The 57671-nt window shown below is 72.2% G+C and carries 45 protein-coding genes, 1 tRNA gene, 1 rRNA gene and 2 pseudogenes (1 of these 49 running past the window's edge); 28 read left to right on the forward strand and 21 right to left on the reverse strand.

Features of this window, described 5'->3' with window-relative positions; all coding sequences use genetic code 11:
• Positions 1-141 precede the first annotated feature (141 nt).
• A 5S ribosomal RNA gene (gene rrf, locus AB0B01_RS18965) occupies positions 142-258 on the forward strand.
• Positions 259-263: 5 nt separating this feature from the next.
• Positions 264-339 (forward strand) — tRNA-Thr (locus AB0B01_RS18970).
• 47 nt (positions 340-386) lie between these two features.
• Here AB0B01_RS18970 and AB0B01_RS18975 read toward each other — a convergent pair.
• Together AB0B01_RS18975 and AB0B01_RS18980 are read right to left on the reverse strand one after the other, a co-directional pair.
• The gene (locus AB0B01_RS18975; protein ID WP_361719979.1) at positions 387-896 is read right to left on the reverse strand and encodes a DinB family protein; all 510 of its coding nucleotides are present in this window, start codon (positions 894-896) and stop codon (positions 387-389) included.
• A 43-nt stretch (positions 897-939) separates the two neighbouring features.
• Complete coding sequence (locus tag AB0B01_RS18980; RefSeq protein WP_361719982.1) at positions 940-3465, reverse strand: SpoIIE family protein phosphatase; 2526 nt, start codon at positions 3463-3465, stop codon at positions 940-942.
• Between the two features lie 228 nt (positions 3466-3693).
• Here AB0B01_RS18980 and AB0B01_RS18985 point away from each other — a divergent pair, with 228 nt between their 5' ends.
• From AB0B01_RS18985 to AB0B01_RS19025, 9 genes are all read left to right on the forward strand, one after another.
• Positions 3694-9225 carry a HAMP domain-containing protein gene (locus AB0B01_RS18985; RefSeq protein WP_361719985.1) on the forward strand — a complete coding sequence of 1844 codons (5532 nt, stop codon included), beginning with the start codon at positions 3694-3696 and terminating at the stop codon, positions 9223-9225.
• Positions 9226-9499: 274 nt separating this feature from the next.
• Complete coding sequence (locus AB0B01_RS18990; RefSeq protein ID WP_361719988.1) at positions 9500-10177, forward strand: response regulator; 678 nt, start codon at positions 9500-9502, stop codon at positions 10175-10177.
• A gap of 130 nt (positions 10178-10307) precedes the next feature.
• A complete protein-coding gene (locus AB0B01_RS18995) occupies positions 10308-13094 on the forward strand; it encodes a DNA translocase FtsK (RefSeq protein ID WP_361719991.1) in 2787 nt (928 codons plus the stop codon).
• Between the two features lie 206 nt (positions 13095-13300).
• On the forward strand, positions 13301-14182 hold the full coding sequence (locus AB0B01_RS19000) for a RodZ domain-containing protein (protein WP_361719994.1): 882 nt from the start codon (positions 13301-13303) through the stop codon (positions 14180-14182).
• Positions 14183-14329: 147 nt separating this feature from the next.
• Positions 14330-15832: a 30S ribosomal protein S12 methylthiotransferase RimO gene (gene rimO, locus AB0B01_RS19005; RefSeq protein WP_361719997.1), complete on the forward strand. Its 1503-nt coding sequence runs from the start codon at positions 14330-14332 to the stop codon at positions 15830-15832.
• Entirely contained in the window at positions 15829-16485 is a 657-nt protein-coding gene (gene pgsA / locus AB0B01_RS19010) for a CDP-diacylglycerol--glycerol-3-phosphate 3-phosphatidyltransferase (RefSeq protein WP_361720000.1), read from the forward strand. The genes rimO and pgsA overlap by 4 nt, the downstream gene beginning before the upstream one ends.
• Positions 16486-16592: 107 nt before the next feature.
• Positions 16593-17072: a CinA family protein gene (locus AB0B01_RS19015; protein ID WP_361720118.1), complete on the forward strand. Its 480-nt coding sequence runs from the start codon at positions 16593-16595 to the stop codon at positions 17070-17072.
• Positions 17073-17181: 109 nt separating this feature from the next.
• Positions 17182-17562, forward strand: a complete 381-nt coding sequence (locus AB0B01_RS19020) for a helix-turn-helix transcriptional regulator (protein WP_356850346.1) — start codon at positions 17182-17184, stop codon at positions 17560-17562.
• A 226-nt stretch (positions 17563-17788) separates the two neighbouring features.
• Entirely contained in the window at positions 17789-18016 is a 228-nt protein-coding gene (locus tag AB0B01_RS19025; RefSeq protein WP_361720121.1) for a hypothetical protein, read from the forward strand.
• Here the strand turns inward: AB0B01_RS19025 and AB0B01_RS19030 are convergent.
• From AB0B01_RS19030 to AB0B01_RS19045, 4 genes and pseudogenes are all read right to left on the reverse strand, one after another.
• A pseudogene (locus AB0B01_RS19030) lies at positions 17964-18735 on the reverse strand (SDR family NAD(P)-dependent oxidoreductase). The gene AB0B01_RS19025 and the pseudogene AB0B01_RS19030 overlap by 53 nt on opposite strands.
• Positions 18736-18771: 36 nt before the next feature.
• Positions 18772-19575, reverse strand: a complete 804-nt coding sequence (locus AB0B01_RS19035) for a DNA-formamidopyrimidine glycosylase family protein (RefSeq protein WP_361720004.1) — start codon at positions 19573-19575, stop codon at positions 18772-18774.
• Positions 19576-19696: 121 nt separating this feature from the next.
• A complete protein-coding gene (locus tag AB0B01_RS19040) occupies positions 19697-20371 on the reverse strand; it encodes a hypothetical protein (RefSeq protein WP_361720007.1) in 675 nt (224 codons plus the stop codon).
• 212 nt (positions 20372-20583) lie between these two features.
• Positions 20584-25173, reverse strand: a complete 4590-nt coding sequence (locus AB0B01_RS19045; protein WP_361720010.1) for an ATP-dependent helicase — start codon at positions 25171-25173, stop codon at positions 20584-20586.
• A gap of 80 nt (positions 25174-25253) precedes the next feature.
• Between AB0B01_RS19045 and AB0B01_RS19050 the strand changes: the two genes are divergently transcribed.
• Both AB0B01_RS19050 and AB0B01_RS19055 read left to right on the forward strand, forming a co-directional pair.
• Complete coding sequence (locus AB0B01_RS19050) at positions 25254-26090, forward strand: AraC family transcriptional regulator (RefSeq protein WP_361720013.1); 837 nt, start codon at positions 25254-25256, stop codon at positions 26088-26090.
• An 85-nt stretch (positions 26091-26175) separates the two neighbouring features.
• A pseudogene (locus AB0B01_RS19055) lies at positions 26176-26826 on the forward strand (AzlC family ABC transporter permease); the annotation flags it as partial.
• 32 nt (positions 26827-26858) lie between these two features.
• Here AB0B01_RS19055 and AB0B01_RS19060 read toward each other — a convergent pair.
• Complete coding sequence (locus tag AB0B01_RS19060; RefSeq protein ID WP_361720016.1) at positions 26859-27839, reverse strand: hypothetical protein; 981 nt, start codon at positions 27837-27839, stop codon at positions 26859-26861.
• A gap of 82 nt (positions 27840-27921) precedes the next feature.
• On the opposite strand from AB0B01_RS19060, the gene AB0B01_RS19065 reads away from it, so the two are divergent.
• Entirely contained in the window at positions 27922-28116 is a 195-nt protein-coding gene (locus AB0B01_RS19065) for a DUF3046 domain-containing protein (RefSeq protein ID WP_356850333.1), read from the forward strand.
• A 303-nt stretch (positions 28117-28419) separates the two neighbouring features.
• Complete coding sequence (locus AB0B01_RS19070; RefSeq protein ID WP_361720124.1) at positions 28420-29514, forward strand: AI-2E family transporter; 1095 nt, start codon at positions 28420-28422, stop codon at positions 29512-29514.
• On the opposite strand, the gene AB0B01_RS19075 is transcribed toward AB0B01_RS19070, so the two are convergent.
• The gene (locus AB0B01_RS19075) at positions 29468-30226 is read right to left on the reverse strand and encodes a Clp protease N-terminal domain-containing protein (protein ID WP_361720020.1); all 759 of its coding nucleotides are present in this window, start codon (positions 30224-30226) and stop codon (positions 29468-29470) included. The two genes, AB0B01_RS19070 and AB0B01_RS19075, sit on opposite strands and share 47 nt — an antisense overlap.
• Positions 30227-30418: 192 nt before the next feature.
• Between AB0B01_RS19075 and recA the strand changes: the two genes are divergently transcribed.
• Both recA and recX read left to right on the forward strand, forming a co-directional pair.
• Positions 30419-31534 carry a recombinase RecA gene (gene recA, locus AB0B01_RS19080; RefSeq protein WP_361720023.1) on the forward strand — a complete coding sequence of 372 codons (1116 nt, stop codon included), beginning with the start codon at positions 30419-30421 and terminating at the stop codon, positions 31532-31534.
• 3 nt (positions 31535-31537) lie between these two features.
• A complete protein-coding gene (gene recX, locus AB0B01_RS19085; protein WP_361720026.1) occupies positions 31538-32107 on the forward strand; it encodes a recombination regulator RecX in 570 nt (189 codons plus the stop codon).
• Positions 32108-32201: 94 nt separating this feature from the next.
• Here recX and AB0B01_RS19090 read toward each other — a convergent pair whose 3' ends face one another.
• The 8 genes from AB0B01_RS19090 to AB0B01_RS19125 form a co-directional block, all read right to left on the reverse strand.
• A complete protein-coding gene (locus tag AB0B01_RS19090; protein WP_361720029.1) occupies positions 32202-32591 on the reverse strand; it encodes a rhodanese-like domain-containing protein in 390 nt (129 codons plus the stop codon).
• Positions 32588-33139, reverse strand: a complete 552-nt coding sequence (locus AB0B01_RS19095) for a cysteine dioxygenase (protein ID WP_361720031.1) — start codon at positions 33137-33139, stop codon at positions 32588-32590. The genes AB0B01_RS19090 and AB0B01_RS19095 overlap by 4 nt, the downstream gene beginning before the upstream one ends.
• 58 nt (positions 33140-33197) lie before the next feature.
• Positions 33198-33284, reverse strand: a complete 87-nt coding sequence (locus AB0B01_RS19100) for a putative leader peptide (protein WP_311318651.1) — start codon at positions 33282-33284, stop codon at positions 33198-33200.
• Between the two features lie 41 nt (positions 33285-33325).
• Positions 33326-34885 (reverse strand): FAD-dependent monooxygenase, encoded by a 1560-nt coding sequence (locus AB0B01_RS19105; RefSeq protein WP_361720033.1) that lies wholly within the window; start codon positions 34883-34885, stop codon positions 33326-33328.
• A gap of 181 nt (positions 34886-35066) precedes the next feature.
• Positions 35067-35960, reverse strand: coding sequence for an amino acid ABC transporter permease (locus tag AB0B01_RS19110; RefSeq protein ID WP_361720036.1), 894 nt, complete (start codon positions 35958-35960; stop codon positions 35067-35069).
• A complete protein-coding gene (locus tag AB0B01_RS19115; RefSeq protein ID WP_361720039.1) occupies positions 35957-36631 on the reverse strand; it encodes an ABC transporter permease subunit in 675 nt (224 codons plus the stop codon). The genes AB0B01_RS19110 and AB0B01_RS19115 overlap by 4 nt, the downstream gene beginning before the upstream one ends.
• A gap of 83 nt (positions 36632-36714) precedes the next feature.
• Complete coding sequence (locus AB0B01_RS19120; protein ID WP_361720042.1) at positions 36715-37563, reverse strand: glutamate ABC transporter substrate-binding protein; 849 nt, start codon at positions 37561-37563, stop codon at positions 36715-36717.
• An 86-nt stretch (positions 37564-37649) separates the two neighbouring features.
• The gene (locus tag AB0B01_RS19125) at positions 37650-38435 is read right to left on the reverse strand and encodes an amino acid ABC transporter ATP-binding protein (RefSeq protein WP_361720044.1); all 786 of its coding nucleotides are present in this window, start codon (positions 38433-38435) and stop codon (positions 37650-37652) included.
• Positions 38436-38712: 277 nt separating this feature from the next.
• Here AB0B01_RS19125 and AB0B01_RS19130 point away from each other — a divergent pair, with 277 nt between their 5' ends.
• Together AB0B01_RS19130 and AB0B01_RS19135 are read left to right on the forward strand one after the other, a co-directional pair.
• Positions 38713-39414, forward strand: coding sequence for a response regulator transcription factor (locus tag AB0B01_RS19130; protein WP_361720047.1), 702 nt, complete (start codon positions 38713-38715; stop codon positions 39412-39414).
• Between the two features lie 12 nt (positions 39415-39426).
• Positions 39427-40839, forward strand: a complete 1413-nt coding sequence (locus AB0B01_RS19135) for a HAMP domain-containing sensor histidine kinase (protein WP_361720050.1) — start codon at positions 39427-39429, stop codon at positions 40837-40839.
• 3 nt (positions 40840-40842) lie between these two features.
• Here AB0B01_RS19135 and AB0B01_RS19140 read toward each other — a convergent pair whose 3' ends face one another.
• Together AB0B01_RS19140 and AB0B01_RS19145 are read right to left on the reverse strand one after the other, a co-directional pair.
• Positions 40843-42996 (reverse strand): endo-beta-N-acetylglucosaminidase, encoded by a 2154-nt coding sequence (locus AB0B01_RS19140; protein WP_361720053.1) that lies wholly within the window; start codon positions 42994-42996, stop codon positions 40843-40845.
• 73 nt (positions 42997-43069) lie between these two features.
• Complete coding sequence (locus AB0B01_RS19145) at positions 43070-44353, reverse strand: glycosyl hydrolase (RefSeq protein ID WP_361720056.1); 1284 nt, start codon at positions 44351-44353, stop codon at positions 43070-43072.
• Between the two features lie 345 nt (positions 44354-44698).
• Between AB0B01_RS19145 and AB0B01_RS19150 the strand changes: the two genes are divergently transcribed.
• Positions 44699-45637, forward strand: a complete 939-nt coding sequence (locus AB0B01_RS19150; RefSeq protein WP_361720126.1) for an ROK family protein — start codon at positions 44699-44701, stop codon at positions 45635-45637.
• 54 nt (positions 45638-45691) lie between these two features.
• Here AB0B01_RS19150 and AB0B01_RS19155 read toward each other — a convergent pair whose 3' ends face one another.
• On the reverse strand, positions 45692-46687 hold the full coding sequence (locus AB0B01_RS19155) for a TAXI family TRAP transporter solute-binding subunit (RefSeq protein ID WP_361720059.1): 996 nt from the start codon (positions 46685-46687) through the stop codon (positions 45692-45694).
• Between the two features lie 116 nt (positions 46688-46803).
• Here AB0B01_RS19155 and miaB point away from each other — a divergent pair, with 116 nt between their 5' ends.
• The gene (miaB, locus tag AB0B01_RS19160) at positions 46804-48324 is read left to right on the forward strand and encodes a tRNA (N6-isopentenyl adenosine(37)-C2)-methylthiotransferase MiaB (RefSeq protein ID WP_361720062.1); all 1521 of its coding nucleotides are present in this window, start codon (positions 46804-46806) and stop codon (positions 48322-48324) included.
• A 31-nt stretch (positions 48325-48355) separates the two neighbouring features.
• Positions 48356-49066 (forward strand): class III extradiol dioxygenase subunit B-like domain-containing protein, encoded by a 711-nt coding sequence (locus AB0B01_RS19165; RefSeq protein ID WP_361720065.1) that lies wholly within the window; start codon positions 48356-48358, stop codon positions 49064-49066.
• 160 nt (positions 49067-49226) lie between these two features.
• Here the strand turns inward: AB0B01_RS19165 and AB0B01_RS19170 are convergent, their stop codons facing one another.
• Together AB0B01_RS19170 and AB0B01_RS19175 are read right to left on the reverse strand one after the other, a co-directional pair.
• Positions 49227-49499 (reverse strand): antitoxin, encoded by a 273-nt coding sequence (locus AB0B01_RS19170; protein WP_361720068.1) that lies wholly within the window; start codon positions 49497-49499, stop codon positions 49227-49229.
• A gap of 46 nt (positions 49500-49545) precedes the next feature.
• Positions 49546-49689 (reverse strand): hypothetical protein, encoded by a 144-nt coding sequence (locus AB0B01_RS19175; protein WP_361720071.1) that lies wholly within the window; start codon positions 49687-49689, stop codon positions 49546-49548.
• A 226-nt stretch (positions 49690-49915) separates the two neighbouring features.
• Here AB0B01_RS19175 and miaA point away from each other — a divergent pair, with 226 nt between their 5' ends.
• The 6 genes from miaA to hflX form a co-directional block, all read left to right on the forward strand.
• Complete coding sequence (gene miaA / locus AB0B01_RS19180) at positions 49916-50854, forward strand: tRNA (adenosine(37)-N6)-dimethylallyltransferase MiaA (protein ID WP_361720074.1); 939 nt, start codon at positions 49916-49918, stop codon at positions 50852-50854.
• A gap of 131 nt (positions 50855-50985) precedes the next feature.
• A complete protein-coding gene (locus AB0B01_RS19185; protein ID WP_361720129.1) occupies positions 50986-51498 on the forward strand; it encodes a hypothetical protein in 513 nt (170 codons plus the stop codon).
• Positions 51499-51550: 52 nt separating this feature from the next.
• Entirely contained in the window at positions 51551-52426 is an 876-nt protein-coding gene (gene dapF, locus AB0B01_RS19190; protein WP_361720077.1) for a diaminopimelate epimerase, read from the forward strand.
• 140 nt (positions 52427-52566) lie between these two features.
• On the forward strand, positions 52567-54651 hold the full coding sequence (locus AB0B01_RS19195; RefSeq protein ID WP_361720080.1) for an HD domain-containing protein: 2085 nt from the start codon (positions 52567-52569) through the stop codon (positions 54649-54651).
• Between the two features lie 173 nt (positions 54652-54824).
• Positions 54825-56270: a M1 family metallopeptidase gene (locus AB0B01_RS19200; protein WP_361720132.1), complete on the forward strand. Its 1446-nt coding sequence runs from the start codon at positions 54825-54827 to the stop codon at positions 56268-56270.
• Between the two features lie 153 nt (positions 56271-56423).
• Positions 56424-57671 carry the 5' portion of a GTPase HflX gene (gene hflX, locus AB0B01_RS19205; protein ID WP_361720083.1) on the forward strand. 258 nt of this gene lie beyond the right edge of the window, so the window shows 1248 of its 1506 coding nt (coding positions 1-1248); it begins with the start codon at positions 56424-56426; its stop codon lies off the right edge, out of view.

Consider the following 57671-nt stretch of genomic DNA (forward strand, 5'->3'; position numbering starts at 1 on the left):
CCAGATGTGGAAGCCCGGTAACGGGTGGAGCTGACTGGTACTAATAGGCCGAGGGCTTGTCCTCAGTTGCTCGCGTCCACTGTGTTAGTTCTGAAATAACGAACAGCTGTGATTACAGCCAGCGTTCGAATTTCATAGTGTTTCGGTGGTCATAGCGTTAGGGAAACGCCCGGTTACATTCCGAACCCGGAAGCTAAGCCTTTCAGCGCCGATGGTACTGCAGGGGGGACCCTGTGGGAGAGTAGGACGCCGCCGAACAACCCGCCCTTTTAGCTCAGTCGGTAGAGCGTCTCCATGGTAAGGAGAAGGTCAACGGTTCGATTCCGTTAAAGGGCTCCACAAAGAAGGCCCCCGCCATCAGGCGGGGGCCTTCTTGCGTTTCCGGGCTAGTAGTAGCCGGTCTCGCCGTCCAGGAGCTCGCGGATGGTGTCGAGGTGGCCGGCATGGCGGGCCGTCTCCTCGATCATGTGGATCAGCATCCAGCGCAGTGAGGCGGACCCGGACTTGAAGTCCCGGTTGCGGCCGACTTCGTCCAGGTCATGAGCGGCGATGATCGCGTTGGAGGCGGCGCACTGGCGGTCGTACTCCTGGAGCAGCCGGGCCAGCGGGACGCCCTCCACCATGAAGTCGGCGTCTTCTTCGCCCACGAACTGGGGGCCCGTCGCCGGGTGGTCGAGGAAGAGCACCTCGAACCAACACTGCTCGGTCCACCGCATGTGGGACACGATGCCCGCGACCGTCATCAGTGGGGAGGCGGGCAGGACCGGGCGGTGGGCGTCCTCTTCGGAGATTCCCTCGCATTTCCACTGGATGATCGAGCGCTGCAAGTCGAGCCAGCCCACGAGCTGCGTGCGTTCATCTGCGGTGAAATCAGGGCGCGTACGAGATATCGGCATGGTCGCAGACCATAGCTCCGGCTGCCCGGGGACGCACCCGAATTCAGTCGCCGTGCCGCTGCTCGGGGACGCGGAAGGCCAGGATGGCCATGTCGTCCGAGGCGGGTTCGGCGGCGAACCGCTCCACCGCGCGCAGGACGCGGGAGGCGACCGCGCCGGCCGTGAGGCCCGTGCAGGTGGTCAGGACCTCGGCGAGGCCGTCGTCGCCGAGCATGCGGGTGCCCTCGCGGCGTTCCGTCACGCCGTCCGTGACGCAGAGCAGCACATCGCCCGGTTCCAGGGTGAGGGTCTGCTCGTAGAGGTCGAGGTCGTCGATCACGCCGAGCAGCGGCTGCGGCTCCGCGGCCGGGGTGACCTCGCCGTCCGGGCGCAGGCGCAGCGGAAGGGGGTGGCCGGCGCAGACCACCTTCATCAGGGCGCCGCCGTCCGGCTGCGGGTGGAGCTCACCGTAGAGGAGGGTGAGGAAGCGGCTGCGGGCGCCCTCGTCGAGGATGGCCGCGTTCAGGCGCTCCAGGACCGCCGGGCCGCCGAGGCCCTCGCGGGCCAGCAGGCGCAGGGCGTGCCGGGCGAGGCCGGTGACGGCGGCGGCCTCGGGGCCCGTACCGCAGACGTCGCCGATGGCGAAGCCGTACGCGCCGTCGCGGATCGGGAAGACGTCGTAGAAGTCGCCACCGACCTCGTTGCCCTCGCCGGCCGCGCGGTAGATGACCTCGACCTCCATCCCGGGGATCGCGGGCGAGCCGGGCGGGAGCAGGCTGCGCTGGAGGGAGCGGCTGATGGCGGTGCGCTCGGAGTACAGGCGGGCGTTGTCCAGGGCGAGGGCGGCTCGGCGGGAGAGGTCCTCGGCGAGCTCCAGGATCTCCTGGCGGAAGTGCTCCTCGGACGGCTTGCCGAGCGTGAGCATGCCGATCACCCGGTTGCGGGCCAGGAGCGGGAGGACCACGGTCTCGCCGCCGACCGCCTGGGCCGTGGCGGGCCAGTTGCGGGCGCCGGCCTCGCGGACCGATTCGGGCGGGCTGATCCGGGAGAGCAGGGCCTTGAGGCCGTCGATGCGTTCCTCGTCCTCGTGCAGGACGTAGGAGAGGTACGGCTCGGAGGACTGGTCGGCGATCGTGTAGACGGCGCACCAGGTGGCGAGGGTCGGCACGGTCATCTGGGCCATCAGGGCCAGGGTCTGGTCCCGGTCGAGGGTGCCGGCGAGCAGGTCGGAGGCCTCGACGAGGAAGGAGAGGGAGCCGCGGCGCAGGCGTTCCAGTTCGCCGAGCCGGGCGGACTCGACGGCGAGGGCGATGCGGTCGGCGGCGAACTGGAGGCGGAGGGCCTCTTCGTTGGAGTAGCGGCCGGGGACCTCGGCGGCGACGCCGAGGGAGCCGGTGAGCCGGCCTTCCACCTTGAGCGGGACGGTGATGACGGAGCGCATGCCGGTGGACTCCAGGAGCGGGACGGCTCCGGGCACCGCGATCAGGTCGTCGTGGACGGCGGGCATCCGGGCGGAGCCGTACCGGTTGGTGCCGGCTTCGACGGGGACGCGGGCGAAGCGCTGGCGGGTGGAGGGGAGGCCGGTGGTGGCCCGGACCTCCAGCTCCGTTTCGTCGTCGGTGGCGAGCAGCAGGAACGCGGAGTCGGCGTCGAGCATGTCGCGGGCGCGTTCGACGGTGCGCTGGAGCAGGCCGTCGAGGTCGTCGGGGGCGGGGGAGCCGATGAAGACCTCGAAGGGGTCCGCGGGACGGGGCTCGGTGAGCTGGCTGCCGTCGGCGGCGGGGACCCGTACGGGGGTCTGGAGCAGCGCGCGCTCGTCGTCGTGGACCAGCAGGCAGACGATGGAGGGTTCCCCGTGGGCATCGCGGACCCGCAGGTGGGAGGCGTAGACGGGGATCACGCGGCCGTCGGCGCCGCGGATGCCGTAACTGCCCTCCCAGCGGGACAGGCGCAGGGCCTCGGCGATGCCGGTGCCGGTGCCGGGGGTCTGGGGCCAGGCGGCGAGTTCGGCGAGGGGCCGGCCGAGGGCCTTCCCGGCGGGGTAGCCGAAGATGTGCTCGGCGTCCTCGTTCCAGGCGGAGATGTGGTCGGAGGCGTCGATCTGGATGACGGCGACGCGGACCCGGCTGTCGGCGAGGGGGAGCAGCCGGTCCGGGACGACGGGTCCGGCGGAGCGGGTACCGACCGGCCGGTCCGGGAGGTCGAGGCGGAACCACACGTGTTTGTGCGTGGCGGTGTACTCGACGCCCCAGCGGGTGGCGAGGGCGGCGCAGAGCATCAGCCCGCGGCCGTTCTCGCGGTCGGGGTCGGCGTACGGGCGCTCACCGGGGTGCTGGAGCGGCAGCTCCCGCTCCGGATACCGGTCGGCGATCTCGACGCGTACGCCGTCCTCGGTGCGCAGGCACAGGACCTCGGCCTTGGTTCCGGCGTGGACCACGGCGTTGGTGACGAGCTCGCTCGTGAGGACGACGGCGTCGTCGACGATGTCCGCGAAGCCCCAGCCCTGCAAGGTGTCGCGGACGAACGTACGGGCGGCGGCGACCGAGCGCCCGAGAGGATCGAAGCTGGCAGCCGCCCGAGCCGTGATCACGAGTCTCCTTCGACGCGGTTGGACATCGGATGCCAGGTTACTTACCTTCGCGGTCGGCTTGGTGCCGTCGTGGGGGATTCCACCCGCAGGGTGCGGCCGGTGTGCGATGGTGCCGAAGTGTTATGGCCGGGTTCGGCCAGGGTGAAACACTGGGCAGGATGGAACAGCCGGGCGTTTGACTCGCCGGGTCTCGGTGGAACAGTGGTCGACCCTTTCGGGAGGGACACGGTGGAGTCTGGCGCAGCGGTGCGACGTACGGGTACGCGCCCGAAGGGCGGGCGGTCCCGTCGGAACGGGACGACGGAAGTCGATACCGCCGCCCTGAACCGGCTGCTCACGGCCCTGGTGTCGATGCGGGACGGGAATTTCCGCAAGCGACTGACGGTGTCCGGCGAGGGCGTGATGGCGGAGATCGCCGCCGTCTACAACGAGGTCGCCGACCGCAACCTGCACCTGACCGGAGAGCTGTCCCGGGTCCGCCGGATGGTGGGGCGGGAGGGCAAGCTCAGCGAACGGCTGGAAACAGGCGCCTGCGAGGGGTCCTGGGCGGCCGCGATCGACGCCTCGAACCAGTTGGTGGACGATCTGGCCCGGCCGGTGTCCGAGGTGGGCCGGGTGCTGTCGGCGGTGGCCGAGGGCGATCTGGACCAGCGGATGGACCTGCGGACGCTGACGGCCGACGGGGCCGGGCATCCGCTGCGCGGGGAGTTCCTGAAGGTCGGGCGTACGGTCAACAACCTGGTCGACCAGTTGTCCGCGTTCACCGACGAGGTGACGCGGGTCGCGCTGGAGGTGGGTACCGAGGGCAAGCTCGGCGGCCAGGCCCAGGTGCGCGGAATGTCGGGTTCCTGGAAGGATCTGACCGACTCCGTCAACACGATGGCGTACCGGCTCACTGCTCAGGTGCGTGATATCGCTCTCGTCACGACGGCGGTGGCGAAGGGCGATCTGTCGCGCAAGGTCACGGTGCACGTGGCCGGCGAGATGCTCCAGCTGAAGAACACCGTGAACACGATGGTGGACCAGCTGTCGTCGTTCTCCTCGGAGGTGACGCGGGTCGCCCGCGAGGTGGGTACGGAGGGCGAGCTCGGCGGCCAGGCGAAGGTGCCGGGCGTCGCCGGTGTGTGGAAGGACCTGACCGACTCCGTCAACACGATGGCGGGCAACCTGACCGCCCAGGTGCGTGGGATCGCGCAGGTGACGACGGCCGTCGCGAACGGCGACCTGTCGCAGAAGGTACGGGTCAGCGCCCGGGGCGAGGTGGCGCAGCTGGCCGAGACCATCAACCAGATGACGGAGACCCTGCGGACCTTCGCGGACGAGGTCACGCGCGTGGCCAGCGAGGTCGGCGCGAAGGGCCTGCTCGGCGGTCAGGCGCAGGTGCCGGGTGCGGCGGGTACGTGGAAGGACCTCACCGATTCGGTGAACACGGTCTTCCGCAATCTGACCACTCAGGTGCGGGACATCGCCCAGGTGACGACGGCCGTCGCCAACGGCGACCTGTCGCAGAAGGTCACGGTCGACGTGGCCGGCGAGATGCTGGAGCTGAAGAACACCGTCAACACGATGGTGGACCAGCTCCAGTCGTTCGGTGCGGAAGTGACCCGGGTGGCCCGTGAGGTCGGCGTCGAGGGCGAGCTGGGCGGTCAGGCGCAGGTGCCGGGTGCGGCGGGTACGTGGAAGGACCTCACCGATTCGGTGAACACCGCCTTCCGCAACCTCACCGGCCAGGTCCGCAACATCGCGCAGGTGACGACGGCCGTCGCCAACGGCGACCTGTCGCAGAAGGTCACCGTGGACGTCTCCGGCGAGATGCTCCAGCTGAAGAACACCGTGAACACGATGGTGGACCAGCTCTCCAGCTTCGCCGACCAGGTGACGCGGATGGCCCGGGACGTGGGCACGGAGGGGCGGCTCGGCGGCCAGGCACGGGTGGAGGGGGTGTCCGGCACGTGGAAGGAGCTGACCGACTCGGTCAACTTCATGGCCGGGAACCTGACCTCCCAGGTACGCCAGATCGCCCAGGTCACCACGGCGGTGGCCCGCGGTGACCTGTCGCAGAAGATCGACGTGGATGCGCGCGGCGAGATCCTGGAGCTGAAGAACACCATCAACACGATGGTCGACCAGCTCTCGGCGTTCGCCGAGCAGGTGACCCGGGTGGCCCGGGACGTGGGCACGGAGGGCCGGCTGGGCGGTCAGGCGCAGGTGCCCGGGGTGGCCGGCGTCTGGCGCGACCTGACCGACTCGGTGAACGGCATGGCCGGGAACCTGACCTCGCAGGTGCGCAACATCGCACAGGTGGCGACGGCGGTGGCTCGCGGTGACCTGTCCCAGAAGATCGACGTGGATGCGCGCGGCGAGATCCTGGAGCTGAAGAACACCCTGAACACCATGGTCGACCAGCTCTCGAACTTCGCGGAGCAGGTGACCCGGGTGGCCCGGGAGGTGGGCACCGAGGGCATCCTCGGCGGTCAGGCCGAGGTCAAGGGTGTCTCCGGCACCTGGAAGGACCTCACCCAGTCGGTCAACTTCATGGCGAACAACCTGACCTCGCAGGTGCGCAACATCGCCGAGGTGACGACGGCCGTCGCGATGGGCGACCTGTCCAAGAAGATCACCGTCGACGCCAAGGGGGAGATCCTCGAACTCGTCACGACCGTCAACACGATGGTCGACCAGCTGTCGTCCTTCGCGGAGCAGGTGACGCGGGTGGCCCGCGAGGTGGGTTCCGAGGGCATCCTCGGCGGCCAGGCCCGGGTGCGCGGGGTGACGGGCATCTGGAAGGACCTGACCGACAACGTCAACCTGATGGCCAACAACCTGACCTCGCAGGTGCGCAACATCTCGCAGGTCTCGGCGGCGGTCGCCAACGGCGACCTGACCAAGAAGGTGACGGTCGAGGCGCGCGGCGAGGTCGCGCAGCTCGCCGACACGGTCAACACCATGGTGAAGACGCTGTCCTCCTTCGCCGACGAGGTCACCCGCGTGGCCCGCGAGGTGGGTACGGAGGGGCGGCTTGGCGGTCAGGCGCACGTGCCGGGTGTGTCGGGCACGTGGAAGGACCTCACCGATTCGGTGAACTTCATGGCCTCCAACCTCACCGGCCAGGTGCGGCAGATCGCCATGGTCACGACCGCCATCGCCAAGGGCGACATGACCAAGAAGATCGACATCGATGCGCGCGGCGAGATCCTGGAGCTCAAGACCACCATCAACACGATGGTCGACCAGCTGTCCTCGTTCGCCGACCAGGTGACGCGGGTGGCCCGCGAGGTGGGCACCGAGGGCATCCTCGGCGGCCAGGCCCGGGTGCGGGACGTGGACGGCACCTGGCGGGACCTGACCGAGTCCGTGAACGAGATGGCCGGGAACCTGACGCGGCAGGTGCGGGCGATCGCGGCCGTGGCCACCGCGGTGACCCGTGGCGACCTCAACCTGAAGATCGACGTGGATGCCGCGGGGGAGATCCAGGTCCTCCAGGACAACATCAACACGATGATCGCGAACCTGCGCGACACCACCTTGGCCAACAAGGAGCAGGACTGGCTCAAGGGCAACCTCGCCCGGATCTCGGCCCTGATGCAGGGCCGGCGCGAGCTCGACGACGTGGCCTCGCTGATCATGAGCGAGCTCACCCCGGTGGTCTCGGCGCAGCACGGGGCGTTCTTCCTGGCACTGCCGGCCGGCGGTACCACGGAGATCGGGACGGACGGCGGCTCGGACGGCGCGTACGAGCTGCGGATGCGCGGGAGTTACGCGTACGCGGGCGGTCAGATGCCCACCTCCTTCCGGCCGGGGGAGGGGCTGATCGGGACCGTCGCCGAGGAGAAGCGGACGATCCTCGTGGAGAACACCCCGCCCGGTTACCTGAAGATCTCCTCGGGGCTCGGCGAGGCGCCGCCCGCGCACGTGATCGTGCTGCCGGTGCTCTTCGAGGGGAAGCTGCTGGGCGTCATCGAGCTGGCCTCCTTCACGCCGTTCACGCAGATCCAGAAGGACTTCCTCAGCCAGATCGCCGAGATGATCGGTACGAGCGTCAACACCATCAGCGTCAACTCCAAGACGGAGATGCTGCTCAAGCAGTCGCAGGAGATGACCGAGCAGCTGCGCGAGCGCTCCGACGAGCTGGAGAACCGTCAGAAGGCGCTCCAGGCCGCCAATGCGGAGCTGGAGGAGAAGGCGGAGCTGCTGGCCCAGCAGAACCGGGACATCGAGGTCAAGAACACCGAGATCGAGGAGGCGCGGCAGGTCCTGGAGGAGCGGGCCGAGCAGCTCGCGGTCTCCATGCGGTACAAGTCCGAGTTCCTGGCGAACATGTCGCACGAGCTGCGGACCCCGCTCAACTCCCTGCTGATCCTGGCGAAGCTGCTCGCGGACAACGCGGACGGGAACCTGTCGCCGAAGCAGGTGGAGTTCGCGGAGACCATCCACGGCGCGGGTTCGGACCTGCTCCAGCTGATCAACGACATCCTCGACCTGTCGAAGGTCGAGGCGGGGAAGATGGACGTCTCGCCCACGCGGATCGCGCTGGTCCAGCTCGTGGACTACGTGGAGGCCACCTTCCGGCCGTTGACCGCGGAGAAGGGCCTGGACTTCTCGGTACGGGTCTCCCCGGAGCTGCCCGCCACCCTGCACACCGACGAGCAGCGGCTGTTGCAGGTGCTGCGCAACCTGCTGTCCAACGCGGTGAAGTTCACCGACACCGGGGCGGTGGAGCTGGTCATCCGGCCGGCCGGTGCGGACGTGCCGACGGCGATCCGCGAGCAGTTGCTGGAGGCGGGCTCGCTGACGGAGGCCGACGGGGATCTGATCGCCTTCTCGGTGACGGACACCGGGATCGGGATCGCGGCGAGCAAGATGCTGGTGATCTTCGAGGCGTTCAAGCAGGCGGACGGCACCACCAGCCGCAAGTACGGCGGTACGGGTCTCGGGCTGTCCATCAGCCGGGAGATCGCCCGGCTGCTCGGCGGGGAGATCCACGCGGCGAGCGAGCCCGGCCGCGGCTCCACCTTCACGCTGTACCTGCCGCTGCACCCGACCGAGCTGCCGCCGCAGGGGTACGCGCCGCCCACGCCCGGCGGCGGCAGGGCCGCCGAGGTCTACCGCAGGCCGCTCGACGGGGCGCGGCCCGCGCTGCCGGTGCCCCAGGGGGCGCCCGCCCCCTCGGCGCCCGCGCAGGCGCAGCCGGCGCTGCCGACGGCGGAGGCGGCCGGGCGGGGGCAGGGACAGGGTGGCGCGGCGCTGTTCCGGCGGCGGCGCAAGGCGCTGAGCGACCTGGAGCCGCGTACGGCGGTGCCGGGGCAGCCGAACGTCCAGGGAGCCGAGGACGGCTGGGGCGCCGTGGAGGAGGAACTGCCGGTGCCGCCCCGGTCGTACGACTTCCACGGGGAGAAGGTCCTCATCGTGGACGACGACGTCCGCAACGTGTTCGCGCTGACCAGCGTGCTGGAACAGCACGGGCTGGCGGTGCTGTACGCGGAGAACGGGCGCGAGGGCATCGAGGTCCTGGAGCAGCACGACGATGTGACGGTGGTGCTGATGGACATCATGATGCCGGAGATGGACGGGTACGCGACGACCTCGGCGATCCGGCGGATGCCGCAGTTCGCGGGGCTGCCGATCATCGCGCTGACGGCGAAGGCGATGAAGGGCGACCGGGAGAAGGCCATCGACTCCGGGGCGTCCGACTACGTCACCAAGCCGGTCGACCCGGACTACCTGCTGTCGGTGATGGAGCAGTGGATGCGCGGGAAGTGATCACGTGCGGAGCGGACCGATACCAATTGCTGACTGACTGTGGCGGGAGCGGTGTGGGGAGCCGGTATACGGGGAACCTTCTGCTCCCCCACACCGTTTCTGCTTCGTGCACAGTGACATCCTGGTGACAGGGTGTGGCGATCTCGGGACTGGGGCTACGATGACCGGCACAAGGACGGACGGCGCAAGGAAGTCGTCCTCTGGGGCGGGGCCCGGCGTACAGGCCGGTGCCAGGAGCCGGGGAGGCCCCATGCCGGGGCGAGGAGGACAGGGCATGGTGCAGAAGGCCAAGATCCTCCTGGTCGACGACCGGCCGGAGAATCTGCTGGCGCTGGAGGCCATCCTCTCCGCGCTCGATCAGACACTGGTCCGGGCGTCGTCGGGGGAGGAAGCACTCAAGGCGCTGCTGACGGACGATTTCGCGGTCATCCTGCTGGATGTGCAGATGCCGGGAATGGACGGATTCGAAACGGCCGCGCACATCAAGCGGCGGGAGCGGACCCGGGACATCCCGATCATCTTCCTCACCGCGATCAACCACGGTCCGCACCACACCTTCCGCGGTTACGCGGCGGGCGCGGTGGACTACATCTCCAAGCCCTTCGACCCGTGGGTGCTGCGGGCGAAGGTGTCGGTGTTCGTGGAGCTCTACACGAAGAACTGCCAGTTGCGCGAGCAGGCGGCACTGCTGCGGCTCCAGCTGGAGGGCGGCACCGACGGCGAGGGCAGCAAGGAGACGGCCGGACTGCTGGCGGAGCTCTCCGCGCGGCTCGCGGCGGTCGAGGAGCAGGCCGAGGCGCTGACCAAGCAGCTCGGTGAGGAGTCGGCCGACCCGGGGGTCGTGGCGACCGCGGCCCACCTGGAGCGCAAGCTCACCGGGCTGCGGCGGGCGCTCGACGCGCTGGAGCCCGGTACCGGCGGGGGAGCGCCCTCGCTGCCCGCGCAGAGCTGAGCGGTACGCGCCGGCCTGGCGCTCCGTCAGGTCTGGCGGTGCGTCAAAGGACGCGCACGACGGGCGACACGAACGGGTGAAGGGGTGGGCACGCGTGTCCACCGGCGTGCGCACCGGTAACCTCGGGCGCATGGCCTCACGTACGTCCGGCAAGGGTTCCCAGAGCAGCGCGGGCACCGCGAAGGGCCGCACCGGCCGGACGACGGCCCCGGCGAAAAAGAAGGCGGCCCCGGCGCGGGGTCCTGCCCCGAAGAAGGCCGCCGCGGCCCGGCGTGCCCCCGCCAAGAAGGCGGCGGCCAAGCCCGCGCCGTCCCCGACCGGGGGAGTGCTGCGGCTGGTGCGCGCCCTGTGGCTGGGCTGCGCGCACGCCGTCGGCGCCGTCTTCCGGGGGATCGGCCAGGGTGCCAGGAACCTCGACCCCGCCCACCGCAAGGACGGTGTCGCGCTGCTGCTGCTCGCGCTGGCACTGATCGTCGCCGCCGGGACCTGGTCGAACCTGAGCGGTCCTGTCGGGGATCTGGTGACCATGCTGATCACCGGGGCCTTCGGGCGGCTGGACCTGCTCGTGCCGATCCTGCTCGGGGTCATGGCGGTGCGGTTCATCCGCCACCCGGAACAGGTCGACGCGAACGGCCGGATCGGCATCGGCCTGTCCGCCCTCGTCATCGGCGTCCTCGGCCTGGTCCACATCGCCTGCGGGGCGCCCGGCCGCGGCGAGGGCACCACCGCCATGCAGAACGCGGGCGGGCTGATCGGCTGGGGCGCCTCGAAGCCGCTGATCTTCACCATGGGGGCGCCGCTCGCGGTGCCCATGCTGGTGCTGCTGACGATCTTCGGCCTGCTGGTGGTCACCGCGACCCCGGTCAACGCGATCCCCCAGCGGCTGCGGCGGCTCGGCATCCGGCTCGGGATCATCGCCCCGAACGCGTACGACGACCTCGGGGAGGCGGGCGCCGCCGGCCGGCCGGGCCGGCACGACCCCGAGCAGTGGCGGGCGCGCACGGGAGCCGTCGCCGAGGGGGGCCCCGTCGACGCCGCCGAGGAGGAGGCCCTCGCCCGGCGCCGCCGCCCGCGCCGTGCATCGGGCCGGCCCGCACCGGGCCGCGAGATGGACGCCGTCGACGTGGCCGCGGCCGCCGCCGCCGCGCTGGACGGGGTGGTGCTCGGGGGGATGCCGCCCTCCCCGCTGGTGGCCGACCTGACCCAGGGCATCACCTCCGACCGGAAGGGCGGTCAGGCCACCGCTCCCGTGCCCGCCGCCCGGGAGGAGCAGCCGGAGGAGGCCGCCGCGCAGCCCCGTACGGCCGTACCCGGGCCGGCCGAGGCTCCGCACGACAGCACCGCAGCGGCCTCCGGGACGCTGTCGGTGCCGGACCTCACCAAGGCCCCGCCCGAGAACCAGCCCCTGCCGCCGCGCGCCGAGCAGCTCCAGCTGCGCGGGGACATCACGTACGCCCTGCCCTCGCTCGACCTGCTGGAGCGCGGCGGACCGGGCAAGACCCGCAGCGCCGCCAACGACGCGGTGGTCGCCTCGCTGACGAACGTCTTCACCGAGTTCAAGGTCGACGCGAGGGTCACCGGCTTCACCCGGGGGCCGACGGTCACCCGCTACGAGGTGGAGCTCGGCCCCGCGGTGAAGGTCGAGCGGATCACGGCGCTGGCGAAGAACATCGCCTACGCCGTCGCCTCGCCGGACGTCCGGATCATCAGCCCGATCCCGGGCAAGTCGGCCGTCGGCATCGAGATCCCGAACACCGACCGCGAGATGGTCAACCTGGGCGACGTCCTGCGCCTCGCGGACGCCGCCGAGGACGACCACCCGATGCTCGTCGCGCTCGGCAAGGACGTCGAGGGCGGCTACGTCATGGCCAACCTCGCCAAGATGCCGCACGTGCTGGTCGCCGGTGCCACCGGCTCCGGAAAGTCCTCCTGCATCAACTGCCTGATCACCTCGATCATGGTCCGGGCCACCCCGGAGGACGTCCGGATGGTGCTGGTGGACCCCAAGCGCGTCGAGCTGACCGCGTACGAGGGCATCCCGCACCTGATCACGCCGATCATCACCAACCCCAAGCGGGCCGCCGAGGCGCTCCAGTGGGTCGTGCGCGAGATGGACCTGCGCTATGACGACCTGGCCGCCTTCGGCTTCCGGCACATCGACGACTTCAACCAGGCCATCCGGGACGGCAAGGTCAAGCTGCCGCCGGGCAGCGAGCGCGAGCTCAGCCCCTACCCGTACCTGCTGGTGATCGTCGACGAGCTCGCCGACCTGATGATGGTGGCCCCGCGCGACGTGGAGGACTCGATCGTCCGGATCACGCAGCTGGCCCGCGCGGCCGGGATCCACCTGGTGCTGGCCACCCAGCGGCCCTCGGTGGACGTGGTCACCGGCCTGATCAAGGCGAACGTTCCCTCGCGGCTCGCGTTCGCCACCTCCTCGCTCGCCGACAGCCGGGTCATCCTCGACCAGCCGGGAGCGGAGAAGCTCATCGGCAAGGGCGACGGGCTGTTCCTGCCGATGGGGGCGAACAAGCCGGTCCGCCTCCAGGGCGCCTTCGTCACCGAGGACGAGATCAGCGGGATCGTGCAGCACTGCAAGGACCAGATGGCGCCCGTCTTCCGGGACGACGTCACGGTCGGGCAGAAGCAGAAGAAGGAGATCGACGAGGAGATCGGCGACGACCTGGACCTGCTGTGCCAGGCGGCGGAGCTGGTGGTCTCCACCCAGTTCGGGTCGACTTCGATGCTCCAGCGCAAGCTCCGCGTGGGCTTCGCCAAGGCAGGCCGGCTCATGGACCTGATGGAGTCGCGGGGCGTCGTCGGCCCGAGCGAGGGGTCCAAGGCGCGCGATGTGCTGGTGAAGGCCGACGAGCTGGACGGGGTCCTCGCCGTCATCCGGGGGGAGGCTCACCCGTAAGGGAACGACGGGCAACCGTTTCCCTTGGGTCTGCGTCCAGTTGAGGGGGTGGCGGCTCGGCGCGCGGCGGCGGGCCGCTGCAAGGCCCCGGACGGCCGTCGCCATGCGGATGGCGTACGGAAGTCCACCCTCCGGTTGCTCCACCCTTTCGTCACCCCCCTAGACTGGACATCCAGCAGGTGGCTACACGCTCGAAAGGCGCCCTCGTGTCCATCGGCAAATCCAACTCCCCCGAAGATGAGCAGCCTTCGACCGACATCAGGTCCGAGGAGCAGCCCGTCGAACGTCCTGCCGAAGGGCCGTCCATCGGGACGGTCCTGAAGACGGCCCGGATCGCCGCCGGGCTCACTGTCGACGAGGTCAGTTCCACCACGCGCGTGCGCATCCCGATCGTGCACGCGATCGAAGCTGACGATTTCACGCGGTGCGGCGGCGACGTCTACGCCCGCGGTCACATCCGTACGCTCGCCCGCGCCGTCCACCTCGACCCGGTACCCCTGGTCGAGGCGTACGACGCGGCCCACGGCGGCCGGCCGGCTCCCACGCCTGCCGCGCCGATGTTCGACGCCGAGCGGATCCGTCCCGAACGGCAGCGGCCCAACTGGACCGCGGCCATGGTCGCCGCCATCGTCGCCGTGATCGGCTTCGTCGGCTTCACCGCCTTCGGCGGCGGTGGCGACCACGGCAAGCGGCCCGTGGCGGAAGGTTCCGCCTCCCCGCAGGCCGCGCCGAAGCAGTCCGCCCAGCCCCCGCAGGCCCCGAAGCCCGCCAAGCCGGAGCCCTCGGACAGCGCCATCGCCGCCGCGCCCAAGGACCTCGTCACGGTGGTCCTGACGGCCAACGACGGCGACAGCTGGGTCTCCGCGAAGGACCACAGCGGCCGCCTGCTCTTCGACGGGACGCTGGCCGTGGGCGAGTCCAAGACCTTCACGGACAAGGAGTCCATCGATCTCGTCCTCGGCGACGCCGGGGTCGTGAAGCTCTTCGTGAACGGCAAGGAGATCAAGGACGACTTCCAGCCGGGCCAGGTGGAACGCCTCACCTACACGAAGGACGACCCCCGCCAGGGGCCGGCCCAAGCAGGCTGAACCGATCGGCCCGAGCGGGCCGAACGGCGCTGAACTGCACTGAATACGCAATTCCGGATCCCCGGGGTGCTGCACCGCAGCCCGGGGATCTTGGTTTACCGGGACTTGGGGCGGGGGTCGGCGTTCGGACAAAGTAGTCTTGAGCCCATGCCCGAACGCCGTACCGTCGCCCTTGTCACTCTTGGCTGCGCCCGTAACGAGGTGGACTCGGAGGAGCTCGCAGGCCGCTTGGCGGCGGATGGCTGGGAGCTCGTCGAGGACGCCGCCGATGCGGACGTGGCCGTCGTCAACACCTGCGGCTTCGTCGAAGCCGCCAAGAAGGACTCCGTAGACGCCCTCCTGGAAGCCAACGATCTCAAGGATCACGGCAAGACCCAGGCCGTCGTCGCCGTCGGCTGTATGGCCGAGCGCTACGGCAAGGAACTCGCCGAAGCGCTCCCCGAGGCCGACGGCGTGCTCGGCTTCGACGACTACGCCGACATCTCCAACCGCCTCCAGACCATCCTCAACGGCGGCAGCGTGGAGGCCCACACCCCGCGCGACCGCCGCAAGCTCCTGCCGATCAGCCCGGCCGCGCGCCAGTCCGCCGAGGTGTCCCTGCCCGGCCACGCGCAGGCGCCCGCCGAGGAGCCGGCCGCGGCCCCTGCCGACCTGCCCGACGGTGTCGCGCCCGCCTCCGGTCCGCGCGCGCCCCTGCGCCGCCGCCTGGACACCAGCCCGGTCGCCTCGGTCAAGCTCGCCTCGGGCTGCGACCGGCGCTGCTCCTTCTGCGCCATCCCGTCCTTCCGTGGGTCCTTCATCTCCCGCCGCCCCGGCGATGTGCTGGGGGAGACGCGCTGGCTCGCCGAGCAGGGCGTCAAGGAGATCATGCTCGTCTCCGAGAACAACACCTCGTACGGCAAGGACCTCGGCGACATCCGCCTGCTGGAGACCCTGCTGCCCGAGCTGGCCGAGGTGGACGGCATCGAGCGCGTCCGCGTCAGTTACCTCCAGCCCGCCGAGATGCGGCCCGGCCTGATCGACGTGCTGACCTCGACGCCCAAGGTCGTGCCGTACTTCGACCTGTCCTTCCAGCACTCGGCCCCCGACGTGCTGCGCGCCATGCGCCGCTTCGGTGACACCGACCGGTTCCTGGAGCTCCTCGACACCATCCGCAGCAAGGCCCCGCAGGCCGGTGTCCGCTCCAACTTCATCGTCGGCTTCCCCGGCGAGACGGAGGCGGACTTCGCCGAGCTGGAGCGTTTCCTCACCCACGCGCGGCTCGACGCGATCGGCGTCTTCGGCTACTCCGACGAGGAGGGCACCGAGGCGGTCACGTACGAGCACAAGCTCGACGAGGACACCATCGCCGAGCGGCTCGCCCACATGCAGCGGCTCGCCGAGGAGCTCACCTCCCAGCGTGCGGAGGAGCGGATCGGCGAGACCCTGGAGGTACTCGTCGAGACCGTCGAGCCGGTGGGCGGGGACGACGAGGACGAGAGCGGTGCCTACGGGCGCGCCGCGCACCAGGCGCCCGAGACCGACGGCCAGGTCGTCTTCACGGACAGCACGGGCCTGGTGCCCGGCCGTATGGTGACGGCCAAGGTGGTCGGCACGCTGGGCGTGGACCTGGTGGCCGAGCCCCTGGACTTTGAGGAGGCGGCCGGATGACCGGAGTCCCGGCATCTGCGGCGGGTGGGACCGGCCGCCGGCCCGTGCCCGGCGCGAAGCTCGGGGCTGCGGCGGTCGACCAGGCCAGCCTGTGGAACATCGCCAACATCCTGACGATGATCCGGCTGGTCCTGGTGCCGGGATTCGTCCTCCTGCTCCTCGCCGACGGCGGGTACGACCCGGTCTGGCGGGCGCTGGCCTGGGCCGCGTTCGCCGTGGCCATGATCACGGACATCTTCGACGGGCACCTGGCCCGGACGTACAACCTGGTCACGGACTTCGGGAAGATCGCCGACCCCATCGCCGACAAGGCGATCATGGGGTCGGCGTTGATCTGTCTCTCCTGGCTCGGCGATCTGCCCTGGTGGGTGACCGGCGTGATCCTCGGGCGGGAACTCGGCATCACCCTGCTGCGTTTCTGGGTCATCCGGTACGGAGTGATCCCGGCCAGCCGGGGAGGAAAGCTCAAGACCCTGGCGCAGGGCACGGCGGTCGGCATGTACGTGCTCGCGCTGACCGGGCCGCTCGCGACCCTGCGCTTCTGGATGATGGCGGTCGCGGTCGCGCTGACCGTGGTCACCGGTTTGGATTACATCCGCCAGGCCGTCGTGCTGCGGCGCAGCGGCCTCGCCGCGGAGCGGGCCGCGAGGTGACATACGCGGCGGGGGAATCTCCGGTGGCCGGTGGGGCGCTCTCGGGCGCCCGGGGAACCGCCGCGGGAGCCGGCAGCGCCGCCGCGCTCGCTGCCGAGACGCTCCGCCTGCTTGCGGAGAGTGACCAGACCCTCGCCGTCGCCGAATCGCTGACCGGCGGGATGGTGGCCGCGGAGCTCACCGCCGTCGCCGGTGCTTCTCGGTCATTTCGCGGTTCGGTCACCGCGTACGCGACCGAGCTCAAGCACCGGGTCCTGGGGGTGGACGCCGGGCTCCTGGCGGCCGAGGGCGCGGTGAACGCCCAGGTCGCGGAGCAGATGGCGGCCGGGGTGCGGCGGGTGCTGGGTGCGTCGTGGGGGATCGCGACGACCGGTGTGGCCGGGCCGGAGCCCCAGGACGGGCAGCCGGTGGGCACCGTTTTCGTCGCCGTGGCGGGTCCGAGGGGCAGGAAAAGCGTCCCGCTGAGGTTGAACGGCTCCCGGGAGGAAATCCGTAGGGAGAGTGCACGCACAGTGCTCGAACTGCTCTCAAGCGAACTCCGCGAGAATGTGCGGAGGCAGGATACGGAACAGAACGGGGGGATTTGATGTTTGCAGCCCTGAGTGAACACGACATCGCTCCCCGCACGGCCGCGGCGCGAGGCGGTACGGTGGGGCGTGAAGGATGCGGCTACACGGTCAGAGGAGGGAGCCACCGATGATTCTGCTCCGTCGCCTGCTGGGTGACGTGCTGCGTCGGCAGCGCCAGCGCCAGGGCCGTACTCTGCGCGAAGTCTCCTCGTCCGCCCGAGTTTCTCTCGGCTATCTTTCCGAGGTGGAGCGGGGGCAGAAGGAGGCATCCTCCGAGCTGCTCTCCGCGATCTGCGACGCGTTGGATGTACGGATGTCCGAGCTGATGCGCGAAGTCAGCGACGAGCTGTCGCTGGCCGAGCTGGCACAGTCGTCCGCGGCAAGCGAACCGGTGACGGTGCCGGTGCGGCCCATGCTCAATTCGGTCTCCGTGGCTTCGGTCACGGGCGGCCCGGAGCGGGTGACCATCAAGGCGCCTGCGGAAGCGGTGAATGTCGTAGCCGCGTGAGGTTCTGTGCGCGAGCTGTGCATGAGATGAGCGTGGTCGGAGCCCCGGCCGGTGCGTGAAGCCCCGGCCGGGGCTCCCGCCGTTCTGGGTGCGCGGGCGCGGGGGGTACGGGAGGATGGGGCGAGTCCGGATCGCGGCGGGGCCTGATCCGGAGGACAGGCCCTGGTCCCGGGAGGCATCCGTGCGGCGGTTACTGCGCATCCATCCGGTCCTGGCCCTCGTGCTGATGATCGGCGCCCTGTGGTGGTGGGCCGTGCTGCGGCTCGCGCTGGCGCCGGCCGAGGCGGGCCCCGTGGAGGGCACGGTGGCGGTGGGCGGCTGGGGGCTGGGGCTGCTCCCGGTGCACTGCACGCCCCAGCCGGTGCGCAGGAGCCGGCGCAGGTCGGCCTCCACGGCTGCTGCTACCAGGGCATCGCCACTCCGCCGTTCGGGCGCAGAATCTGGCCCGTCATGAAGGACGATGCGTCCGAGGCCAGGTAGAGCACGGCCTGCGCGATGTCCTCGGGCTCGCCGACCCGGCGCAGCGGGGACATCCGGATCATCATCGCCTCGGTCTGCTCCTGGGCCTCGGGCCCGTGGCGGGCGGTCATGGGCGTGCGGATCCAGCCGGGCGCGACGGCGTTGACGCGGATGCCGTGGGGGCCGGCCTCGGTGGCGAGGGTCTTGGTGAGCTGGACGACGGCGGCCTTGGCGGCGCTGTAGCAGAGCAAGGCCGGGCTGAGAGGCGTCCACGGCGCCTGAGGCCATGGTGATGAGGGAGCCGGGACGCTCGGCCGCGATCATGGAGCGGGCGGCCTCCTGGCAGGTGCGCAGGACCCCCTTGAAGTTGATGTCCAGGATCCGGTCGAGGTCCTCGTCGGCCGTCTCCAACACGCTGCTGGTGTGCATGACGCCGGCGATGGCGGCGGTGATGTCGAGCGGGCCCGCGGCCTGGACCGCGGCCCGGATCTGGGTGCGGTCGGTCACGTCGAGGCGGTGGGCGGTGGCTCGCCCGCCGGCCTTGGCGATGAGCCCGACCGTCTCTGCGAGGCCGGGTCCGTCGAGGTCCGCGCAGTGCACCGCGGCTCCGGCCTCGGCGAGGAGGGCGGCGGTGGCCCGGCCTATGCCGCTCGCGGCGCCGGTGATCAGGGCGGTCCGGCCGGTCAGGTCGTACGGGGCTCTGGGTGTGGGCATGCCGGGACCGTACGACCTGATCTGACGGAGCGTCAACTAGGGCGTGGGGCCGGATTGGCAGCGGGGACACCAGTAGGTGGGGCGGTCGTCCTGGGGGGCCTGGCGGACGGGGGTGCCGCAGCGCAGGCAGGGGCGGTGGGCGCGGCCGTAGACGAACAGCGCCTGCCCGTGGCGCCGGATGCCGGTGGTGTTGCGGGTCTCGCCCCGGCCGGTGTTCGCGGACAGCAGGCGGTGGGCGGCGCCGGCCAGGCGGACGGTCGTGGTGTCCGGGTCGGGGAGCTGGCCGACCGGCGTCCACGGGGTGACCCCGGCGAGGAAGCACAGCTCTGCCTTGTACACGTTGCCGATGCCGGCCAGGTTGCGCTGGTCCAGGAGGGCTTCGCCCAGGGCGCGCTCGGGGGCGGCGAGGAGGTTGGCCGCCGCCTTGGCGGCGTCCCAGTCCGGGCCGAGCAGGTCGGGGCCGAGGTGGCCGACGACGCGGTCCTCGTCGGCGGTGCGCAGCAGTTCGAGGACGGGCAGGCGGTATCCGACGGCGGTGTGGGACTCGGTGCCGAGGATGGCTCGGATCTCGTAGGCGGGGCCGCCGTGCCACTTCTCGTCCGCGGCGAAGACGTTCCAGGCGCCGTCCATGCGCAGGTGGCTGTGGAGCGTGAGGCCGCCGTCGCCGCTGATCCGGGTGAGCAGGTGCTTGCCCCGGGGGATGACGTCGAGGGTGGTGCGGCCGGTGAGGTCGACGGTCGCCAGGCGGGGGGTGCGGAGGTCGCTGAGGGTGACCTCCCGGCCGGCCAGGGCCGCGTGCAGCCGGGCCGCCGCGCGCCAGACGCTGTCTCCTTCGGGCATGTCCCCATTGTGGACCGGACCGGCCGCCGGCGGCCGGGCGGACAGTGCGCGAGCCCCTGCGGCGGGGTGCCGCCACAGGGGCTCGGTGATCGCGGGGGTGCGGGGCCGGTGGGGCCGCCTGCTACTTCCAGGTGAGGGGCTTGCCGTCGCTCAGGCTGTTGTACGGGTCGCCCCAGTACTCGGCGCCGGCCACCTTCGTCTGGGCCGAGGGGGCCAGCGCGATCACGCAGTTGGTCTGCGACTGGCCGTTGGTGAAGCCCTTCGGCAGCGAGTCGTCCTTGCACTTCTCGAACTTGCCGATGACCGCCACGCCCTGCGCCTCGCTGCCGTCCGGCAGCAGGCCCTTGATGTGGCCCACGGAGGAGTACGACAGGTCGGTGGTGCCGACGTTCTTCACCGTGTAGTGGATGTAGTAGGGGATCATCCCCTTGACCTTGTCACCGAGCTTGAGCGGGTCCAGGTCGGCGGGCTGGCCCTGGTCGACCGAGGTGACGGTGAGGGCGACGGTGCCGCCCTTGTTGCTGCCGTAGCTGAACGGGACCGTGGCGGTCTCGCCGAGCTTGAAGGCCTGGCCGGACTTCGCCTGGCCGGCCGCGCCACCGGGAGCCGCGCTGCTGCCGCCGCCCGTGCTCGGGCTGGCCGCGGTGCTGGGCTGCTCGGCGCCGGGCTGGGAGGGCTGTGCGGCCGGGGCGCTGGACTGCGCCGGGGCGACCTCCTCGTTGCCGTTCTTGCAGCCGGTCAGCGTCAGCGTGCCGGCAACTGCCAGACCGATGGCGCCCGTTGCAGCGCGTCGCATGCCGAAGGTGCTCACTTTTCTCGTCCCCCATGACTGTGTACGTGACGATTGTGTACGTGACGTGGCACCGCCGTTGTGCGATGCCCGCGTGGATCTTGATAGTGCACAAATGATCGACACGGCCAGCCAGGACGGGTCTCGTGACGTGCTCCGTACATAAGCGGTACATAAGCGCAACGGTCGGGACGGCTCTGCGGCTTCAGGGGAGCACTTCAGGGGCGCAGGCGAAGCCCCCGCGGCGTCGCATGGAATCCCGCCGCCTCCAGGGCGGCGCCCAAGGGCGAGGTGAGGGCGGCCGCGGCGTTGATCCGCTCCACCGTCAGGGGCGGGAGCGCGCCGGTGCGGCAGCCGGCGGCCAGGGCCTCGGTGGCGGCCGTCAGACGCGGATCCCCCGCTCCGGGCCAGGCCAGCAGGGTCTTGCCGCCGCGCTCCAGGTAGAGGGTGAGCTCCCCGTCGACCAGGACCACCAGGGAGCCCGCTTTGCGGCCCGGTTTGTGGGTGGCCCCGGCCGGGGGCTCCGGCCAGGGCAGGGCGGCGCCGTACGCGTTCGCCGGATCGGCGGCGGCCAGCACCACCGCCGCCAGCGGGGGCGGCGTCCGCTCGGCCGCCCGCAGCCGGTCCACCGCCCCGTCCATGGCGAACTGGGCCGCGCCCAGGCCCTCCACCACGTACCCGCGGCGGGCCTGGCCGCTGTCCTCGAAGGCCGACAGCACCCGGTAGACGGCGCTGAACCCGCCCTCGACACCCTCGGCGGCCACCGCCCCCCGGGTCACCACCCCGTGCCGGTCCAGCAGCGTACGGGCCAGGGCGTGCGCGCGGTGGGTGGGATCCGGAGCCTGGGCGGGCAGCAGCGACCAGCGGCCCGAGACGGTGGGAGGGCCGGGCCGCGAGACCTGGGCGCTGAGCGTGCCGTACCGCCCGCGCGGGACGGTACGCCGGGCCCGGTGTGCGGTGGCGCCCGCCGTGCGGCCCGAGCCGAGCAGGGAGCGCAGCGGGGCCAGGGTGTCGTTCGTGAGGCGGCCCGACCAGGCCAGGTCCCACAGCGCATCGGACAGTTCCGGATCGGTGGCCTCGGACCACTTGGCCCGCACCGATTCCGCGAGTTGACGGAAGAACAGGCCGTACCCGCCGGAGAGGGTGTCGAGGATCGACTGGTGCAGCGGGGTGAGCTCCAGCGGATGCGGCGGCGGCAGCAGCAGAGGGGCCGCGTCCGCCAGGTAGAGCGAGACCCAGCCGTCCTTGCCCGGCAGGGCTCCCGCTCCCGCCCACACCACCTCGCCGGTGGTGGTGAGCTCGTCGAGCAGGGTCGGGGAGTAGCCCGCCACCCGGGAGGGCAGGATCAGCCGCTCCAGTGCCGAGGCGGGGACCGGGGCGCCCTGGAGCTGTTCCACGGCCCGGGCCAGGCCGTCGATCCCGCGCAGGGCGCCGCCCAGGTGCTGCCAGTGCGGCAGGAAGGTCGCGAGGGAGGTCGGCGGAACCGGCTCCAGCTCCTGGCGCAGGGCGGCCAGGGAGCGGCGGCGCAGTCTGCGCAGCACCGCCGCATCGCACCACTCCTGGCCGATGCCCGACGGGTGGAACTCGCCCTGGACCACCCGCCCCGCGGCCGCGAGCCGGTGCAGCGCGCCCTCCGTCACCGCCGCGCCCAGACCGAAGCGGGCGGCGACGGAAGCGGTGGTGAACGGGCCGTGCGTACGGGCGTACCGGGCCAGGAGGTCGCCCAGCGGGTCCTTGACCGGCTCGGTGAACGCCTCCGGCACCCCCACCGGGAGTGCAGTGCCGAGCGCGTCCCGCAGCCGGCCGGCGTCCTCGATCGCCGCCCAGTGCTCCGCGCCCGCGATCCGGACCGGGATGGCCCGGCGGGCGTCGGCCAGGTCCTGCGCCCAGGCCGGGTCGGCGCCGCGCTCGGCCAGCTCGGCCGAGGTCAGCGGGCCGAGCAGGCGCAGCAGGTCGGCGACCGACTCGCGGTCCTTGGCCCGCCGGTCCTCGGTCAGCCACTGGAGCTCCCGCTCCAGCTCCTCCAGTACCTCCGCGTCGAGCAGTTCCCGCAGCTCCGCCTGGCCCAGCAGCTCGGCCAGCAGCCGGGAGTCCAGCGACAGGGCGGCCGCGCGGCGCTCGGCGAGGGGCGAATCCCCCTCGTACAGGAACTGGGCCACGTACCCGAAGAGCAACGAACGGGCGAAGGGGGACGGTTCAGGGGTGGTGACCTCGACCAGGCGCACCCGGCGGGCCTCGATGTCGCCCATCAGCTCCGTCAGGCCCGGCACGTCGAAGACGTCCTGCAGGCACTCCCGTACCGCCTCCAGCACGATCGGGAACGAACCGAACTCCGAAGCGACCTGGAGCAGTTGGGAAGCCCGCTGACGCTGCTGCCACAGCGGGGTGCGCTTGCCCGGATTGCGGCGCGGCAGCAACAGTGCGCGGGCCGCGCACTCGCGGAACCGGGAGGCGAACAGCGCGGAGCCGCCCACCTGGTCGGTGACGATCTGCTGGACGTCCCCGTGGTCGAAGGCGACGTCCGCCGCGCCCAGCGGGGCCTGTTCGTCGTCGAACTCGAAGGAGTGGGGTGCCGACGGGTCGTGGTCCAGGAGGTCCACCGAGAGCAGGTCCGCATCCGGCAGGCGCAGCACGATCCCGTCGTCGGCATGCATCACCTGCGCGTCCATCCCGTACCGCTCGGCCAGCCGGGCACCGAGGGCCAGCGCCCACGGGGCGTGCACCTGCGCGCCGAACGGGGAGTGCACCACGACCCGCCAGTCGCCGAGCTCGTCGCGGAACCGCTCCACGACGATGGTCCGGTCGTCCGGCACGTGGCCGCAGGCCTCGCGCTGCTCCGCCAGGTACGCCAGGACGTTCTCCGCGGCCCAGGCGTCCAGGCCGGCCGCCAGCAGGCGCAGCCGGGCGTCCTCGTCGGTGAGGGCGCCGAGCTCGCGCAGGAACGCGCCGACCGCCCGGCCCAGTTCGAGGGGGCGGCCCAGCTGGTCGCCCTTCCAGAACGGCAGTCGGCCCGGGACGCCGGGGGCGGGGGAGACCAGGACCCGGTCCCGGGTGATGTCCTCGATCCGCCAGGAGGTGGTGCCGAGCGTGAAGACGTCCCCCACCCGGGACTCGTAGACCATCTCCTCATCGAGCTCGCCGACCCGGCCTCCTCCCTTCTTGGGGTCGGCGCCCGCGAGGAAGACGCCGAAGAGGCCGCGGTCGGGGATCGTGCCGCCGGAGGTGACCGCCAGGCGCTGCGCCCCCGGCCGGCCCGTGATGGTCCCCGCCACCCGGTCCCACACGACCCGCGGTCTGAGCTCCGCGAACGCGTCGGAGGGATAGCGGCCCGCCAGCATGTCGAGGACCGCCGTGAACGCCGACTCCGGCAGCGCCGCGAACGGCGCCGCCCGCCGCACCAGCGCCAGCAGCTCGTCCAGCTGCCAGGTGTCCATCGCCGTCATCGCGACCAGCTGCTGCGCCAGGACGTCCAGCGGGTTGGCGGGGATGCGCAGGGACTCGATCGACCCCGTGCGCATCCGCTCGGTGACCACGGCCGCCTGCACCAGGTCCCCCCGGTACTTGGGGAAGACCACGCCGGTCGAGACCGCGCCCACCTGGTGGCCGGCCCGGCCCACCCGCTGGAGCCCCGACGCCACGGACGGCGGGGACTCCACTTGCACCACCAGGTCGACGGCGCCCATGTCGATGCCCAGCTCCAGACTGGACGTGGCGACCACGGCCGGCAGCCGGCCCGCCTTCAGGTCCTCCTCCACCAGCGCCCGCTGCTCCTTGGAGACCGAGCCGTGGTGCGCGCGGGCCAGCAGCGCAGGGGCCCCCTGCGCAGCGCCCGACTGGGCCATGACCTGCGCGGGAGGCGGGCCCTCGGGCAGCCGCTCGCCCATGGCGCGCTCGTACGCGATCTCGTTGAGCCGGTTGCACAGGCGCTCCGCCAGGCGGCGGGAGTTGGCGAACACGATCGTGGAGCGGTGGGCCTGGACCAGGTCGGCGATCCGCTCCTCCACATGCGGCCAGATCGAGGGCTTGTCGCCGCCCTCCTTCCCCTCCGTGGCCGGCGAGCCGCCCAACTCGCCCATGTCCTCGACCGGGACCACGACCGACAGGTCGAACTCCTTGGCCGAGGGCGGCTGGACGATCTCCACCTTGCCGCGCGGCGCGAGGAAGCGGGCCACCTCGTCCACCGGCCGCACCGTCGCCGACAGCCCGATCCGGCGGGCTGGGCGCGGCAGCAGCTCGTCCAGCCGCTCCAGGGACAGCGCCAGGTGCGCGCCGCGCTTGGTCCCGGCGACCGCGTGGACCTCGTCCAGGATCACCGTCTCGATCCCGGACAGCGCGTCACGCGTCGCCGAGGTCAGCATCAGGAACAACGACTCGGGGGTGGTGATCAGGATGTCCGGCGGCCGGGTGGCCAGCGCCCGCCGCTCCGCGGGCGGGGTGTCGCCGGAGCGGATCCCCACCCGGATCTCCGGCTCCTGCAGGCCGAGCCGGACGGACTCCTGGCGGATCCCCGTCAACGGACTGCGCAGATTCCGCTCCACGTCGACCGCGAGGGCTTTCAGCGGCGACACGTACAGCACCCGGCAGCGCTTCTTGGGCTCGGCGGGCGGCGGGACGGACGCCAGCTGGTCCAGGGCGGCGAGGAAGGCGGCCAGCGTCTTGCCGGAGCCGGTGGGCGCGACGACGAGCACGTCCGACCCGGCCCCGATCGCCCGCCAGGCGCCCTCCTGGGCGGCGGTGGGCGTACGGAAGGCCCCCGTGAACCAGGAGCGGGTCGCGGGGGAGAACGCATCGAGCGCGGAGCCGGCCATGCCCCCATCCTGCACCCGGGCACCGACAACCGGCCGGACCTGCGCGAACACCGGTTCCCGGGCGGGCGCAGAATGGGGGAATGGCGCAGAACGGCGAGTGGGCGCGGCACTGGCGGTACCCGGAACTGCCCGGCCTGGACCTGTTGCGCGCGCACTACATCCGCCACTCCTTCCCGCGCCACGCCCACGAGGGGTACGTGATCGCGGCCGTCACCGGCGGCATCGAGGAGGTCGGCCTGCCCGGCGGCATCGTGCGGGCCGGGCCGGGCAGCGTCGTCCTGATCAACCCCGAGGTCCCGCACACCGCCCGCGCCGGGGCCCCCGAAGGCTGGGCGTACGCCACCCTCTACCCCTCCCGGGAGCTGATCGCCGAGGTGGCGGCGGAGGTCGGCAACCTGCGCGGAACCCCCGGCTTCACCACCGACTCGGTCACCGACCCGGAGACCTCCCGGCTGATCGCCCAGGTGCACCGGGCCGCCGAGGAGGGCAACGCGCTGGCCGCCGACACCCTGCTGCGCCGGGCGGTGGCGCGGATGCTGACCCGGCACGCCGGACCGCTGCCCGCCCGCCCGGTGCGCGGCGCCGCAGCCGCCGACGCCGTGCGGGCCCGGGCGGTGCTGGAGGAGCGGATGTCCGGGCCGCCCTCGCTGGAACAACTGGCCGCGGAGCTCGGCACCAGCCCCTTCGCGCTGCTACGGGCCTTCCGGGAGCGCTACGGCATGCCGCCGCACACCTGGCTCACCGACGCACGGGTCCGCCGGGCCCGGCGCCTGCTCGACGCGGGTACCGCACCCGCGGAGGCGGCCCTCGCGGTCGGCTTCTCGGACCAGCCGCACCTCAACCGCCACTTCACCCGCATCGTGGGCGTCCCCCCGGGCGCCTACCGCCGCGAACGGGCCGGTCGGGCCCGGGCTTGACCTGCGGGGACACCGGGAGCGCGCAAGAACGTACAAGACCGCACCGCCCCGCCCTGCGTACGTTCGGGGCGTGGGAGAACATCGGATGGTGGTACAGGAGGCCCCCGCGGGGCCCGGGGAGAAGCCGCGCGGCGCCGTCGTGCGCGATGCGCTCGGAGTCGGGGTGGCCGTCGGGCTGTCCGGCTTCGCGTTCGGGGCGACCGCCGCCGGAGCCGGGATCAGTGTGCTCCAGGCCTGCGTGCTGAGCCTGCTCGTGTTCACCGGGGCCTCGCAGTTCGCGCTGGTCGGGGCGCTGGCCGCCGGGGGCAATCCGTTCACCGCCGCCGCCGGGGCCTTCTTCCTCGGTACGCGCAACGCGTTCTACGGGCTGCGGCTGTCACAGTTGCTCGCCCTGCCCCGGCCGCTGCGCCCCCTCGCGGCGCACTGGGTGATCGACGAGACCACCGCCGTGGCGCTGGCGCAGCCGGACCGCAGGTCGGCGCGGCTCGGGTTCACCGTCACCGGACTGAGCCTTTACCTGCTGTGGAACCTCACCACGCTGCTCGGCGTGCTCGGTGCCGAGGCGCTCGGGGACACCGACGCGTGGGGGCTGGACGCAGCCGGGCCGGCCGTCTTCCTGGCGCTGCTCGCGCCGATGGTGAAGACCGCCACCGAGCGGGCGGTCGCCGCGCTCGCGCTCGTCCTCGGACTGGGCCTGCTGCCCGTACTGCCCGCGGGCCTGCCCGTGCTCGTCGCCCTTCCTCGTCGTGGTCGGCGCAGCCGTGGTGGTCACGGCCGGTGTCCGGGCCCTGGGCGGCTAGCCGGCCCGGCCCCGGCCGGGAGGGCGCTGCCCAGGGGGCGGCCGTACGCCCGCAGGGTCAGCAGGGCCTCCAGCGTCGCGATCGGGCGCCGCTCCAGCGAACTGCCCGGCGCCCACGCCTGGCGCCGCACCGGCCAGCCGCCGTCCGCCTGCTGCTCGGCGGCCAGGAAGTCCAGGGAGCGGCTCAGCTCCTCGTCCGTGAACCAGCCGCGCGCCAGCGACTCCGGCCGCCGGGCGACGTCGTGGGGGAACAACCGCTCGCCCGGGGCGTAGCCGGCGGGAAGCGGGTACTCGTGGCGGCGCCGCGGGTCGAGCACGACCAGCCGCTGCTCGCGCACCAGCCGCCCCAACCGGTCCGCCGCCGCCACCGCCCGCGCCCGGTCGGGGGCGCCGTCCAGGAAGGCCACCGCGCTCTGCACCTCGTACGGATGCGAGTGCCGCATGTTCTCGACCCGGTCCCAGCAGAAGTCCGTGGCCCGGAAAAGCCAGGCGTGCCAGATCCGGTTGCGGTGCAATACCCCGACGACCGGGCCCGTGACCAGCAGCTCGCTCGGCGGATCGTCGTGCACCGGGTGGTACGGCGCCGCCGGGTAGCCGCCCGGGCCCGGGAGCAGCACCGGCAGGGCGCCGTCCCCGGTGGAGACCCGGGTCAGGTGGCGGCACAGCCGCTCGATGCGCTGCCCGGCGCAGCGGCCCAGGCTGTCCAGGACCCGCAGGGCGTGCGCGGTGTGCAGCGGCTGGCTGAGCGGACCGCGCAGATCCGGATCAAGGGCATGGCCGTAGCCGCCGTCGGCGTTGAGGTACGAGCCGAGGGCGGTGTCCACCGGGTCCGCGTCGCCGCCGAGGAAGTGGAACGCGAACCGCCGCTGCTCCAGGACCCGGGCCGTGAGCCAGATGAACTGCTCGGCCCGGGCCAGTGCGGTCAGCGGGGAAGCTTCGTCTCCAGGCATGCGTGAAACCGTAGGGCGCCCCCACGGGCGGACGGAGGACGAACCGGGGCGGTGCACTCTCCCGGGGCGGGATACTGAACGCATGCGGTTGACGATTTTCTGGGAGCGGATGGCCGAACACTTCGGCGCCGCCTACGCCGACTCCTTCGCGCGCGACCACGTCATGGCCGAGCTCGGCGGACTCACCGTCCTCCAGGCGCTCGACGCGGGCTGGGAGACCAAGGACGTGTGGCGCGCGGTGTGTTCGGCGATGGACGTACCGGCCTCGCTGCGCTGACGGCGCCGGCTCCGTCCGCAGGCGGCTTCGCCGGGGGCGCGGCGGGTGGGTCAGACTGGCTCGGTGGCCCCCACTGACGAGACGACGACACCGACGCCCGGACCCGCCGGAACACCCGGCCCCGACGCCCCTGACCGGCCCGACGCCCCTGACCGGCCGGACGGGCCGGACGTGCCCGCTGCGTCGGCGCGGCCGCACGGGTCCACCCCGGACCGCCCGGCGGTACCCCGGCCGGGCGAGAGCTCGCCCGGCGAGGCCCCGCCCGGCGAGGTCCCGCGCGGGCCGGCGTCGGCCGGCGCCCGCATGCCGCGCTGGCTGCCGCGCGCCGTCGTCCTCGTCCTGGCCCTCATCGCCTGCTTCCAGCTCGGCAGCTGGGCCTTCCACCAGCTGACCGGGCTGCTGATCAACATCCTGATCGCGTTCTTCCTCGCCCTCGCGATCGAGCCCGCCGTGGCCCGGATGGCGGCCCGCGGCATGCGGCGCGGGCTGGCCACCTTCCTGGTCTTCCTCGGGGTGTTCGTCGCGTCCGCCGGTTTCGTCGTCCTGCTCGGCTCGATACTCGCCGGGCAGATCGTCGACATGGTCGAGGGCTTCCCCCGCTATCTCGACTCGGTGATCAACTCGATCAACGGGACCTTCCACACCCAGCTGTCCCGACTGGAGATCCAGGACAGCCTGCTGCACTCCGACTGGCTGCAGAAGTACGTGCAGAACAGTGCGACCGGCGTGCTCGACGTGTCCGCCACCGTCCTCGGCGGACTGTTCCGGCTGCTGACGATCGGGCTCTTCTCCTTCTATTTCGCCGCCGACGGGCCGCGGCTGCGGCGCGCGCTGTGCTCCGTACTGCCGCCCGCGAAGCAGTCGGAGGTGCTGCGCGCCTGGGAGATCGCCGTCTCCAAGACCGGCGGGTACCTCTACTCCCGCGGACTGATGGCGCTGGTCTCCGGGATCGCGCACTACGTCGTCTTCGCCGTCCTCGACGTGCCGTACGCGCCCGCCCTCGCGGTGTGGGTGGGGCTGGTCTCCCAGTTCATCCCCACCATCGGCACCTACCTGGCGGGCGCGCTGCCGATGCTGATCGCCTTCACGGTCGATCCCTGGTACGCCCTGTACGTCCTCGGGTTCGTGGTCGTCTACCAGCAGTTCGAGAACTACGTCCTGCAGCCCAAGCTGACCGCGAGGACGGTCGACATCCACCCGGCGGTGGCCTTCGGCTCGGTCATCGCCGGCACCGCCCTGCTGGGCGCGGTCGGGGCGCTCATCGCGATCCCGGCCGTCGCCACCCTCCAGGCCTTCCTGGGGGCGTACGTGAAGCGGTACGCCCTGACGGAAGGGGCGGCGCAGGACGGCGCTACCGCGGGTCGACCCCGTCGTGTACGGCTGCCACGGCTTCGGTGACCGCGGCCTCGGCGGCGGCCTTGTCCACGCCGAGGCCGCTCAGGACGCCCGCGCCGTCCTCCAGTTCGAGGAGGCCGAGCAGGATGTGCTCGGTGCCCACGTAGGCGTGGCCGAGGCGCAGGGCCTCGCGGAACGTGAGCTCCAGGGCCTTCTTGGCGGCTGCGTCGAAGGGCACGAGCGCGGGGAGCTCCGCGGCCGCCGGGGGCAGCGCCGCGGTCGCCGCGGTCCGCACGGCGTCGAAGCCGATGCCCTGGGCGCGCAGCGCGAGGCCGGCGAAGGAGTCGGGCTCGGCGAGCAGGCCGAGGACGAGGTGCTCGGTGCGGATCTCGGTGTTGCCGGCCGCGCGGGCCTCGTTCTGGGCGGTGACCACGACGTTGCGGGCGCGGTCGGTGAAGCGCGCGAAGCCCTGGGCGGCGTCCATCTCCTGGGCGCCGTCGCCCTTGTCGGCCTTGGGGACGAAGCGCTTCTGGGCGGCCTGGCGGGTGACGCCCATGCTGCGGCCGATGTCCGTCCAGGAGGCGCCGGAACGGCGAGCCTGGTCGACGAAGTGCCCGATGAGGTGGTCGGCCACGTCGCCGAGGTGCTCGGCGGCGACGACGGCGCTGCTGAGCTGCTCCAGGGCGTCGGTGTGGGCCTTCTTGACGGCCTCGATGAGGTCGTCGAGGCGGACCGGATTGGTCATGCGAACGGGTTCCACGGAAGGGTTCGTCATGGAGGCAACCCTAGGTTGACAGTCAGATGGTGTCAACCGTGGGTTGTCAGTAAGGGTGCGCTTGACAGGGAAATCGAACATCCATTCTGATGAGTTATCCACAGCCGAAACGGACGTGGAAGCGCATTGTCAGTGGCAGGCGTTAGCGTCAATGGCGTGAAGCGATCGACTCAAGCAAACCGGGTGGAACCCATGGCAGGCACCGACCGCGAGAAGGCCCTCGACGCCGCGCTCGCACAGATTGAACGGCAATTCGGCAAGGGTGCCGTGATGCGGCTCGGCGACAAGCCGAACGACCCCATCGACGTCATCCCCACCGGGTCGACCGCGCTGGACATCGCCCTCGGCGTCGGCGGACTGCCCCGCGGCCGTGTCGTGGAGGTGTACGGGCCGGAGTCCTCCGGTAAGACGACCCTGACCCTGCACGCCGTGGCCAATGCGCAGAAGGCCGGCGGGACGGTGGCCTTCGTCGACGCCGAGCACGCCCTCGACCCCGAGTACGCCAAGGCCCTGGGCGTCGACACCGACAACCTCATCCTGTCCCAGCCGGACACCGGCGAGCAGGCGCTGGAGATCGTGGACATGCTGGTCCGCTCCGGTGCGCTCGACCTGATCGTCATCGACTCCGTGGCCGCGCTCGTGCCGCGTGCGGAGATCGAGGGTGAGATGGGCGACTCGCACGTGGGTCTCCAGGCGCGTCTGATGAGCCAGGCGCTGCGCAAGATCACCGGTGCGCTCAACCAGTCGAAGACCACCGCGATCTTCATCAACCAGCTCCGCGAGAAGATCGGTGTGATGTTCGGCTCGCCCGAGACCACCACCGGTGGCCGCGCGCTGAAGTTCTACGCCTCGGTGCGCATCGACATCCGCCGCATCGAGACCCTGAAGGACGGCACGGAGGCGGTCGGCAACCGCACCCGCTGCAAGGTCGTGAAGAACAAGGTCGCGCCGCCCTTCAAGCAGGCCGAGTTCGACATCCTCTACGGCCAGGGCATCAGCCGCGAGGGCGGCCTGATCGACATGGGCGTGGAGCACGGCTTCATCCGCAAGGCCGGCGCCTGGTACACGTACGAGGGCGACCAGCTCGGCCAGGGCAAGGAGAACGCCCGCAACTTCCTGAAGGACAACCCCGACCTCGCCAACGAGATCGAGCGGAAGATCAAGGAGAAGCTGGGCGTGGGCGTGCGCAAGGACGCCGGCGCCGAGGAGGCGGGCGCCGCCGCCCCCGCCGCCGCGGATGCCGCCGCCGTGCCCGTCCCCGCGTCGAAGGCCAAGACGACGGCCAAGGCCGCCGTGGCCAAGAGCTGACCCGTGCGGGAGCAGGAAAGGGGCGGCGCAGGCGGCCGTGAAGGCCGCCAGGACCTGCCGCCCCAGAGTCCCGAGGAGCAGGCGCGGGCGATCTGCCTGCGCCTGCTCACCGGGATGCCGCGGACCCGGCGCCAGCTTGCGGACGCCCTGGCCAAGCGGGGCATCCCCGAGGAGGTGTCGCAGGAGGTCCTCTCCCGGTTCGAGGAGGTGGGCCTGATCGACGACGCCGCCTTCGCCGGGGCCTGGGTCGAGTCCCGGCACCGCGGCCGGGGCCTCGCCCGCCGGGCACTCGCCCAGGAGCTGCGCACCAAGGGCGTGCACGCCACCCTCGTCGAGGAGGCGCTCGGACAGCTGGACTCCGAACAGGAGGAACAGACCGCCCGGGAGCTCGTCGAGCGAAAGCTCCGCACCACCCGGGGCCTGGAGCGGGACAAGCGCATCAGACGCCTCGCCGGGATGCTCGCCCGCAAGGGGTACCCGGAGGGCATGGCCCTGCGGGTGGTCCGGCGGGCGCTGGAAGCGGAAGGCGAGGACGGCGAGGACACGGAGGACCTCGGGTACCCGGGAGGCTGAGCGCCGCCGGGTGGCCCGGGGGCGGGGGGAGCCCCCGGGTGCGGATGCCGGTGTGAGACCGGGGTCAGACCCAGGGTCAGGTGGCGGGGCGGACTCAGGTCGTGGGGAGGCCCGCCGACTTCCAGGCCTGGAATCCGCCGATCAGGTCCGTGGCCCGGTGGAGGCCCAGCGCATGGAGTGAGACCGCCGCCAGCGAGGACGCGTACCCCTCGTTGCAGATCACCACCACCCGCACGTCGTGCGAGGTGGCCTCGGGGACGCGGTGGGAGCCCTGGGGATCAAGGCGCCACTCCAGCTCGTTGCGCTCGATCACCAGCGCGCCCGGAATCAGCCCGTCGCGCTCGCGCAGCGCCTGGTAGCGGATGTCCACCAGCAGGGCGTCGTCCGCCAGGAACGCGGCACGGGCCTCGTCCGCGGTGAGGCGGGAGTACGTCGTACGGACCTGCTCCAGCAGGGCGTCGATGCCGGTCGGTGCGGTACTCACTGCCAGTCCTCCGGGCGCTCGACGTGCTCCAGCGTCAGGACCTGACCGGTCCGGCTGAAACGGCGGATCAGCGGCAGCGGCGGGTAGTACGCGTGGACCGAGACCGCATGCTCGTCCGGGGACTCGTTCAGCACCTCGTGGACGTGGTGCTCCCCGAACGCCCGGCCCCTGCCCGCCTCCAGGCTCCGGCTGCGGTCCACCTCCGGGGCCAATTCCAGGCTCCGCCACCCCTCCGAAGGAAGCCGGACCGCGAGCGAGCGCTCGGTGAGGCGCCCCCGCGCGGTGGCGAACGCGCCCTGCGACTCGGCGTGGTCGTGCCAGCCGGTGCCGGTGCCCGGCGGCCAGCCGATCACCCAGGCCTCGCTGCCCCCCGGCCCCTCCAGCCGGATCCACGTACGGCCCTGCGGGTCCAGGGGGAGCGAGTCGACGACCGCCGGGTCGGCAGCCGTGCGGAGGGCGAAATCGAGGAGTTCGGCGGCCGTCACGGGGACGGCGCGGGCGTGGGCAGGGGTATGGGCCTGGGCGTGCGTGGACAAGGGCGTGGGCATGGAGATGACCGTCCTGGGGGTTCGCGAAGTACGCGCGGGGCGCGGGGGAGAAGGCGAATCAGCAGGAAGGGCGACACACGCAGCCCGCATAGCGGAGCAGGTCCATATGGACCCTCCGCCACAGGCGCACGTCGTTGCCGGTCATGGCCGCGAGTCAAGCACGAGGGCGCAAGGCCGGTCAATCGATCACGGCTGAAGTGTCGTCGAACTCTCCTGGAGCGAGGCAGGCGCGCCCATGCGCACCGCATCGGCCGCCTCGTACAGCTCCGCCGGCCGGACCCCCGCGAAGGTGGCCGCCAGATGGCCGTCGGGCCGGACCAACAGGACGGTGTGCGCCGCCGCCCCCGGGTAGCCGTCCGCGACCAGCAGCTCCGTCCGCACCGGAAGGGCGCTCACCGCCGCCGCCAGCCGGGGCATCAGCCCCGCGCCCAGCCAGTGGCGCCGGTCCCAGACCCCGGTGCCGGGAGCCACCAGCACCACCAGCAGCCGGCCCCGCCCCAGCAGGTCCCGCAGCGGCACGGTCGCCCCGTCGGGAGCGGTCACCGCGACGTTCGCCACGGCGCCGCCCGGCTCGGTGGCGGTCGGGACCTCGCGTACGGCGACCGGCGGGGCATACGTGGGCTCCGCGCCCAGCGGTCCCCGCCCCAGGTGGCCCTCGGTGAGGAGGAGTTCGCCGGCGCGGGCGGTGCCGGGCAGCAGGGTCCGCAGGCCGCCTCCGCCGCGCAGCACCGGCATCGACTGGTCGGCGGCGCGCAGCCGGGCCGCGACCGCCCGCCGCCGCTCGCCCTCGTAGCTGTCGAGCAGCGCCTCCGAGGCCCCCTGGTGCCAGACCAGGGCGAGCTTCCAGGCCAGGTTCTCGGCGTCGCGGAGCCCCTCCTCGACCCCCTGGGTGCCGAGCGCGCCCAGCAGGTGGGCGGCGTCCCCGGCGAGGAAGGCGCGGCCGTCGCGCCAGCGCCGGGCGAGCCGGTGGTGCAGCGTGTGGACCCCGGTGTCGATGAGGTCGTACGGGGGAGTGGTGCCCCCGCACCAGGAGGCCAGGGTCTCCCGGACGAGGGTGACCAATGTGTCGGGGGTGACGAGGTCGCCGCGGCCCGGCAGCAGCCAGTCCAGCCGCCACACCCCGTCGGGCAGGGGGCGGGCGATGGTCTCCCGGGGCGGATCGCGGTGCAGCAGGGCCTCGCCGGGCCAGGGGAGTTCGGTGCGCAGCGCCGCCACGGCGTGCCGTTCCACGGCGGTGCGGCCGGGGAAGCGGATGCCGAGCAGCTTGCGCACGGTGGAGCGGGCTCCGTCGCAGCCGACCAGGTGGCTGCCGCGCCACCAGGTCGGCTCGGCGCCGCGGGTGTGGGCGGTGATCCCGTGGTCGTCCTGCTCCAGCAAGTCCAGTCGGCAGTCGGTGACCAGCTGGACCAGCGGGTGCGCGGTGGCCGCGTGGCGCAGCCCGCGGGTGAGGGCGTGCTGCGGCACGTGCAGCGGGGCGGGGCCGTCCTCGAAGGTGGTGCGCCGGGTGTCCCGGCCGCGCCGCATGCGCCAGGCCGCGTAGTACGCGCCTTCGTCGCGCAGGGTCGTACAGCCCAGCCGGTGCACCATCGCCGCGGTGTCGCCGTGCAGGACGACCGTACGGGCCGGTCGTGGTTCGTCCTTTCCGGGCCCCTCGTCGAGCAGGACGGAGGGCACGCCCTGGCCGGCCAGGGCGAGGGACAGGGACAGTCCGACCGGGCCCGCGCCGACGACGATCACCGGGTCCATGATGCGGCTCCCGATGTCCGGTATGTGATCACAGAACGTATGCAACCCACTGGAGGTGCCTGCGTCAAGTGACGCCGGTCCCGAGCATGCGTGTGGTGCGGCAGATGAGTTCTGCCGCAGCACAGGTGCCACGCCAGTGTACTGACCGGGTGTCAGGGCCCCGCGTACGGGGAGAGCCGCCTCAGGGGGCCTCGCCCACGCCGGCCGCGCCGCCCGCGTCCACCTCGGCCACGTCCCCGGCGACGACCGCGCCGGAGCCCTTGGTCGACTTCCGCAGCTGCCGCTCCAGCCAGGCGGCGAAGGTGGTGAGCGCGAAGTTCACGAGGATGAACAGCAGTGCGATCACGACGAGCGTCGGGATGGTGTTGCTGTAGTTCGCCGAGATCTGCCGGTTCATCGACAGCAGCTCGCCCAGGCCCAGCACCGCACCGCCGATCGCGGTGTCCTTGAGGATCACCACGAGCTGGCTGACCAGGGCCGGCAGCATGGCCGTGACGGCCTGCGGGACCAGGACGTACGTCATGATCTGGCCCTTGCGCATGCCGATCGCCTTGGCCGCGTCGGTCTGGCCCCGCGGCAGCGACCGGATGCCCGCCACGACGATCTCGGCGATGACCGCGGAGTTGTACAGGACCAGGCCGGTGACCACCGAGTACAGCGGCCGCAGTTCGGAGCTGACGGTGCTGAAGCGCACGTACAGCGCGGAACCGAACAGCATCAGCATCAGCACCGGGATGGCGCGGAAGAACTCGACCCAGGCGCCGACCGGGATCCGGACCCACCGGTGGTCGGAGAGCCGGCCGATGCCGAGGACGGCACCCAGCGGCAGCGCGATGACCATGGCGATGAGGCCGGCCTTCAGCGTCTCGCCGAGTCCCGGCAGCAGGAAGGTCGTCCAGACCTCGCTGTCGGTGACGAACGGGCTCCACTTGTCGGCGTCGAGCTGGTTCTTGTCGGCCATGGTGGCGAGGACCCACCACATGACCAGGCCGAACACGACCAGGAAGGCCGCCGTGTAGATCCAGTTGCGCGCCCTGGCCTTGGGGCCCGGGGTGTCGTACAGCACGGAGCTCATCGCTTCACCGCCACTCGCTTGGCCACCCAGCCCAGAAGCAGGCCGGTGGGCAGGGTCAGCACGACGAAGCCGAAGGCGAAGATGCCGAAGACCGCGAAGAGCGCCTGCGGCTCGTTCTCGATCATTTCCTTCATCAGCAGGGCCGCTTCGGCCACGCCGATGGCCGCCGCCACCGTGGTGTTCTTGGTGAGGGCGATCAGTACGTTGGTGAGCGGTGCGATGACCGCCCGGAAGGCCTGGGGGAGCACGATCAGCGTGAGCACCTGGAAGAAGCTCAGGCCCAGCGCGCGGGCGGCTTCGGCCTGGCCCACGGGCACCGTGTTGATGCCCGAGCGGATCGCCTCGCAGACGAAGGTGCCGGTGTAGGCGATGAAGCCCAGGACCGCGAGCCGGAAGCCGATCTCCTTGAACGTGCCGCCGCCGAGCGCGATGCCGAGGGTCTGGTTCAGACCCAGCGAGCAGCCGATGATGATGACGGTCAGCGGAGTGTTGCGCACGATGTTGACGTACGCCGCGCCGAAGGCCCGCATCAGCGGGACCGGGCTGACCCGCATTCCGGCCAGGACGGTCCCCCAGATCAGGGATCCGATCGCCGAGTAGAGGGTGAGCTGAACCGTCACCCAGAAGGCTCCGAGCACGTCGTACTGCCCGGAATTAAGAAAGTCGAACACGTTGCCCTGCGCTCTCCCCAGGATGGCCGGTGAGAGGGGCCGCCGCCCGTGGCAGGCGGGCGGCGACACCCCTCACCGAGGAATCAGCTGCCTTCGGTGATCTGCGGGGCCGGCTCGGCCTTGTAGTTGGCGGGGCCGAAGTTCTTCTCGACGGCCTTCTGCCAGGAACCGTCCGCGACCATCTTCTTGAGCGCGGCGTTGACCTTGGTCTGCAGCTCGGTGTCGCCCTTCTTCAGGCCGATGCCGTAGGGCTCGTCGCTCAGCTTCAGGCCGACGAGCTTGAACTTGCCCTTGTTCTTCTCCTGCGCGGCGTAGCCGGCCAGGATGGAGTCGTCCGTGGTCAGCGCGTCGAGGGCCTTGTTCTCCAGGCCGGTCAGGCACTCGGAGTAGCCGGGGTTCTGCTGGAGGTCGGCCTCGGGAGCCAGCTTGGTCTTGATGTTCTGGGCCGACGTGGAGCCGGTGACCGAGCAGAGCTTCTTCTTGTTGAGGTCCTCGGCCTTGGTGATCGAGGTGTCGTCGGTGCGGACCAGGAGGTCCTGGTGGGCCAGGAAGTACGGGCCCGCGAAGTCGACCTTCGCCTTGCGCTTGTCGTTGATCGTGTAGGTGGCGACGACCAGCTTCACATCACCGTTGGCGATCAGGTTCTCGCGCTCGGAGCTGATGGCCTGCTTGAACTCGATCTGGTCCGGCTGGTAGCCGAGCTCCTTGGCCACGTACGTCGCCACGTCGACGTCGAAGCCCGAGAACTTGCCGTCGGGGCTCTTCAGGCCCAGACCCGGCTGGTCGAACTTGATGCCGATGACGATCTTGTCCTTGCCGCCGGACGCACCACCGTCACTGCTCGCCTTGTCGCTGCTGCCGCCGCAGGCGGTCGCGGTCAGGGCGAGGACTGCGGCCACGGCTGCGGCCGCGCCGGCCTTGAAAACCTTCATGGTGAACTTCCCTCGGATGAGACGTTGTTGGACGACGAGCGACACGTAGCTCTGAGCCGCCACCGGATCACTACCAGACAAGAACGTCAGTGGTGCAGGATCTTCGAAAGGAAGTCCTTGGCGCGGTCACTGCGCGGGTTGCTGAAGAACTGCTCGGGCGCGGCCTCTTCGACGATTTTTCCGTCGGCCATGAAGACGACCCGATTGGCCGCAGAGCGGGCGAAGCCCATCTCGTGCGTGACGACGACCATCGTCATCCCCTCCCGGGCGAGCTGCTGCATGACCTCCAGCACCTCGTTGATCATTTCCGGGTCGAGCGCCGACGTCGGCTCGTCGAACAGCATCACCTTCGGGTCCATCGCCAGCGCGCGGGCGATCGCGACGCGCTGCTGCTGTCCACCGGACAGCTGCGCCGGGTACTTGTCGGCCTGCGAGCCGACACCCACCCGGTCCAGCAGGGACTTCGCCTTCTCCAGGGCGGCCGCCTGGTCCGTCTTGCGGACCTTCAGCTGACCCAGCATCACGTTCTGCAGCACGGTCTTGTGCGCGAACAGGTTGAAGGACTGGAAGACCATGCCGACGTCGGCCCGAAGCCTCGCCAGCTCCCGCCCCTCCGACGGCAGTTCCCTGCCGTCGACCGTGATGGAGCCGGAGTCGATCGTCTCCAGCCGGTTGATGGTCCGGCACAGCGTGGACTTGCCCGATCCCGAAGGACCGATCACCACGACGACCTCACCGCGGGCAATGCTCAGATTGACGTCCTGAAGCACGTGCAGCGCGCCGAAATGCTTGTTGACGTTGCTCAGTACGACCAGGTCGTCCGCGGTGCCGGCCGCGTCCTGCACGTCCTTGGTCACTGATACTCCGCTCATCGGCCTCTTGCTCCGTCCTCCTCGGTTGGGAGGACAGTAGTGACGAGACGTGCACAACGTCATCACATCTGAGGGAGAATTGAGCATAACGATAGGACCTCGCACCGATACGCTCCGTACGCGCGGCCGCAACGGCGGCACCGTACGCGTACCGGGTGCATAACGGAAGGCCCGCCGGGCCGGGAGCCCTCTTGACGTGGGCCTCTTCTTCGGCGTGGATGCATGGTGGCCATGACCACGGCCACTGGTCAGAAGGAAAGCAGGAAAGGGGGACGCAATGAGACTGCTGCTCGTCGAGGACGACGACCACGTCGCCGCCGCCCTGTCCGCGATCCTCGGCCGGCACGGCTTCCAGGTGACCCACGCCCGCAGCGGCGAGGAGGCCCTGCAGGCGCTGCTGCCCGCCGGCGCCCCGCCCTTCGGCGTCGTCCTGCTCGACCTGGGCCTTCCCGACCAGGACGGGTACGAGGTGTGCGGCAAGATCCGCAAGCGGACCTCGACGCCCGTGATCATGGTGACCGCCCGCTCCGACGTGCGCTCCCGCATCCACGGCCTCAACATGGGCGCCGACGACTACGTCGTCAAGCCCTACGACACCGGCGAGCTCCTGGCCCGCATCCACGCCGTCGCCCGGCGCACCGGCGCCTCCGACGACGCCACCACCGGGACCGGTGCACCCGCCGTGGTCCGGCTCGGCCCGGTCAGCATCGAACTGCCCACCCGCCGGGTCAGCGTGGACGGAGCCGACGTACCGCTGACCCGCAAGGAATTCGACCTGCTGGCCCTGCTCGCGCAGCGCCCCGGGGTGGTCTTCCGTCGCGAGCAGATCATCAGCGAGGTGTGGCGCACCAGCTGGGAGGGGACCGGGCGGACCCTGGAGGTCCACGTCGCCTCCCTGCGCTCCAAGCTGCGCATGCCCGCCCTGATCGAGACCGTCCGCGGGGTGGGCTACCGGCTCGTCACCCCCACCGCCCCCTAGCGGACCCCTGCCGTGCGCGCCCGACTGCTCCCGCTGCTCGTCGTCCTGATGGCGGGCGTCCTGCTCGCCCTCGGCTTCCCGCTCGCCGTGAGCCTGGCCGCCGGGCAGCAGCAGCGGGTGGTGGTCGACCGGATCGACGACAGCGCCCGCTTCGCCGCCCTCGCGCAGTTCGTCATCGACGCCGAGGGATCGGGATCCACCGGCGCCGCCGACCGCGTCGACACCCTCAAGCTGGAGCTCGCCCGCTACCAGGAGCTGTACGGGATCCGCGTCGGCATCTTCTACCGCGACGACAACGACATGGCGCGGGCGCCGGGCTGGTGGCAGGTTCCGGAGACCGGTGAGGGACGGCGGGCCTTCGAGGAGGCGCTCGCCGGGCGGCGCAGCCATGACCCCGCCCAGGTGTGGCCCTGGCAGACCCACGGCAAACTCCTCGTCGCCTCACCGGTCGTCCTCGACGGCGACGTGGTCGCCGTCGTCCTCACGGAGTCGCCCACCGACCAGATGCGGGCCCGGATCCTCCGGGGCTGGCTGCTCATCCTCGGCGGGCTCGCCGCCGCCATGCTCCTCGCGTTCGGGGCCGCCCTGCGGCTCACCAGCTGGGTGCTCAAGCCCGTGCGCACCCTGGACGCCGCCGCCCACGGCATCGCCACCGGGCGGATGAACTCCCGTGTCGCCGCCTCCGGCGGTCCGCCGGAACTCAGACGCCTCGCCCGCTCATTCAACGAGATGGCCGACAACGTGGAAGAGGTGCTGGAGCAGCAGCGGGCGTTCGTCGCCGACGCCTCCCACCAGCTGCGCAACCCGCTCGCGGCGCTGCTCCTGCGGATCGAGCTGCTCGCCCTCGAACTGCCCGAGGGGAACGAGGAGATCGCCTCCGTGCGCACCGAGGGCAAGCGGCTCGCCCAGGTCCTCGACGACCTGCTGGACCTGGCGCTGGCCGAGCACGCCTCCGCCGAGCTCAGCCTCACCGACATCGCGCAGCTCACCGCCGAACGGGTCGCCGCGTGGCGCCCCTCCGCCGAGGAGAAGGGGGTGCGGCTCACCGAGGCGGGCCGGGCCGCCGTGACGGGCTGGGCCGATCCCATCGCCCTGTCCAGTGCGCTCGACGCCGTCATCGACAACGCCCTGAAGTTCACCCCCGAGGGTGAGGAGGTCGAGGTGTCGGTCGCCCCCGCCGGATCCTTCGTGCACGTCGTCGTCGCGGACCGCGGTCCGGGCCTCACCGAGGAGGAGCTGCTCCGCGTCGGCGACCGGTTCTGGCGCAGCGGCCGCCACCAGAACGTCAAGGGCTCCGGGCTCGGCCTCTCGATCTCCCGGGCCCTGCTCGCCGCGGGCGGCGGATCCCTCTCCTACGAGAAGAACCCGCCGCACGGGCTGCGCGTGACGGTGGCCGTCCCCCGCAGCCACCCGCACAGCGGATGAGGCTCAGGACGCCCAGGTGAGGGTGGTGCGGGCCGGGCCGGAGACCGCATAGAGCTCGTCGACGGCCCGCAGCTCGAAGGCCGCGGCCCGCTCCCGGCCGGCGCGTACGAGGTCCGGCAGGTACAGGGCCGTGCCGCAGGTGCCGCCGAGGAAGCGGCGGGCGCCGTCGGGCAGCAGCCGGTACAGCTCGTAGTGCCGGACCGGGCCGGGGGCGTGGCGCCAGGACAGCCGGAGCGAGGCCCGGCCGGCGTCCTGGGCCGAGGCGTCCACGCTCAGTGCATGCGGGGAGGGCGGGCGGCGGCGGGGCGTGTCGTCGCGTACCGACAGGGCGCCGAGCCGCCAGACCACCGCCTCCTTCCCGCGGGGCGTGAGCCGTACGGCCAGCCCGTACGCGGTCCGGCCCGCCAGTGCCGCGAGCCCGACCCGCGCCCTGCGCCAGCCCTGCCCGGAGGCCGGGGCCTGAGCCCCCAGCCAGGTGTACGGGACCGGCTCGCCCGCGGCGGCCGGCTCGCGCAGCGCCACACCGACCTCGACGGCGAACGACCCTGCTGCACAGGCGTGCACCAGCTCCACGACCGTGGAGCGGGTCAGCGGCAGGCGGGTCGCGTGCAGGCCCACGGCGGCGGGGCGGTCCAACCGGCCCGCGACGAGGAGGCTGGAGCCGCCGCGCCAGGCGTCCGCGAAGTCCAGCGTGACGGACGGGCGTTCCCCCGCGGTGTCCACCACCCAGCGGCGCCCGGGCAGGCGGTCCTGGAGCCCGAGGTGGTTCCACGGCGCCTCGGAGACGACCCGGCCCGCCTCGTACCAGCGCTCCCCGTGGCCGGTGTTGAAGGTGCACGCGAAGGGGAGGGCGGTGACGGTGGAGCGGTCGGCGACGGCGGTGGCGGGCGCACGCCAGCCGTCCTCGGGGCCCGGGCGGGCCGGATCGAGGGAGGCGCCCGTCCAGAACCGGTCGTCGGCGCGGTGGAAGGCGCCGGGGGAGCGGTCGGTGAGGTGGTTCAGGGTCCACTCGGGCCGGTAGAAGCCGTAGCTGACGACGTGGTCGCCGCCGCGCGGGACGATCGCGTCCCAGGGGACGGCGGAATCCCAGCCGTGCGACTCCGTGTCCACGGCAGCCCACAGCTCGTGGCGGGAGCGGCCCAGCCGGTCGGCGAGCGCCCCGGAGTCCGCCAGCGTGCGCGCCGTCCAGCGGAAGTCCACGAAGACCGTGTCCGCGACCCGGCCCGACCGGTCCTCGAAGAACTCCTGGTTGAGCGCGTTGAGCGCGCCCTGCCAGCCGACCCGGCCGGTGCTGTTCATGGCGTCGTACCAGGTGATCCGCAGGCCGTACGGGGCGCCCTCGGCCCGCAGTGCGCGCAGGAACTCCCGCATCCGGGACGCCAGTGCGCCGTCCCCGCCGTCGGTCTCGGCGTTGACGAACCAGCCGTCGAAGCCGTAGGTCCGCGCCACCTCGGCGAGTTTCCCGGCGAGCGGGAACCGGCCGTGGGCGTCGCGCTGCACCAGGTCCCGCGTCCAGCGCAGGTCGCCGCCGTACGGGACGGGCGGGAGGAAGACGTTGCCCAGCACCCGCACGCCGTTGCGGTGGGCGGCGTCGACGACGGGCGCGTTCGGGGCGAGCACGATCCCCTCGCCCGCGGAGCCGCCCCAGAAGACGAGCTCGTCCAAGTACGCCCAGTGCGTCAGCGCGTAGTAGTCGGCGCTCGCGGAGCCTTGGGCGGGATTGCGGGCGGTGGGCCCGAAGGAGACGAGCGAGGCGATCCGGGCCCGGCCCGCCCGGGCGTCCCGGTTCGCCGGCACGGGGGTGAAGCGCGGGGCGAGCGGCACGGTCGCAGTGTTGAAGGCCAGGTCCGGATCGGACTGCGGGGTCCAGTCCTTGAGCGAGCGCCACACGATGCCCGGCCCGGGCTCGCCCTGCGGCAGCGAGTCGGGGAACCAGTAGGAGGCGTACGGGGCCAGGTCGGCCGCCGCGCGGGCGGCCGGCGGCGGGGACGGGACGGGGCTCCCGGCGGGGGCCGCCGGGGAGGCCGCCGCCCGGGCCGGGGCGCCCGGCAGGGCCGCTGCCCCCGCCCCGGCGGCCGCGGCAGCGAGTACCCGCCGCCGCGTAGGCCGGTGGGCGGGGGACGTACGGGGATCGACGCCGTTGTCGGTCTCGGACATGCAGGGCTCCTCGAATGCGGTGGGGGAGCATCGGTTGACGGCGGGTCAGCGGCGGTCGGCCGCCCCCCCGGCCTCAGCGCACATCGCGGACGCGCACCACCTCCGTGATCCCGCGAGCCTGCAGATGCGCGGCGTCCTCGGCGAGTTCCGCCAGCACCACCGCGGGGCGCACCCCCTGGGCCGTCAGGGCGGCCCATGCCTCGAAGAAGGCCCCGCCGGGGGCGCACACGGAGCGTTTCGGCGCGTGCTCGGCCCCGCCGACGTCCACGACGAGCGCGGTGGACCGGACGGCCGGGCGGTGCTCGCGGCCCCGCCACTCCTGCGCGATCCGGGCGAGGGCCGCACCGGCCGGCTTGGTACGGCGGTCGTTGGTGAGCAGGCCGAGCCCGTACTCCAGCTCCGGGAAGTCCGCGAGGTCCCGGGACACGTCGTGGGAGCACCACCAGGTCACCCCCCACAGGTCCGGGCAGTCCAGCGCACCCGCGAGCGTGGCCCGCGTGAACTCGGCCGCGTGCTCCGCCGGCACCAGCGGAGCGGGTGCGCCGACCTCCTGGAGCCACACCGGCCGGTGCGGATCGCGCGCCCACGCCTTCGACAGTTCGACCAGGTACGCGGCGTGGTGCTCGGTCGCGGTCCCGGTCCGGCCGTGGCGCTGCGCGGTGCCGTTGAACACCCAGGAGTGCACGGCGGTCGCCGCACCCAGCCGGGCGGCCTGGGACGCCGTGAACGGATGGCCGTCCTGGTACCAGGCGGCGTCGTACTCGGCGTGCACGTGCAGCCGGCCGGGGGCGCCCTGCTCGCAGGCGCCGAGCATGCGCTCCAGCCAGCGGCCCGCCTGTTCGGGGGTGATCAGGTCGGGGTCGGGGTGGGGTGGGCCGGAGAACTGGTTGACCTCGTTGCCCACGGACATGCCCAGGAAGTTCGGCCGGTCGGCGAGTGCGGCGGCCAGCGTGCGCAGGTACTCCTCCTGCCCGGCGACCACGTCCGGGTCGGTGAAGAGGTTCCGCCGGTGCCATGTCCCGGTCCAGGCGGGCAGGAAGTCGAAACTCGACAGGTGCCCCTGCAGTCCGTCGACGGCGACGTCGAGTCCGCGCTCGGCGGCAGCGTCCGCGAGTGCCACGAGCTGTTCGACGGCGCGCGGCCGGATCAGCGACCGGTTCGGCTGGAACACCGGCCACAGCGGGAAGACCCGTACGTGGTCCAGCCCGAGCGAGGCGATCGAGTCGAGGTCGGCCCTGAGCTCGTCGAGATCGAAGTCGAGCCAGTGGTGGAACCAGCCGCGCGCCGGCGTGTGGTTGACGCCGAAGCGGAGCGTGCGGTGCGGGCGGGGTGGGCGAGGAGCGGCTTCGCGGTCCATGAGGGTCCCGGAGTCTGGGGTCTGAGGTCCTGGAGTAGGGGGCGTGGAGTAGGGGGGCGTGGAGTCCGAACTCGCGGGGTCAGCGGTGGGCGGTCGGCGGTCGGCGGTCGGGGGCTTGGGGGGCTGGGGCTCTGTGCTGCGTGCGCCGGGCGGCCCAACAAACTGTCGCGCGCCGCGGCGGTACGTCAACAGGGCAGAACCGGGCACGGACCGCCGGGCCGAGCCCCGGCAACGTAAGCCCCGCCGCCGCACGCATACTGGGTCCCGACCCCTCTCAGGAGCGCCCACGTGACCTCTCGCCCCTCCGCCTCCCCGACCTCCCGGGCCGCCGATCCGGCCGCAGGCCTGACCGTGGCCATCGACATCGGCGGTACGAAGATCGCCGGGGCGCTGGTGCATCCCGATGGCACGATGACCGCCACCACCCGCCGCCCGACCCCCCGCGGTGTGGACGGGGACGGGGTGTTCGCGGCCGTGGCGGAGGTGGTCGCGGAGCTGGCGAGCTCCCCGCTCTGGGATACGGCGGTCCGGTGCGGCATCGGCAGCGCGGGCCCGGTGGACGCCTCGCGCGGCACGGTGTCCCCGGTGAACATCGAGGCGTGGCGGGAGTTCCCGGTGCAGGCCCGCGTGGTGGCCGAACTGGCCCGCCACGGAGCGGAGCTGCCCACCGTGCTGGTCGGCGACGGCGTCGCCATGACCGCGGCCGAACACTGGCTGGGCGCGGCGCGGGGCCATGCCAACGCCCTGTGCATGGTGGTCTCCACCGGCGTCGGCGGCGGCCTCGTCCTGAACAACCGGCTTCACCCGGGGCCCACCGGCAACGCGGGCCACATCGGCCACATCAGCGTGGCCTTCGACGGTGAGCGGTGCGTCTGCGGGGCCCGTGGCTGCGTGGAGTCCATCGCCTCGGGTACGGCCATCGCCCGGTGGGCCCGCGCGCAAGGCTGGACCCCGCCCGCGGGCGGGGACTCCTCCGCGGCGGGTGTGGCACGGGCCGCCGAGGCAGGGGATCCGGTCGCGCTGGCCGCCTTCGACCGGGCCGGCCGGGCCCTGGCCGCAGCCGTCGCGGCCACCGCGACCCTCGTCGAAACGGATGTCGCGGTCATCGGCGGGGGAGTCGCCGCCGCCGGTGACACGCTGTTCGCACCGGTTCGCGCCCACCTGGCGGACTACGCCACTTTGTCCTTCGTGGCCGGCCTGCGCGTGGTCCCGGCGGCCCTGGGCACCCACGCGGGCCTGATCGGGGCGGCCGCGGCGGCGCTGATGCTGCTGCCGGCGGCCTGAGGCCCGCGGCCTCAAGGCGTCAAGGCCTCGTCACGGCTTCAGGGCTTCACGGCTTCAGGGCTTCACGGAGCGGTAGTACCGCTGGGCGCCCTCGTGCAGGTCCAGGGGGTCCGTGTAGATGGCCGTCCGCAGGTCCACCAGCTGCGCCGCGTGTACCTCGTGGCCGATCCGGTCACGGCTGAGGATCACCGTCCGCGTGAACTGCTCGGTCAGCTCCGGATCCGTTTCCTCGGTGGTCACCAGCAGGTTCGGGACCGCCAGCGTCGCCACCGCCGAGGTGTTCCGCGCCCGCGTGTACGCGTCCTGCGGCATCACCGCCGACCGGTAGTAGCGTGCCGGGCTTCCGGTGCTCTGGAGGGGTTCCAGCAGGTCACCGAGTTGCACGAGCCGGATCTCGAACCGCTCCGACAGCTCCCGCACCGCGTTCGTCGGCAGGCCGCCGGACCAGAAGAAGGCGTCGATCCGACCGGCCTCCAGCTCCGCCGGCATGGTGTCGATGCCGATGGACACCGCGGTGATGTCGCGCGCCGGGTCCAGTTTCGCCGCCGACAGCAGCCGATCCGAGATCAGCCGGACGCCCGAGCCCTCCTGGCCGACCGCGACCCGCTTGCCCCGCAGGTCGTGCGCCGACTGCACCGGGGATCCGGCCGGGACGACCAGCTGGACGTAGTCGTCGTAGAGCCGTGCGCATCCGCGCAGGCGTTCCGCCCCCGGCTTGCCGTCGGCCCGGTACTTGGCGACCGCGTCCGCGGTCGCGATCGTGAAGTCCGCCTTGCCGGAGGCCACCCGCTGGAGGTTCTCCTGGGATCCCTGGCTGGTCTCCAGCCGTACCCGCACCCCCGGCATGTCCCGGGCGAGCGCCTGCTCCAGCAGTTGCCCGTAGCGGTGGTAGACGCCTGTACGGACTCCCGTACTGACGGTCAGATCCCCCTTGAGCTGCGGTTCGCCGAAGGGCCGCAACCACCACGCCAGGACCCCGAGCACGGCCAGCACGGCCACCAGCCCCCACAGGGCGGTGCGCCTGCGGAAGCGGGGCGGTACGACAGTCATGGCCGCGATCCTGCCACCCGCCCGCCGCCCTGTCACGGGGAGCCCTGCCCGCAGGGCCCCGGGGCCCTGGGCGGCCGGGGGCCGGAGGGCTCCCGGGTACCGCCTACCCTTGTTGCATGACCAGCAGCAGCGACCGGAGCACGGCAGTGGACGTCAAGGGAACTTACGAGGTGCGCACCTACGGGTGCCAGATGAACGTGCACGACTCCGAGCGACTCTCCGGTCTGCTGGAGGACGCGGGCTACACGCGGGCACCCGAGGGCTCCGACGGCGACGCCGACGTCGTCGTGTTCAACACCTGCGCGGTGCGCGAGAACGCCGACAACAAGCTGTACGGCAACCTCGGCCGGCTCGCCCCGATGAAGACCAAGCGCCCCGGCATGCAGATCGCCGTCGGCGGCTGCCTCGCGCAGAAGGACCGCGACACCATCGTCAAGCGGGCCCCCTGGGTCGATGTCGTCTTCGGCACGCACAACATCGGCAAGCTGCCGGTCCTGCTGGAGCGCGCCCGTATCCAGGAGGAGGCGCAGGTCGAGATCGCCGAGTCGCTGGAGGCCTTCCCGTCGACCCTGCCGACCCGTCGCGAGTCCGCGTACGCCGCCTGGGTCTCGATCTCCGTCGGCTGCAACAACACCTGCACCTTCTGTATCGTCCCGGCGCTGCGCGGCAAGGAGGAGGACCGCCGGCCCGGTGACATCCTCGCCGAGGTCGAGGCGCTGGTCGCCGAGGGCGTCTCGGAGATCACCCTGCTCGGCCAGAACGTGAACGCGTACGGCTCCGACCTGGGCGACCGCGAGGCCTTCTCCAAGCTGCTGCGCGCGTGCGGCCAGATCGAGGGCCTGGAGCGGGTCCGGTTCACCTCCCCGCACCCGCGCGACTTCACCGACGACGTGATCGCGGCCATGGCCGAGACGCCGAACGTGATGCCGCAGCTGCACATGCCGCTGCAGTCCGGCTCGGACACGATCCTGAGGGCGATGCGCCGCTCGTACCGCCAGGAGCGCTTCCTCGGCATCATCGAGAAGGTGCGGGCCGCCATCCCGCACGCCGCGATCTCCACCGACATCATCGTGGGCTTCCCCGGCGAGACCGAGGAGGACTTCGAGCAGACGATGCACACGGTGCGGCAGGCGCGCTTCGCGAACGCGTTCACCTTCCAGTACTCCAAGCGGCCCGGCACCCCCGCGGCCGACATGGACGGCCAGATCCCGAAGGAGGTCGTGCAGGCGCGCTACGAGCGGCTGGTCGCCCTCCAGGAGGAGATCTCCTGGGAGGAGAACAAGAAGCAGGTCGGCCGGACCCTGGAGGTCATGGTCGCCGAGGGCGAGGGCCGCAAGGACGGGACGACGCACCGCCTGTCGGGGCGTGCTCCCGACAACCGCCTCGTGCACTTCACCAAGCCGGAGGCGGAGGTCCGCCCCGGTGACGTGGTGACCGTGGAGATCACCTACGCCGCCCCGCACCACCTGCTCGCCGAAGGCCCGACCCGGTCGGTGCGCCGCACCCGTGCGGGCGACGCCTGGGAGCGGCGCAATGCCGCCCCCGCGCAGCCGAAGGGGGTCATGCTGGGCCTCCCCACGCTGGGCGTCCCGGCCCCGCTCCCGGAGGCCACCACGGGCTGCGCCCTCCCTTCGTGACGCGGGCCGCTCGGCGGCTAGGCTGCGGATCATGCTCGTAGCCGCAGCCGTCTGCCCCGCCCCGCCGCTCCTCGTGCCCGAGGTCGCCGCGGGGGCCGCCGCCGAACTCGGCGACGCCCGTACCGCCTGCTCCGACGCACTCGCCGTCCTGGCCGCCTCCCGACCCGACCGGCTCGTCGTCGTCGGAGCCTCGGACGCGGACCGCCAGGGTCCCTACCCCCAGGGCTCGCGCGGCAGCTTCCGCGGGTTCGGCGTCGCCGAAGCCGACGTACGACTGGGGGCGGGGGACGGGGGCGCCCGCCCGCTGCCGGCCGCCCTGTCCGTCGGGGCGTGGCTGCTGGAGCACGCCCGCTGGGGCGCCTCCCCGGTCGAAGGCCTCGCGGTGGACGAGCGGCTGGCTGCCGAGCGGTGCCTGGAGGCCGGCCGGGACCTCGCGGCCCGTGACGGCCGTGTCGCCCTGCTGGTCATGGGCGACGGCAGCGCCTGCCGCAGCCTGAAGGCCCCCGGCTACCTCGACGAGCGGGCCGAGGCCTTCGACGCCGCCACCGCCCGGGCCCTGGCCGCAGCCGACGTCCACGCTCTCGCCGCCCTGGACGCCGGCCTCGCGCAGGAGCTGCAGGCGGCCGGCCGGGCCCCCTGGCAGGTCCTGGCCGGCGCGGCGGAGGGCGCGGGCCTCGAAGGGCGACTGCTGTACGAGGACGCCCCGTACGGGGTGGGCTACTTCGTCGCCGCCTGGTCCTGAGGGCCGGACGGCCCGGGTGCGGGGCCCGGCGCCCGGACGGGCGCGGGGCAGGGAGCGTGTAGAGGACGCGTAGAAGTCGCGTGGCAGCGGGTACGGCGAAGGGGCACGGGTTCGGTGGGAACGCCGCGCCCCTTACGGAACCGACCGGTCAGGAACCGGGTCAGGAAGCCGCTGTCGGCGGAGTCGGCCCGCCGGATGCCGGCGGGGTCGGTCCGCCGTGCTCGTCCTTGTGCGCCATCCTGCCCAGGGCGTCCTTCGCCTTGCCCGTACCGGTGGTGATCCGGTCGCTGTACTTGCCATGGGTCTTGGAGTCCACGACCTTGGCAACCTTGTCCAGACCCTCGCCGATCCTGCCCTCGTGCTGCTGCGCGAGGTCACCGACCTTCTCCTTCGCCGGAGCGAGCTTGGCCTTCAGATTGTCGAGCAGGCCCATGGGTCACCTTCCTGGGGTCCCCCCGGATGGAATCCGGGGGAGGTAGCTACGTACGGGCGCCCTCACCGGTCTCGCTGTCCGCGGCTGCCTCCGCCGACTGCTGCTTGGGGATCTCCACGACTTCCGCCGCGGGAGCCTGCGCATCAGTGGGCTCGGCCTCGGCCTCCCCGGACTCCGTCGTCACGTTCACGGATGCTGCCTCCGCGGTCGCAACCTCGTCCTTGCGACGAAAAAAACGGTCAAAAACGCCCATGTCTACTCCCATAACGTTACTCGTGCGGGTGAAGTTCCGCTGGGTCCGGCCCGGCCTCCGCCGGGCGTGCGCCGGGCGGAACCTCGTCAGGGCAACGACCCCGCCGCCACCCCGTCACGTAACCCGATCGGGTACATGCCGCGGGGTTTGCGAGACTGGGGCCGTGAGGAAAGCAGCTCCCGCCCCGCGGGTCATCGCCGTCGTCGGTCCCACCGCCGCCGGAAAGTCCGACCTGGGCGTCGCCCTGGCCCGCCATTTCGACGGCGAAGTCGTCAACGCCGACTCCATGCAGCTGTACCGGGGGATGGACATCGGCACCGCCAAACTGACGACCGAGGAACGCGGCGGCGTGCCGCACCACCTCCTCGACATCTGGGACGTCACCGAGACGGCCAGCGTCGCCGAGTACCAGCGCCTGGCCCGCGCCGAGATCGACAAGCTGCTCGCCCAAGGCCGTACGCCCGTCCTCGTCGGCGGATCCGGGCTCTACGTACGCGGCGCCCTCGACGCCATGGAGTTCCCCGGCACCGACCCCGAGGTCCGGGCCCGGCTGGAGGAGGAGGCCACCCTCCGCGGGCCCGGCGCCCTGCACGCCCGGCTCGCCGCGGCCGACCCGGACGCCGCCCGCGCGATCCTGCCCAGCAACGGTCGGCGCATCGTCCGCGCCCTGGAGGTCATCGAGATCACCGGGAAGCCGTTCACGGCCAACCTGCCCGGCCACGAGTCGGTCTACGACACCGTGCAGATCGGCGTCGACGTGGCCCGGCCCGAGCTCGACGAGCGGATCGCGCTGCGGGTGGACCGGATGTGGGAGGCCGGGCTGGTGGACGAGGTCCGCACCCTGGAGGCCCAGGGCCTGCGCGACGGAATCACCGCCTCCAGGGCGCTGGGCTACCAGCAGGTACTGGCCGCGCTCGCCGGGGAGTGCACCGAGGAGGAGGCCCGCGCCGAAACGGTCCGGGCCACCAAGCGGTTCGCCCGCCGCCAGGACTCCTGGTTCCGCCGCGACCCGCGGGTGCACTGGCTCAGCGGGGCCGCGGCCGACCGCGGGGAACTCCCCGGACTCGCGCTGTCGTTGGTCGAACGAGCGGTTACAGCCTGATCACGTGATGGCATCGGGACGCCCCGCGCGCCCGTTCGGGGCTCCCGTCCGTGCCATCATCAAACTCCGCAGGTGCAGTCACCGGCGGTGAACGGCGGCGTACGAAGTCCGAGTGGGGAGGGCGCGTGGCGATGGAGGCCGGCCCTCGCGACACTGGTCGGGACGACACCCGGCGGGAAGCGGATCCGACGCTTCTCGACAGGTCGCCCGAGCCCGACGGACTCGGCCTGCCCGCCGACCCCGAGCGGCTCACCCCTGACGGCCCGGACGCCCCGGACCCCGCCGAGGCGGAGGCCGCCTCCGGCCCCGAGTTCGAGGTCGAGCTGCGCCCGCAGCGCCGCCTGCGGCTGTGGCAGATCGCCCCGATCGTGATCCTCGCCGCCTCCGGCTCCCTGATGTTCGCCTTCCCGCTCGCCTTCGAGTTCGGCGACGGCGGAGCCGTCGTCGCCATGCTCGGCTTCCTCATCAGCTCCTGCGCGGGCGGCTGGGCCATGATGGCCGCGCGCCGGGTGGGCTACTCCTGGCCGGGCCTCCCGCCCCGCGGCAGCGGCCGCCGCCCCGACTGGCGCCTGGCCGCGCTCTACGCCCTGATCGCCCTGGCGGTCATCGCCCTCGCGGTCTACCGCGTGGCCCGCCTGCGCTAGACACCTGCAGGGCCGTCCCGCCTGCGCAGAGGCCGCTCGGTACCATGGCCGGGTGACGCACAGCACCCTCTCCTTCCTCAAGGGCCACGGCACCGAGAACGACTTCGTGATCGTTCCGGACCCGGACAACTCCGTCGAGCTGCCCGCGGCGGCCGTCGCCAAGCTGTGCGACCGGCGCGCCGGGATCGGCGCCGACGGCGTGCTGCACGTCGTCCGCTCCGCCGCCCACCCCGAGGCCGCGCACCTGGCCGACGAGGCCGAGTGGTTCATGGACTACCGCAACAGCGACGGCTCCATCGCCGAGATGTGCGGCAACGGCGTCCGCGTCTTCGCCCGCTACCTCCAGTACGCCGGCCACGTCGAGCCCGGCGACCTCGCCGTCGCCACCCGCGGCGGGGTCAAGCAGGTCCACCTCGACAAGAGCGGCGACGTGACCGTCTCCATGGGCCGCGCCGTGTTCCCCGAGGAGCAGGTCACCGTGATGGTCGGCGACCGCGCCTGGCCCGCCCGCAACGTGAACATGGGGAACCCGCACGCCGTCGCCTTCGTCGACAGCCTCGACCACGCCGGCAAGCTGCTCGACCCGCCGCCCTACAGCCCCGCCGAGGTCTACCCGACGGGGGTCAACGTGGAGTTCGTCGTCGACCGCGGCCCCCGCCACGTCGCCATGCGCGTCCACGAGCGCGGATCCGGCGAGACCCGCTCCTGCGGCACCGGCGCCTGCGCCGTCGCCGTGGCCGCCATCCGGCGCGACGGGGCCGACCCCTCGGTCACCGGCGAGCCGGTCACGTACACCGTCGACCTCCCCGGCGGGACCCTCGTGATCACCGAACACCCCGACGGGCGGATCGACATGACCGGACCGGCCGTCATCGTGGCCGCGGGCGAGTTCGACCCGGCCTGGCTCACCGAAACGGCTTTCGGCTGAAGATTCCCTCTCATGGGTGATCCGTTTCACGCTGAGCGAGAGGTGGACTGCGCCACGTGGTGGGGTCGGTAGCATCAGGCACCGGCCCTGAGGGCTCACCCCATGCCCACCGCTGCCGGTCGAAGCCGCCGGAGGTGCCCATGAGTGCAGAGGCCACGAACCCCGAAGCACGTCCCGAAGCGCGCCCCGAACTCCGCAGACGGGGTCGGACCCGCATTGACCTGCGCCGACTCGGGCGCGCGGCCCTGCTCGGGCCGACGTCCCGGGACCGGCTGCCCGACGCCATCGGACATGTCGCCGAGGCGCACCGCGCCCACCATCCCGACGCGGACCTGTCCATCCTGCGCCGTGCCTACGTGCTCGCGGAGTCCTCGCACCGCGGCCAGATGCGCAAGAGCGGTGAGCCGTACATCACACACCCGCTCGCCGTCACCCTGATCCTGGCCGAACTCGGCGCCGAGACCACCACCTTGACGGCCTCTCTGCTGCACGACACCGTCGAGGACACCGAGGTGACCCTCGATCAGGTCCGGGCGGAGTTCGGCGACGAGGTCTGCTTCATCGTCGACGGCGTCACCAAGGTCGAGAAGATCGACTACGGGGCGGCCGCCGAACCCGAGACCTTCCGCAAGATGCTCGTCGCCACCGGCAACGACGTCCGCGTGATGTCCATCAAGCTCGCCGACCGGCTGCACAACATGCGCACCCTCGGCGTGATGCGCCCCGAGAAACAGGCCCGCATCGCCAAGGTCACCCGCGACGTGCTCATCCCGCTGGCCGAGCGGCTCGGCGTACAGGCCCTCAAGACCGAGCTGGAAGACCTCGTCTTCGCCATCCTGCACCCCGAGGAGTACGAGGCCACCCGCGCGCTCATCGCCGCCCACGCGGGGGAGCGCGACCCGCTGCCTGCCATCGCCGACTCCGTACGCGCCGTCCTGCGCGACGCCGGCATCGCCGCCCAGGTGCAGGTGCGCCCCCGGCACTTCGTCTCCGTGCACCGGATCGCCCTCAAACGCGGCGAGCTGCGCGGCTCCGACTTCGGCCGCATCCTCGTCCTGGTGGGGGAGAACGCCGACTGCTACGCGGTGCTCGGCGAGCTGCACACCTGCTTCACGCCGGTCGTCTCGGAGTTCAAGGACTTCATCGCCGCCCCCAAGTTCAACCTCTACCAGTCGCTGCACACCGCCGTCGCCGTGCCCGAGGGGTACGTCGCCGAGGTCATCGTCCGCACCCACCAGATGCACCGCGTCGCCGAAGCCGGGGTGGTCGCACTCGGCAACCCCTACGCCACCGCGGCCGCCGACGCCGAGTGCGAGGAGGAGCGGGCCGACCCGACGCGGCCCGGCTGGCTGTCCCGGCTGCTCGACTGGCAGCAGTCCGCGCCCGACCCCGACACCTTCTGGAGCGTGCTGCGGGCCGAGCTCGCCCAGGACCGCGAGATCACCGTGTTCCGCGAGGACGGCAGCGCTTCCGGCACGATCAGCCTCCCGGCCGGAGCGAGCTGTATCGACGCCGCCTACGCCCAGTACGGCGAGGCGGCCCACGGCTGTATCGGCGCCCGGGTCAACGGGCGCCTCACCTCCCTCGCCTCCCGGCTGTCCGACGGGGACACCGTGCAGCTGCTGCTCGCCCAGGACACCTCCTCCGGGCCTTCCCCCGACTGGCTGGAGCACGCGAGGACCCCGGCCGCGCGGATCGCCATCAGCAGCTGGCTCGAAGCCCATCCCGACGGGGCGACACCCACCGCCACGCCCGCGCGGGCCCCGCTCTCGGTGGTGGGGGCCCGCGGAGGCGGCGGCAACGCGGTCGTCGACCTCCCCCACGCCACCGTACGGCTGGCCGGCTGCTGCACCCCGGTGCCGCCGGACGCGGTCGCGGGGTTCGTCGTACGGGGCGGCGCCGTCACCGTCCACCGCATCCACTGCGCGGCGGTCGCCCAGATGCGCTCCCTGGGCCGGACCTCCGTCGCCGTGCACTGGCGGGCCACCGCGGACTGCCGGGTCACCCTGGTCGCCGAATCGTTCGGCCGCCCCCACCTGCTGGCCGACCTGACGGAGGCCATCGCCCGCGAAGGCGTCGAGGTCGTCTCCGCGACCGTGGAACCCCCCGTCGAACAGCGGGTCCGCCACACCTACACCCTCCAGCTCCCCGACGCCGCCGGCCTGCCGGCCCTGATGCGGGCCATGCGGGACGTGCCCGGCGTCTACGACGTCAGCCGCGCCTAGGGCCCGTCGTCCGGGTCAGCCTCGCCCAACAGCCCCGGGAGGGAGGGGCCCCGGGCCGATCCGAAGGACGGGCCCTGCCGCGGCGTCCCCCGGCCCTGCCGGAGGATCCCGTTCGGGTGGACTCCTCGCGCGCCGTGCACGAGCGCGCGGCGGGCGCTGATATGCGGTGGGGGATGCAGCTGACCTCCCCCCGCAAGCGCGCCGCCCTGCTCGCCGCGGCCTCCCTCACCCTCGTCGCCGCCGTGCTGCCCCCGCCGAAGCCGCTGGGCATCGGCGACCCGCTGTTCCCGGAGCTCGGGAACCCCGGGTACGACGTCCTCTCGTACGACCTGTCCTTCACGTACAAGGACAACAAGAGCCCGCTCGACGCGGTCACCGTCATCGACGCCCGCGCCCTCCAGCCGCTGGAGCGGATCAACCTGGACTTCACGCGCGGAACGGTGGCGTCCGCCGAGGTCAACGGGCAGCCGGCGCGCTTCGAGAGCGCCGGGGAGGACCTGGTGCTGACGCCTGCGAGCCCCGTGGTGGCGAACGTGCCGCTGCACATCACCATCCGGCACACCAGCGACCCGCGGGGCCGCAGCGACGGCGGCTGGGTGACCACCGACGACGGGCTGGCCATGGCCAACCAGGCCGACGCCGCCCACCGCGTCTTCCCCTGCAACGACCACCCCGCCGACAAGGCGTACTTCACCTTCCGGATCACCGCCCCGGCCGGTGTCACCGCCGTCGCCAACGGGGTGCCGGGGGCGCTGCCGGCCCGCGCGGCGGCCGATGCGACGACGTGGACGTACCGCACGCTGCATCCCATGGCCACGGAACTGGCGCAGGTCTCCATCGGTGAATCCGCCGTCGTCCGCGGGACCGGACCGCACGGACTGCCGCTGCGCCACGTGGTGCCGTCCGCGGACCGGCAGCGCCTGGACCCGTGGCTGAAGAAGACCGCGGCCCACATCGAGTGGATGGAGAAGCGGGTCGGCCGCTACCCCTTCGAGAACTACGGCGTGCTGATCGCCCGGGCCAAGACCGGCTTCGAGCTGGAGACCCAGACCCTCTCGCTCTTCGAGAGCGGCCTGTTCTCGGGCGAGGGCTACCCCGAGTGGTACGTCGAGGCCGTGATGGTGCACGAGCTCTCCCACCAGTGGTTCGGCGACAGCGTGACCCCGAAGGCCTGGTCCGACCTGTGGCTGAACGAGGGGCACGCCACCTGGTACGAGGCCCTGTACGCGGACGGCCTCGGGAAGTACTCCATGGAGCGGCGCATGCGCGAGGCGTACCAGCGCTCCGACCAGTGGCGGGCGGCCGGCGGCCCCCCGGCCGCCCCCAAGCCCGCCGCGCCCGGCGAGAAGATCGGGCTGTTCCGGCCGGTGGTGTACGACGGGGCCGCGCTGGTGCTCTACGCGCTGCGGCAGGAGATCGGAGCCGCGGCCTTCGACCGGGTCGAGCGGCGGTGGGTGAGGGAGCACGGGGACTCCACGGCGGGCACGGACGACTTCGTACGCCTCGCCTCGCAGGAGGCCGGACGCGATCTGGAGCCCTTCCTGCGGCCCTGGCTGTACGGGAAGACGACGCCCGCCATGCCCGGCCACCCGGAGTGGGGCGGCCCGAAAAGCGTGTGACCCCCGGGGAACGGGCATGTCACCATCGACGGGACCGCCCGCCGTGGGGAATCTCCCGGCGGTGTGACACGTTGGACGTGGCAGTGTTATGTCACGCGTGGCACCGGCTGTGGACTGCCGACGCGGACCATCCGACAACGACGTAAGGATCCAATGACCTCCTCCTCTTCCCCTTCCCAGGACGCGCGGGACGCACGGGACGTGCCGGACTCGCAGAGCTTCACCGAGAGCCTTCGGGCTGACGCCCTGATGGAAGAGGACGTCGCCTGGAGCCACGAGATCGACGGAGACCGGGACGGCGAGCAGTTCGAGCGCTCCGAGCGCGCGGCGCTGCGTCGTGTCGCCGGCCTCTCCACCGAGCTCGAAGACGTCACCGAGGTCGAGTACCGACAGCTGCGCCTGGAGCGCGTCGTGCTGGTCGGCGTCTGGACCTCCGGCACGGTGCAGGACGCCGAGAACTCCCTCGCGGAGCTCGCGGCCCTCGCCGAGACGGCGGGCGCCCTCGTACTCGACGGCGTGATCCAGCGCCGCGACAAGCCCGACCCGGCCACCTTCATCGGCTCGGGCAAGGCCCGCGAACTGCGCGACATCGTGCTGGAGAGCGGCGCCGACACCGTCGTCTGCGACGGTGAGCTCAGCCCCGGCCAGCTCATCGCCCTCGAAGACGTCGTCAAGGTCAAGGTGGTCGATCGCACCGCCCTGATCCTCGACATCTTCGCCCAGCACGCCAAGTCCCGAGAGGGCAAGGCGCAGGTCGCCCTCGCGCAGATGCAGTACATGCTGCCGCGCCTGCGCGGCTGGGGTCAGTCGCTGTCCCGGCAGATGGGTGGCGGCGGCGGTGGCGGCATGGCCACCCGAGGCCCCGGTGAGACCAAGATCGAGACCGACCGGCGCCGGATCCGCGAGAAGATGGCGAAGATGCGCCGGGAGATCGCGGAGATGAAGACCGGCCGCGACATCAAGCGGCAGGAACGGCGCCGCAACAAGGTGCCCTCGGTCGCCATCGCCGGCTACACCAACGCCGGCAAGTCCTCGCTGCTCAACCGGCTCACGGGCGCGGGGGTCCTGGTGGAGAACGCCCTGTTCGCCACCCTCGACCCGACCGTGCGCCGGGCCGAGACGCCCAGCGGCCGCATCTACACCCTGGCCGACACGGTCGGCTTCGTCCGGCACCTGCCCCACCACCTCGTCGAGGCGTTCCGCTCCACGATGGAGGAGGTCGGCGACTCCGACCTCATCCTGCACATCGTGGACGGCTCGCACCCGGCGCCGGAGGAGCAGCTCGCGGCCGTGCGCGAGGTCATCCGCGAGGTCGGCGCGGTCAACGTGCCCGAGATCGTGGTGATCAACAAGGCCGACGCCGCGGACCCGCTCGTCCTGCAGCGGCTACTGCGGATCGAG

The sequence above is a fragment of the Streptomyces sp. NPDC044571 genome (assembly GCF_040647115.1).
Taxonomy (GTDB): domain Bacteria; phylum Actinomycetota; class Actinomycetes; order Streptomycetales; family Streptomycetaceae; genus Streptomyces.

Coding starts and splice junctions, on each gene's coding strand:
- AB0B01_RS18975 (WP_361719979.1), bottom strand. CDS start 896: ATGCCGATATCTCGTACGCGCCCTGATTTCACCGCAGATGAACGCACG.
- AB0B01_RS18990 (WP_361719988.1), top strand. CDS start 9,500: ATGGTGCAGAAGGCCAAGATCCTCCTGGTCGACGACCGGCCGGAGAAT.
- AB0B01_RS18995 (WP_361719991.1), top strand. CDS start 10,308: ATGGCCTCACGTACGTCCGGCAAGGGTTCCCAGAGCAGCGCGGGCACC.
- rimO (WP_361719997.1), top strand. CDS start 14,330: ATGCCCGAACGCCGTACCGTCGCCCTTGTCACTCTTGGCTGCGCCCGT.
- pgsA (WP_361720000.1), top strand. CDS start 15,829: ATGACCGGAGTCCCGGCATCTGCGGCGGGTGGGACCGGCCGCCGGCCC.
- AB0B01_RS19020 (WP_356850346.1), top strand. CDS start 17,182: ATGATTCTGCTCCGTCGCCTGCTGGGTGACGTGCTGCGTCGGCAGCGC.
- AB0B01_RS19025 (WP_361720121.1), top strand. CDS start 17,789: ATGATCGGCGCCCTGTGGTGGTGGGCCGTGCTGCGGCTCGCGCTGGCG.
- AB0B01_RS19035 (WP_361720004.1), bottom strand. CDS start 19,575: ATGCCCGAAGGAGACAGCGTCTGGCGCGCGGCGGCCCGGCTGCACGCG.
- AB0B01_RS19040 (WP_361720007.1), bottom strand. CDS start 20,371: ATGCGACGCGCTGCAACGGGCGCCATCGGTCTGGCAGTTGCCGGCACG.
- AB0B01_RS19045 (WP_361720010.1), bottom strand. CDS start 25,173: ATGGCCGGCTCCGCGCTCGATGCGTTCTCCCCCGCGACCCGCTCCTGG.
- AB0B01_RS19050 (WP_361720013.1), top strand. CDS start 25,254: ATGGCGCAGAACGGCGAGTGGGCGCGGCACTGGCGGTACCCGGAACTG.
- AB0B01_RS19060 (WP_361720016.1), bottom strand. CDS start 27,839: ATGCCTGGAGACGAAGCTTCCCCGCTGACCGCACTGGCCCGGGCCGAG.
- AB0B01_RS19065 (WP_356850333.1), top strand. CDS start 27,922: ATGCGGTTGACGATTTTCTGGGAGCGGATGGCCGAACACTTCGGCGCC.
- AB0B01_RS19070 (WP_361720124.1), top strand. CDS start 28,420: ATGCCGCGCTGGCTGCCGCGCGCCGTCGTCCTCGTCCTGGCCCTCATC.
- AB0B01_RS19075 (WP_361720020.1), bottom strand. CDS start 30,226: ATGACGAACCCTTCCGTGGAACCCGTTCGCATGACCAATCCGGTCCGC.
- recA (WP_361720023.1), top strand. CDS start 30,419: ATGGCAGGCACCGACCGCGAGAAGGCCCTCGACGCCGCGCTCGCACAG.
- AB0B01_RS19095 (WP_361720031.1), bottom strand. CDS start 33,139: ATGCCCACGCCCTTGTCCACGCACGCCCAGGCCCATACCCCTGCCCAC.
- AB0B01_RS19100 (WP_311318651.1), bottom strand. CDS start 33,284: ATGACCGGCAACGACGTGCGCCTGTGGCGGAGGGTCCATATGGACCTG.
- AB0B01_RS19105 (WP_361720033.1), bottom strand. CDS start 34,885: ATGGACCCGGTGATCGTCGTCGGCGCGGGCCCGGTCGGACTGTCCCTG.
- AB0B01_RS19110 (WP_361720036.1), bottom strand. CDS start 35,960: ATGAGCTCCGTGCTGTACGACACCCCGGGCCCCAAGGCCAGGGCGCGC.
- AB0B01_RS19120 (WP_361720042.1), bottom strand. CDS start 37,563: ATGAAGGTTTTCAAGGCCGGCGCGGCCGCAGCCGTGGCCGCAGTCCTC.
- AB0B01_RS19125 (WP_361720044.1), bottom strand. CDS start 38,435: ATGAGCGGAGTATCAGTGACCAAGGACGTGCAGGACGCGGCCGGCACC.
- AB0B01_RS19130 (WP_361720047.1), top strand. CDS start 38,713: ATGAGACTGCTGCTCGTCGAGGACGACGACCACGTCGCCGCCGCCCTG.
- AB0B01_RS19140 (WP_361720053.1), bottom strand. CDS start 42,996: ATGTCCGAGACCGACAACGGCGTCGATCCCCGTACGTCCCCCGCCCAC.
- AB0B01_RS19145 (WP_361720056.1), bottom strand. CDS start 44,353: ATGGACCGCGAAGCCGCTCCTCGCCCACCCCGCCCGCACCGCACGCTC.
- AB0B01_RS19155 (WP_361720059.1), bottom strand. CDS start 46,687: ATGACTGTCGTACCGCCCCGCTTCCGCAGGCGCACCGCCCTGTGGGGG.
- miaB (WP_361720062.1), top strand. CDS start 46,804: ATGACCAGCAGCAGCGACCGGAGCACGGCAGTGGACGTCAAGGGAACT.
- AB0B01_RS19165 (WP_361720065.1), top strand. CDS start 48,356: ATGCTCGTAGCCGCAGCCGTCTGCCCCGCCCCGCCGCTCCTCGTGCCC.
- AB0B01_RS19170 (WP_361720068.1), bottom strand. CDS start 49,499: ATGGGCCTGCTCGACAATCTGAAGGCCAAGCTCGCTCCGGCGAAGGAG.
- AB0B01_RS19185 (WP_361720129.1), top strand. CDS start 50,986: ATGGAGGCCGGCCCTCGCGACACTGGTCGGGACGACACCCGGCGGGAA.
- AB0B01_RS19195 (WP_361720080.1), top strand. CDS start 52,567: ATGAGTGCAGAGGCCACGAACCCCGAAGCACGTCCCGAAGCGCGCCCC.
- AB0B01_RS19200 (WP_361720132.1), top strand. CDS start 54,825: ATGCAGCTGACCTCCCCCCGCAAGCGCGCCGCCCTGCTCGCCGCGGCC.